General features: G+C 72.7%; 49 protein-coding genes and 2 pseudogenes (1 of these 51 running past the window's edge). 35 read left to right on the top strand and 16 right to left on the bottom strand.

Annotated features, from left to right (window positions below):
- Positions 1-34 precede the first annotated feature (34 nt).
- On the bottom strand, positions 35-436 hold the full coding sequence (locus ABTZ03_RS13045) for a hypothetical protein (RefSeq protein ID WP_350512973.1): 402 nt from the start codon (positions 434-436) through the stop codon (positions 35-37).
- 96 nt (positions 437-532) lie between these two features.
- A complete protein-coding gene (locus ABTZ03_RS13040; protein WP_350512972.1) occupies positions 533-1,744 on the bottom strand; it encodes an amino acid deaminase/aldolase in 1,212 nt (403 codons plus the stop codon).
- 91 nt (positions 1,745-1,835) lie between these two features.
- Between ABTZ03_RS13040 and ABTZ03_RS13035 the strand changes: the two genes are divergently transcribed.
- A complete protein-coding gene (locus ABTZ03_RS13035) occupies positions 1,836-2,609 on the top strand; it encodes an SseB family protein (protein ID WP_350512971.1) in 774 nt (257 codons plus the stop codon).
- 54 nt (positions 2,610-2,663) lie between these two features.
- Here the strand turns inward: ABTZ03_RS13035 and ABTZ03_RS13030 are convergent, their stop codons facing one another.
- Positions 2,664-3,041 carry a DUF1844 domain-containing protein gene (locus ABTZ03_RS13030; protein WP_350512970.1) on the bottom strand — a complete coding sequence of 126 codons (378 nt, stop codon included), beginning with the start codon at positions 3,039-3,041 and terminating at the stop codon, positions 2,664-2,666.
- Between the two features lie 481 nt (positions 3,042-3,522).
- On the opposite strand from ABTZ03_RS13030, the gene infC reads away from it, so the two are divergent.
- The 8 genes from infC to ABTZ03_RS12990 all read left to right on the top strand — a co-directional run bounded on the left by infC (position 3,523) and on the right by ABTZ03_RS12990 (position 12,273).
- Entirely contained in the window at positions 3,523-4,281 is a 759-nt protein-coding gene (gene infC / locus ABTZ03_RS13025; protein WP_350513014.1) for a translation initiation factor IF-3, read from the top strand.
- Between the two features lie 138 nt (positions 4,282-4,419).
- Positions 4,420-4,614, top strand: coding sequence for a 50S ribosomal protein L35 (rpmI, locus tag ABTZ03_RS13020; RefSeq protein WP_030055648.1), 195 nt, complete (start codon positions 4,420-4,422; stop codon positions 4,612-4,614).
- A gap of 109 nt (positions 4,615-4,723) precedes the next feature.
- Positions 4,724-5,119 (top strand): 50S ribosomal protein L20, encoded by a 396-nt coding sequence (rplT, locus tag ABTZ03_RS13015; RefSeq protein WP_030055649.1) that lies wholly within the window; start codon positions 4,724-4,726, stop codon positions 5,117-5,119.
- Between the two features lie 154 nt (positions 5,120-5,273).
- Positions 5,274-6,140: a TrmH family RNA methyltransferase gene (locus tag ABTZ03_RS13010; RefSeq protein ID WP_350512969.1), complete on the top strand. Its 867-nt coding sequence runs from the start codon at positions 5,274-5,276 to the stop codon at positions 6,138-6,140.
- Positions 6,141-6,301: 161 nt separating this feature from the next.
- A complete protein-coding gene (locus tag ABTZ03_RS13005) occupies positions 6,302-7,405 on the top strand; it encodes a sensor histidine kinase (protein WP_350512968.1) in 1,104 nt (367 codons plus the stop codon).
- 192 nt (positions 7,406-7,597) lie between these two features.
- Entirely contained in the window at positions 7,598-8,719 is a 1,122-nt protein-coding gene (gene pheS / locus ABTZ03_RS13000) for a phenylalanine--tRNA ligase subunit alpha (RefSeq protein WP_350512967.1), read from the top strand.
- Entirely contained in the window at positions 8,719-11,220 is a 2,502-nt protein-coding gene (pheT, locus tag ABTZ03_RS12995) for a phenylalanine--tRNA ligase subunit beta (RefSeq protein WP_350512966.1), read from the top strand. Before pheS ends, pheT begins: the two co-directional genes overlap by 1 nt.
- 210 nt (positions 11,221-11,430) lie before the next feature.
- A complete protein-coding gene (locus ABTZ03_RS12990; RefSeq protein WP_350512965.1) occupies positions 11,431-12,273 on the top strand; it encodes a chitosanase in 843 nt (280 codons plus the stop codon).
- Positions 12,274-12,339: 66 nt separating this feature from the next.
- On the opposite strand, the gene ABTZ03_RS12985 is transcribed toward ABTZ03_RS12990, so the two are convergent.
- Positions 12,340-13,209: a 3-hydroxybutyryl-CoA dehydrogenase gene (locus ABTZ03_RS12985; RefSeq protein WP_350512964.1), complete on the bottom strand. Its 870-nt coding sequence runs from the start codon at positions 13,207-13,209 to the stop codon at positions 12,340-12,342.
- A gap of 284 nt (positions 13,210-13,493) precedes the next feature.
- On the opposite strand from ABTZ03_RS12985, the gene ABTZ03_RS12980 reads away from it, so the two are divergent.
- Entirely contained in the window at positions 13,494-14,312 is an 819-nt protein-coding gene (locus tag ABTZ03_RS12980) for an SDR family NAD(P)-dependent oxidoreductase (protein ID WP_350512963.1), read from the top strand.
- A gap of 40 nt (positions 14,313-14,352) precedes the next feature.
- Here the strand turns inward: ABTZ03_RS12980 and ABTZ03_RS12975 are convergent, their stop codons facing one another.
- On the bottom strand, positions 14,353-15,261 hold the full coding sequence (locus ABTZ03_RS12975) for a polysaccharide deacetylase family protein (protein WP_350512962.1): 909 nt from the start codon (positions 15,259-15,261) through the stop codon (positions 14,353-14,355).
- 258 nt (positions 15,262-15,519) lie between these two features.
- On the opposite strand from ABTZ03_RS12975, the gene ABTZ03_RS12970 reads away from it, so the two are divergent.
- From ABTZ03_RS12970 to ABTZ03_RS12960, 3 genes are all read left to right on the top strand, one after another.
- On the top strand, positions 15,520-16,404 hold the full coding sequence (locus ABTZ03_RS12970; RefSeq protein ID WP_350512961.1) for an SAM-dependent methyltransferase: 885 nt from the start codon (positions 15,520-15,522) through the stop codon (positions 16,402-16,404).
- Positions 16,405-16,503: 99 nt separating this feature from the next.
- A complete protein-coding gene (locus ABTZ03_RS12965; RefSeq protein WP_350512960.1) occupies positions 16,504-17,079 on the top strand; it encodes an HD domain-containing protein in 576 nt (191 codons plus the stop codon).
- Positions 17,080-17,117: 38 nt separating this feature from the next.
- Complete coding sequence (locus ABTZ03_RS12960) at positions 17,118-17,624, top strand: FBP domain-containing protein (RefSeq protein WP_350512959.1); 507 nt, start codon at positions 17,118-17,120, stop codon at positions 17,622-17,624.
- Between the two features lie 18 nt (positions 17,625-17,642).
- Here the strand turns inward: ABTZ03_RS12960 and ABTZ03_RS12955 are convergent, their stop codons facing one another.
- Positions 17,643-18,017, bottom strand: a complete 375-nt coding sequence (locus ABTZ03_RS12955) for an RNA-binding S4 domain-containing protein (protein ID WP_350512958.1) — start codon at positions 18,015-18,017, stop codon at positions 17,643-17,645.
- A gap of 13 nt (positions 18,018-18,030) precedes the next feature.
- The gene (locus ABTZ03_RS12950) at positions 18,031-18,435 is read right to left on the bottom strand and encodes a VOC family protein (RefSeq protein WP_350512957.1); all 405 of its coding nucleotides are present in this window, start codon (positions 18,433-18,435) and stop codon (positions 18,031-18,033) included.
- Between the two features lie 82 nt (positions 18,436-18,517).
- Between ABTZ03_RS12950 and ABTZ03_RS12945 the strand changes: the two genes are divergently transcribed.
- From ABTZ03_RS12945 to cobA, 16 genes are all read left to right on the top strand, one after another.
- Positions 18,518-19,783, top strand: a complete 1,266-nt coding sequence (locus ABTZ03_RS12945) for a methyltransferase (RefSeq protein ID WP_350512956.1) — start codon at positions 18,518-18,520, stop codon at positions 19,781-19,783.
- A gap of 115 nt (positions 19,784-19,898) precedes the next feature.
- Positions 19,899-20,927, top strand: a complete 1,029-nt coding sequence (gene argC, locus ABTZ03_RS12940; protein WP_350512955.1) for an N-acetyl-gamma-glutamyl-phosphate reductase — start codon at positions 19,899-19,901, stop codon at positions 20,925-20,927.
- Between the two features lie 17 nt (positions 20,928-20,944).
- Complete coding sequence (gene argJ, locus ABTZ03_RS12935; RefSeq protein WP_350513013.1) at positions 20,945-22,093, top strand: bifunctional glutamate N-acetyltransferase/amino-acid acetyltransferase ArgJ; 1,149 nt, start codon at positions 20,945-20,947, stop codon at positions 22,091-22,093.
- Positions 22,094-22,176: 83 nt separating this feature from the next.
- Positions 22,177-23,109, top strand: coding sequence for an acetylglutamate kinase (gene argB / locus ABTZ03_RS12930; RefSeq protein ID WP_350512954.1), 933 nt, complete (start codon positions 22,177-22,179; stop codon positions 23,107-23,109).
- Positions 23,106-24,311 carry an acetylornithine transaminase gene (locus ABTZ03_RS12925; protein ID WP_350512953.1) on the top strand — a complete coding sequence of 402 codons (1,206 nt, stop codon included), beginning with the start codon at positions 23,106-23,108 and terminating at the stop codon, positions 24,309-24,311. Before argB ends, ABTZ03_RS12925 begins: the two co-directional genes overlap by 4 nt.
- Before the next feature lie 23 nt (positions 24,312-24,334).
- Positions 24,335-24,883: an arginine repressor gene (locus ABTZ03_RS12920; RefSeq protein WP_270148298.1), complete on the top strand. Its 549-nt coding sequence runs from the start codon at positions 24,335-24,337 to the stop codon at positions 24,881-24,883.
- Between the two features lie 115 nt (positions 24,884-24,998).
- Positions 24,999-26,423 carry an argininosuccinate lyase gene (gene argH / locus ABTZ03_RS12915; protein WP_350512952.1) on the top strand — a complete coding sequence of 475 codons (1,425 nt, stop codon included), beginning with the start codon at positions 24,999-25,001 and terminating at the stop codon, positions 26,421-26,423.
- Between the two features lie 108 nt (positions 26,424-26,531).
- Positions 26,532-26,789, top strand: a complete 258-nt coding sequence (locus tag ABTZ03_RS12910) for a hypothetical protein (protein ID WP_350512951.1) — start codon at positions 26,532-26,534, stop codon at positions 26,787-26,789.
- Positions 26,790-27,047: 258 nt separating this feature from the next.
- A complete protein-coding gene (locus ABTZ03_RS12905; RefSeq protein ID WP_350512950.1) occupies positions 27,048-27,551 on the top strand; it encodes a GNAT family N-acetyltransferase in 504 nt (167 codons plus the stop codon).
- A 569-nt stretch (positions 27,552-28,120) separates the two neighbouring features.
- Complete coding sequence (locus ABTZ03_RS12900; protein WP_350512949.1) at positions 28,121-29,146, top strand: methionine ABC transporter ATP-binding protein; 1,026 nt, start codon at positions 28,121-28,123, stop codon at positions 29,144-29,146.
- Between the two features lie 5 nt (positions 29,147-29,151).
- Positions 29,152-29,880: a methionine ABC transporter permease gene (locus tag ABTZ03_RS12895; RefSeq protein WP_350513012.1), complete on the top strand. Its 729-nt coding sequence runs from the start codon at positions 29,152-29,154 to the stop codon at positions 29,878-29,880.
- Positions 29,881-29,938: 58 nt separating this feature from the next.
- On the top strand, positions 29,939-30,763 hold the full coding sequence (locus tag ABTZ03_RS12890; protein WP_350512948.1) for a MetQ/NlpA family ABC transporter substrate-binding protein: 825 nt from the start codon (positions 29,939-29,941) through the stop codon (positions 30,761-30,763).
- Positions 30,764-30,982: 219 nt separating this feature from the next.
- Positions 30,983-31,618, top strand: coding sequence for a GNAT family N-acetyltransferase (locus tag ABTZ03_RS12885; protein ID WP_350512947.1), 636 nt, complete (start codon positions 30,983-30,985; stop codon positions 31,616-31,618).
- 234 nt (positions 31,619-31,852) lie between these two features.
- Positions 31,853-33,109: a precorrin-6y C5,15-methyltransferase (decarboxylating) subunit CbiE gene (gene cbiE / locus ABTZ03_RS12880; RefSeq protein ID WP_350512946.1), complete on the top strand. Its 1,257-nt coding sequence runs from the start codon at positions 31,853-31,855 to the stop codon at positions 33,107-33,109.
- A gap of 482 nt (positions 33,110-33,591) precedes the next feature.
- Positions 33,592-37,605, top strand: coding sequence for a nicotinate-nucleotide--dimethylbenzimidazole phosphoribosyltransferase (cobT, locus tag ABTZ03_RS12875; protein ID WP_350512945.1), 4,014 nt, complete (start codon positions 33,592-33,594; stop codon positions 37,603-37,605).
- A gap of 108 nt (positions 37,606-37,713) precedes the next feature.
- Complete coding sequence (gene cobA, locus ABTZ03_RS12870; RefSeq protein ID WP_350512944.1) at positions 37,714-38,961, top strand: uroporphyrinogen-III C-methyltransferase; 1,248 nt, start codon at positions 37,714-37,716, stop codon at positions 38,959-38,961.
- A gap of 45 nt (positions 38,962-39,006) precedes the next feature.
- On the opposite strand, the gene ABTZ03_RS12865 is transcribed toward cobA, so the two are convergent.
- Positions 39,007-41,748: a SpoIIE family protein phosphatase gene (locus tag ABTZ03_RS12865; protein WP_350512943.1), complete on the bottom strand. Its 2,742-nt coding sequence runs from the start codon at positions 41,746-41,748 to the stop codon at positions 39,007-39,009.
- Between the two features lie 89 nt (positions 41,749-41,837).
- On the opposite strand from ABTZ03_RS12865, the gene ABTZ03_RS12860 reads away from it, so the two are divergent.
- Complete coding sequence (locus ABTZ03_RS12860) at positions 41,838-42,743, top strand: TrmH family RNA methyltransferase (protein WP_350512942.1); 906 nt, start codon at positions 41,838-41,840, stop codon at positions 42,741-42,743.
- Positions 42,744-42,779: 36 nt separating this feature from the next.
- Here the strand turns inward: ABTZ03_RS12860 and ABTZ03_RS12855 are convergent, their stop codons facing one another.
- The 7 genes from ABTZ03_RS12855 to ABTZ03_RS12825 are packed head-to-tail and all read right to left on the bottom strand — an operon-like array spanning position 42,780 to position 51,174.
- Positions 42,780-43,769, bottom strand: a complete 990-nt coding sequence (locus tag ABTZ03_RS12855; protein ID WP_350512941.1) for a lysylphosphatidylglycerol synthase transmembrane domain-containing protein — start codon at positions 43,767-43,769, stop codon at positions 42,780-42,782.
- 26 nt (positions 43,770-43,795) lie between these two features.
- Positions 43,796-44,386, bottom strand: coding sequence for a hypothetical protein (locus tag ABTZ03_RS12850; RefSeq protein ID WP_350512940.1), 591 nt, complete (start codon positions 44,384-44,386; stop codon positions 43,796-43,798).
- A 14-nt stretch (positions 44,387-44,400) separates the two neighbouring features.
- Positions 44,401-46,974, bottom strand: a complete 2,574-nt coding sequence (locus ABTZ03_RS12845) for a PEP/pyruvate-binding domain-containing protein (protein ID WP_350512939.1) — start codon at positions 46,972-46,974, stop codon at positions 44,401-44,403.
- Entirely contained in the window at positions 46,967-48,016 is a 1,050-nt protein-coding gene (locus ABTZ03_RS12840) for a Rieske 2Fe-2S domain-containing protein (RefSeq protein ID WP_350512938.1), read from the bottom strand. Before ABTZ03_RS12840 ends, ABTZ03_RS12845 begins: the two co-directional genes overlap by 8 nt.
- Positions 48,013-49,074 carry a Rieske 2Fe-2S domain-containing protein gene (locus tag ABTZ03_RS12835; protein ID WP_350512937.1) on the bottom strand — a complete coding sequence of 354 codons (1,062 nt, stop codon included), beginning with the start codon at positions 49,072-49,074 and terminating at the stop codon, positions 48,013-48,015. The genes ABTZ03_RS12840 and ABTZ03_RS12835 overlap by 4 nt, the downstream gene beginning before the upstream one ends.
- A complete protein-coding gene (locus tag ABTZ03_RS12830) occupies positions 49,071-50,165 on the bottom strand; it encodes a Rieske 2Fe-2S domain-containing protein (protein ID WP_350512936.1) in 1,095 nt (364 codons plus the stop codon). Before ABTZ03_RS12830 ends, ABTZ03_RS12835 begins: the two co-directional genes overlap by 4 nt.
- Positions 50,166-50,169: 4 nt before the next feature.
- Positions 50,170-51,174: a polyprenyl synthetase family protein gene (locus tag ABTZ03_RS12825; RefSeq protein WP_350512935.1), complete on the bottom strand. Its 1,005-nt coding sequence runs from the start codon at positions 51,172-51,174 to the stop codon at positions 50,170-50,172.
- A 461-nt stretch (positions 51,175-51,635) separates the two neighbouring features.
- On the opposite strand from ABTZ03_RS12825, the gene ABTZ03_RS12820 reads away from it, so the two are divergent.
- The 5 genes and pseudogenes from ABTZ03_RS12820 to ABTZ03_RS12800 form a co-directional block, all read left to right on the top strand.
- Entirely contained in the window at positions 51,636-52,319 is a 684-nt protein-coding gene (locus ABTZ03_RS12820; RefSeq protein WP_350512934.1) for a hypothetical protein, read from the top strand.
- Positions 52,316-53,044, top strand: a complete 729-nt coding sequence (locus ABTZ03_RS12815; protein ID WP_350512933.1) for a transmembrane-type terpene cyclase — start codon at positions 52,316-52,318, stop codon at positions 53,042-53,044. The genes ABTZ03_RS12820 and ABTZ03_RS12815 overlap by 4 nt, the downstream gene beginning before the upstream one ends.
- A 38-nt stretch (positions 53,045-53,082) precedes the next feature.
- Positions 53,083-54,312, top strand: a complete 1,230-nt coding sequence (locus ABTZ03_RS12810) for a cytochrome P450 family protein (RefSeq protein WP_350512932.1) — start codon at positions 53,083-53,085, stop codon at positions 54,310-54,312.
- A gap of 84 nt (positions 54,313-54,396) precedes the next feature.
- Complete coding sequence (locus tag ABTZ03_RS12805) at positions 54,397-54,825, top strand: protein-tyrosine phosphatase family protein (protein ID WP_350512931.1); 429 nt, start codon at positions 54,397-54,399, stop codon at positions 54,823-54,825.
- 275 nt (positions 54,826-55,100) lie between these two features.
- Positions 55,101-55,262, top strand: a pseudogene (locus tag ABTZ03_RS12800) (TrmH family RNA methyltransferase); the annotation flags it as partial.
- 739 nt (positions 55,263-56,001) lie between these two features.
- Here ABTZ03_RS12800 and ABTZ03_RS12795 read toward each other — a convergent pair.
- Positions 56,002-56,590, bottom strand: a pseudogene (locus ABTZ03_RS12795) (serine/threonine-protein kinase) (its annotated part continues 668 nt past the right edge of the window); the annotation flags it as partial.

Raw genomic sequence — 56,590 nt, 5'->3', positions numbered from 1 at the left:
ATCGGGCCCGCTTAAGGCTCCGGAAAGGTCGAGGTCAGAACCGTGCGTTGCCGGTGCCGGTCTGGATCACGTTGCCGCGGATCGTGGACTTGCTCACCTCGTTGTGGATCGTGCCGATCCGCGTCGTCTCCTGAGGGGAGAACTCACCGAGGATGTCCCGCAGTTCGTCGATCGCCTCCGGGTTCTCCCGGAACAGCGCGCGCAGCCGGTTGCGCAGCGCCGCGGTCTGGTCGGCCAGGACCTCCTGGTTGTCACCGGCCTCCAGTACCTCGGCCCGGATGACCTCCAGCTCGGCGGTCGCCTCCTCGTCCCGCTCGCCCCGCCCGAACATCCTGGCGACCCGCGAACTCGCCTGCCCCCAGGCTGCCTTGGCCATCAGGCCGGCCAGTGCGGTGGCCCCTGACTTCACCATCTCCTGCACGAGCTCGGCGTCCATGCGGCCCCTCCGTTTCGCTGCTGCCCTCGCCTTGAGCACCTACGAACTTTCGTAGGTGCTCAAGACACCACGGTAGGGCACCGGATGGTCGACGCGTCAGAGAAACGTCTTCCCCTCACCCCGGTACGTCGGCACCGTTCGGACGACCCGGTCCCCCTCGATCAGGTGCAGTTCCGCGAAGCGCTCGCACAGCTCACCCGCCTTGGCGTGCCGGAACCAGACCCGGTCGCCGATCAGCAGGTCGTCGGCCGCCGGGCCGATCAGCGGGGTCTGCACCTCGCCCGCGCCCTCCATCGGGTCGTAGTGCAGCCCCGGCGGCAGGTACGGCACCGGGGAGCGGTCCGGTCCGGCCGCGCCGGAGGCCGGGTAGCCGCCGCCCAGCACCGTGACCACCCCGACGCCGGGGCGCCGCACCACCGGCTGGCCGAAGAGTGCGGCCGGACGGCCCCGGAACCCGCGGTAGTTGTCGAACAGTTGCGGCTGGTAGAGCCCGGAGCCGGCGGCCACCTCGGTGACGGCGCGTTCGGCGGCGGTGGACTCCACGCTGCCGGTGCCGCCGCCGTTGACGAACTCCAGCTCCGCCACCTGCCGCAGCCGCCGCACCACCGCGGCGCGCCGTTCGGCCAGTTCGGTCCGCGCCTTGGTCTGCATCAGCCGGATCACCTGCGAGCGGACCGGCCGTCCGGGCACCCGGTCGCCCACCCCGGCGACGTGTCCCTCGTACGCCATCAGCCCGACCACCCGGAACCCCGGGCGGCGCTGGACGAGTTCGGCGAAGGCGCTCAGCTCCTCCGGGGTGCGCAGCGGCGAGCGCCGGGCGCCGACCCGGACCCTCCCGCCGAACAGGTGCAGGGCGGTGTCCAGTTCGAGGCAGACCCGCACCTCGGCGTCGCCGGTACGGGCTTTGTCGATCAGGTCCAGCTGGGCCGGGTCGTCCAGGACGACGGTGACCCGGCCGGCCAGCTCCTCGTCGGCGGTCAGTTCGGCGTAGCCGGTGCGGTCGGCGGAGGGGTAGGCGAGCAGCACGTCGCGCATACCGGTGCGGGCCAGCCAGAGCGACTCGTCCAGGGTGAAACTCATCACCCCGAGGAAGCCGTCCACCGCCAACGCCCGCTCCAGCAGCGCCCGGCAGCGCAGCGACTTGCTCGCCACCCGGATCGGCTTGCCGCCCGCCCGGCGGACCAGGTCGGCGGCGTTGGCGTCGAAGGCGGCGAGGTCCACGACGGCCACCGGCCCGTCCAGGTGGGCGGTGGCCCGGTCGTACCGGTGCCGGTCCGTGACAGGGGTGCGCGATACGAGGATGACCATGCGCGCAGGCTGCCACAGCGCGCTACCGCCCGGTAGGGGGCGCGTGCGGGGAAATGCGGGCGGCGACGTCCGGTGGCATAGGGTCGGCCGGGTGGACCGCAAAGACTTCTCCAACCCGGCGTTCGTCGGCAAGAGCATCCCGAACCCCGGCTTCTCCGACGACGACGGCACGGCGGACCCGGCGTTGACCGCGGCCCTCGCCCGCTGGTCGCAGGACCGCGAGGTCGAGCCCGAGGTGCTGGCGGCGCTGACCCCGACCCGGCTGATGGTCCCGATCGTGGCCGTCCTCGGCGAGGTCGAGGTGGACGAGCACGGGCACAAGCACGACAAGACCAGTGACATGGCCGTCCCGGTGCTGGAGGCCCCGGACGGGCGCCGCGCGCTGCCCGCCTTCACGTCGCTGGAGACGCTCACCCGCTGGCGCGCCGACGCCCGTCCGGCGCCGACCGCGGCGCCGCAGGCCGCGATGGTCGCCTTCTCCGAGCGCGCCGACACGCTGCTGATCGACCCGGCCGGGCCGGTCCCCTTCCTGCTGACCGGGGCCCGGCTGCGGGCGCTGGCGGAGAACCGCCGCTACCTGCCGCCGGTGCGCGACCCGGAGGTGCGGGAGGCGGTGCGGGCGCTGCTGGCGGCCGAGCCGCAGGTGGTCAGCGGGCTGCTGGCGCCGTTGGAGGACTCGGACGGGGTGCTCGCGGTGGTCCTCGACCCGGCGCTGGACCGGTCGGGGCTGCAGGAGGCGGCCCAGCGGGTCGGCCGGGCGGTGGCCGGGGACCCGGTGCTGCGGGTCCGGCTGGACCGGGGGCTGGACCTCGCGGTGCTGCCGGCCGACGCGCAGCTGCCGGGGGAGGCGCTGTACCGGCGGTAGTCGAGACGAAAATGACCACCTACGAAATTTCGTAGGTGGTCATTTTGATCTCGACTAGGAGTAGACCGGCCCGGTGAACTTCTCGCCCGGCCCGGTGCCCGGGGCGTCCGGCACCAGCGAGGCTTCGCGGAACGCCAGCTGCAGCGAGCGCAGCCCGTCCCGCAGCGGGGCCGCGTGGAAGTTGCTGATCTCCGGGGCGCCGGCCGTGACCAGCCCGGCGAGCGCGGTGATCAGCTTGCGGGCCTCGTCCAGGTCCTTGTCCTTCTCGCCGCCCTCGGCCAGGCCGCACTTGACCGCGGCCGCGCTCATCAGGTGCACCGCGACGGTGGTGATCACCTCGACGGCCGGGACCTCGGCGATGTCGCGGGTGAGGTCGTCGAAGCCGATCGCGTGGTCGTCCGCGTCGGGGGTCTGGGTGGGCTCGCTGCTCAAGGGGGGCTCGTTCCGTCGTGCGGTGTGGGTACAGGTGGAGCGTACAAGGGGCCCGGGGGGCGGACGGAGGGCAGTGTGCGGGGGGCGGAATGGCGTTCGACCCCGCGACGCTGTAAGCTTCGAGACTGACCGGCCGGGATCCCGCATGGGCGCTCGGCCAGCAAGTGGAGGCTCCACTGCGAGGAGGCCCGAGAGGGCAACCGCGAAAGTCTCCCACCTGAGCGGCCTCACGGTCGACGGGTCCGGTCCGCGACGGGCGCCACGGCGCCGAGTCGCCCGCAGCGTCCCTCACCGGATGCCGCCCCCGGTTGTGTGGAGCCCCGCTTGTACCGAGCGGGGCTTTTTTCGTGTCGCGGGTGCCCGCGGTGCCGACAGGTACCGGGCAGCGCAGCACGAATGAAGCCCCGCCCAGTGGTCGAGTCCACTACGTGCGTCCGCCGTCCGACGGCCGCATCGCAGAAGGTGCAACCGAGGAGGCCCCATCAGCACCGAGCCCCGCATCAACGACCGGATTCGCGTTCCGGAGGTGCGACTCGTCGGTCCCAGCGGCGAGCAGGTCGGCATCGTGCCGCTTGCCAAGGCGCTGGAGCTCGCGCAGGAGTACGACCTCGACCTGGTCGAGGTCGCGGCGACCGCCCGGCCGCCGGTGTGCAAGCTCATGGACTACGGCAAGTTCAAGTACGAGTCGGCCATGAAGGCCCGTGAGGCGCGCAAGAACCAGGCGCACACGGTCATCAAGGAGATGAAGCTCCGGCCGAAGATCGACCCGCACGACTATGACACCAAGAAGGGTCACGTCGTCCGGTTCCTCAAGCAGGGCGACAAGGTCAAGATCACGATCATGTTCCGCGGTCGTGAGCAGTCCCGCCCCGAGCTGGGCTTCCGTCTGCTGCAGCGGCTCGCCGACGACGTCCAGGACCTGGGCTTCGTCGAGTCCTCGCCGAAGCAGGACGGCCGAAACATGATCATGGTTCTTGGCCCGCACAAGAAGAAGACCGAGGCCATGGCCGAGGCCCGCGCCCTCGCCGACGCCCGTAAGGCCGAGCGGCTCGGCCGGACCCCCGGGTCCGACGACGCCGCCGCCGCGGACGACGCCGACCTGATCGACGACGTCGACGTGATCGACGACGACGCCGACGTGATCGACGAGGTCGCCGAGGTGCAGGACGCCCCGGCCGAGGTCGAGGCCCCCGAGGCCGAGGCTCCGGTCGAGCAGCCGGCCGCCCCCCAGGGCGCCTGAGCCGCAAGGCTCACGGCAGTCCGGGGTCGGCCCCCACGGTGACGGGGCACCCGCCCGGTCACCGCAGATCCATCCAGTTCACGCCCGTCGGCGCAGGCCGAGCGGGCGTGAACGGGACCGACGAGGAGATACGGCGAAATGCCGAAGCAGAAGACGCACAGTGGCGCCAGCAAGCGCTTCAAGATCAGTGGCTCTGGCAAGGTGCTGCGCGAGCGCGCCGGTCGCCGCCACCTCCTGGAGCACAAGCCCTCGACGCTGACCCGCAAGCTGGCCGGGACCGTCGAGCTGGCCCCCGCTGACGCCAAGAAGATCAAGAAGCTTCTCGGCAAGTGATCGCCCTCCCGCCCGGCGCGAGCCGTGTGCGGGGCAGCTGATCCTTCCCGACCCATTCGAATGACGGACCACGTGAAGTAGTCCGTGGTCCAACCCAAGGAGTAATCAAGTGGCACGCGTCAAGCGGGCAGTCAACGCCCACAAGAAGCGCCGGGTCATCCTGGAGCGCGCCAGCGGCTACCGGGGCCAGCGCTCGCGCCTGTACCGCAAGGCCAAGGAGCAGGTCACCCACTCGCTGGTCTACAACTTCAACGACCGCAAGAAGCGCAAGGGCGACTTCCGTCAGCTCTGGATCCAGCGCATCAACGCTGCGGCCCGTGCCAACGGCATCACCTACAACCGCTTCGTGCAGGGCCTGAAGGCCGCCAGCGTCGAGATCGACCGCAAGATGCTGGCCGACCTGGCCGTCAACGACCCGGGTGCGTTCGCCTCCCTGGTCGAGGTCGCCCAGAAGGCGCTGCCGGCCGACGTGAACGCCCCGAAGGCCGCCGCCGACGCCGCCTGATCTTCCGAGATCGGTTGAGCTCTGACCGGACCCGCAGGCTCTCCTGCGGGTCCGGTTCTGCGTTCGCCCCCCAGCACGTCGAGCGTCAGCACGCCGAACGTCAGTACCTCCAGCGTCAGCACCTCCAGAGTCAGCGCCTCCAGAGAACGAGACCATGCCGAGCACCGAGACCCCCCTGCTCACCTCCCTGCGCTCGCCGCGCGTCGTCGCCGCCCGCCGGCTGGCCAAGCGGAACCAGCGGACCAAGGAGCGCCTCTTCCTGGCGGAGGGCCCGCAGGCCGTCCGGGAGGCCATCGCGTTCGGCAAGCTGCCGGGGACGGCCGAGCACGCCGTGGTCGAGGTGTACGTGGGCCTGGAGGCCGCCGAGCGGCACGCGGACATCGTCGAGGCCGCGCTGGCCGAGGGGCTGCCGGTGCTGACCGCCACCGACGAGGTGATCGCCGACATCTGCGACACGGTGACCCCGCAGGGGATCGTGGCGCTCTGCCGCTTCATCGACACCCCGTTCGCCGAGGTGCTGGCGGCCCGGCCGAAGCTGGTGGCGATCCTCGCCCACGTGCGTGACCCCGGCAACGCCGGCACCGTGCTGCGCACCGCCGACGCGGCCGGCGCGGACGCCGTGGTGCTCACCGACGCCTCGGTGGACCTGTACAACCCCAAGGCCGTCCGGGCCTCCGTCGGCAGCCTGTTCCACCTGCCGGTGGCGGTCGGCGTGCCGGTCGAGGAGGCGGTCGGGCAGCTGCGCGCGGCCGGCGTCCGGGTGCTCGCCGCGGACGGCGCGGGGGAGCGCGACCTGGACCAGGAGCTGGACGAGGGCACCCTGGGCGCCCCCGGCGCGTGGGTGTTCGGCAACGAGGCCTGGGGGCTCCCGGAGGAGACCCGCGCGCTCACCGACGAGGTCGTGCGCGTCCCGATCCACGGCCACGCGGAGAGCCTCAACCTGGCCACCGCCGCCGCCGTCTGCCTGTACGCCTCGGCCCGGGCCCAGCGCTCGCCCGGCGGCTGCCGCGCCGACGGCTGACCCCTCCGGCCCGAACGGTCGACCCGTACCGATCGAACGGCCGACACGCCCCCGGGCGCGCCGGGATCACCACGTTGCAAGCCCTACTGCCGGGGCCTGCGAGGCGCTAGGGTCTGCCTCGGTGGGGGGAACGGCACGGTGGGTAATCGGGGAGGCAACCCATGGTCGGCAGCGGACCCGAGCTCGACCCGGACGACCTGCCGGACGGCCTGGTGGTCGCCGACGCGCTGGGCCGGGTGGTCTGCTTCAACCGGGCCGCGGCCCGGCTCACCGGTGTGCTCCCGGCGGCCGCGCTCGACAGCGCCCTGGAGGACGTCCTGCCGCTGGAGGACCTGGACGGCCGCCGCTGGTGGCAGCTGACCGATCCGTACGGCGGCCTGGCGATCCGCACCGGCCAGCCCGAGCGCAACCTGCTGCTGCCCGGCGGCCGTGAGGTGCTGGTCTCCGCCCGGTACGTGCGGGCGGTGCCGCTCGGCCCGCTGGAGCGCCTGGTGGTCGCCCTGCGCGGCACCGAGGCCCGGCGCCGCACCGAGCGCAGCCACGCCGAGCTGATCGCCACCGTCGCGCACGAGCTGCGCTCCCCGCTGACCAGCGTCAAGGGCTTCACCGCGACGCTGCTGGCCAAGTGGGAGCGGTTCACCGACGGCCAGAAGCGGCTGATGCTGGAGACCGTGGACGCCGACGCGGACCGGGTCACCCGGCTGATCGCCGAGCTGCTGGACATCTCCCGGATCGACGCCGGCCGGCTGGAGCTGCGCAAGCAGGTGGTCGACCTGGCGGCCGCGGTGCGCCGGCACGTCGAGCGCAAGGTCGCCACCGGCATCCCCGAGGAGCGCTTCGACATCCGGATCACCGAGCCGCTGACCGTGCTCTGGGCGGACCCGGACAAGGTCGACCAGGTGCTGGCCAACCTGCTGGAGAACGCGGTGCGGCACGGCGAGGGAACCGTCACCATCGAGGTGGCACCGGCCAAGGAGGTCGTCGAGGCCCCCGTCTGGGAGCGCCCCGGCACCCCGCCCCGCATCGTCGAGGGCACCGCGGTCACGGTGAGCGACGAGGGCAGCGGCATCCCCGAGGAGTCGATCCCGCGCGTCTTCACCCGCTTCTGGCGGGGCTCCAAGCGCGGCGGCACCGGCCTGGGGCTCTACATCGTCAAGGGCATCGTGGAGGCCCACGGCGGCTCGATCAGGGTCGACCGCGCGCCCGGCGGCGGGGCCCGGTTCCGGTTCATCCTGCCCGCCGGGGTGCCCGACTTCATGCTCTGAAAGAGCATGGACGACAAGCAGAGCATGCTCTGAAAGAGCATGAACGACGAGCACGGCATGCTCTGATCCGTGCTCCGGGGTCCCGCCGGACGGGCGTCCCGCCGGTGGCGCTACACGCTGCGACTACACTCGACCTTTGGCGTTGGCCCACAGACCTGAGCACGGACGAGCAGGAGCACGGGAAAGATAGAGATGTCGGCACCCAACAAGTCGTACGACCCGGTCGAGGTCGAGGCCCTCAAGCCCGAGGTGGTGGAGCAGGCGCGGGACGAGGCGATCGCCGCCTTCGCCGCCGCCGGCTCCCTGGACGAGCTGAAGCAGGTCAAGGTCGCGCACACCGGCGACCGTTCCGCGCTCTCGCTCGCCAACCGCGAGATCGGCGCCCTTCCCCCGCACGCCAAGGCCGCGGCCGGCAAGCTGATCGGCCAGGCCCGCGGCGCCGTCAACCAGGCGCTCGCCAAGCGGCAGGCCGAGCTGGAGGCGGAGCGGGACGCCCGTGTGCTGGTCGAGGAGGCGGTGGACGTCACGCTGCCGTATGACCGCACTCCGCGCGGCGCCCGGCACCCGCTGACCACGCTGGCCGAGCGCATCGAGGACACCTTCGTCGCGATGGGCTACCAGGTCGCCGAGGGCCCCGAGGTCGAGGCCGAGTGGCTGAACTTCGACGCCCTCAACCTGGGCCCGGACCACCCGGCCCGCTCGATGCAGGACACCTTCTTCGTCCAGGCCCCGGACGGTTCCGCCGACTCCGGCGTGGTGCTGCGCACCCAGACCTCCCCGGTCCAGGCCCGCACCCTGCTCGACCGCGAGCCCCCGGTCTACGTGGTCTGCCCCGGCCGGGTCTACCGGACCGACGAGCTGGACGCCACCCACACCCCGGTGTTCCGCCAGGTCGAGGGCCTCGCGGTGGACGAGGGCATCACCTTCGCCGACCTCAAGGGCACCATCGAGGTGCTGGTCGAGAAGCTGATCGGCGGCGGCCTGGAGCTGCGCTGGCGCCCCTCGTACTTCCCGTTCACCGAGCCGAGCGCCGAGATCGACCTGCAGTGCTTCGTGTGCCGCGGCGAGAGCGTCGGCAACCCGGACCGCCCGTGCCGTACCTGCTCCTCCGAGGGCTGGATCGAGCTCGGCGGCTGCGGCGTGGTCAACCCGCGGGTGCTGGTCGCCTGCGGCGTGGACCCGAACCGCTACAGCGGGTTCGCCTTCGGCCTGGGCCTGGAGCGGATTCTGATGAATCGTCACAACGTCGCCGACATGCGCGACATGGTCGAGGGTGACGTCCGCTTCACCCTCCCGTTCGGGATGGAGATCTGATGCGCGTCCCGCTTTCCTGGCTGCGCGAGTACGTCGACCTTCCGGCCGGGGAGACCGGCCGCGACGTGGCCGAGCGCCTGGTCCGGGCCGGACTGGAGGTCGAGACCGTCGAGCAGATCGGCGCCGACCTCAAGGGCCCCTTGGTGGTCGGCGAGGTGCTCTCCATCGAGGAGCTGTCCGGCTTCAAGAAGCCGATCCGACACTGCTTCGTGAACGTCGGCGACGCGAACGGCACCGGCGAGCCGCAGGAGATCGTCTGCGGCGCGACCAACTTCGCCGTCGGCGACAAGGTCGTGGTGGTGCTCCCGGGCGCGGTGCTGCCCGGCCCGTTCCCGATCGCGGCCCGCAAGACCTACGGCCAGACCTCGGCCGGCATGATCTGCTCCGCCCGCGAGCTCGGCATGGGCGACGACCACGCCGGCATCATCGTGCTCCCGCCGGAGTTCGAGGCCGGTACGGACGCCATCGAGCTGCTCCAGCTGGTCGACGACGTGCTGGACATCGCCGTCACCCCGGACCGCGGCTACTGCCTGTCGATGCGCGGGGTGGCCCGTGAGGCCGCCGCCGCGTACGGGCTGCCGCTGGCCGACCCGGCGCTGCTGGACGTGCCCCCGGCCAACTCCTTCGGCTACCTGGTCAAGGTCAACGACCCGGTCGGCTGCGACCGCTTCGTGGCCCGTACGGTCGTCGGCGTGGACCCGGCCGCCAAGTCCCCGATCTGGCTGCAGCGCCGGCTGCAGAAGGCGGGCATCCGGCCGATCTCGCTGACCGTCGACATCACCAACTACGTGATGCTGGAGGTCGGTCAGCCGCTGCACGCCTACGACAAGCAGCGGGTCTCCGGCCCGATCACGGTCCGCCGGGCGGCCGAGGGCGAGACCCTCACCACCCTGGACGGGGTCGAGCGCAAGCTCGCCGCCGAGGACCTGCTGATCTGCGACACCAGCGGCCCGATCGGGCTGGCCGGGGTCATGGGCGGCGCCTCCACCGAGATCCTCGACCCGGCCGCAGGCCCGGGCACCACCGAGGTGATCATCGAGGCCGCGCACTTCGACCCGGTCGTCATCGCCCGCACCGCCAAGCGGCACAAGCTGCCCTCCGAGGCGTCCAAGCGCTTCGAGCGCGGCGTCGACCCGGAGGCCGCCCGCGCCGCCGCGCAGCGCGCCGTCGACCTGCTGGTGCTGATCGCCGGCGGCACCGCCGAGGCCGGGGTCACCGACATCGCGGCCCCGCACCCGGTGCGCACCATCACCATCGCGGCCGACCTGCCGGACCGGGTGGCCGGTACGGCGTACGGTCGCGAGACCGTCACCCGGCGGCTGCAGGAGATCGGCTGCTCGGTCTCGGGCGCCGACGTCCTGGAGGTCACCCCGCCGACCTGGCGCCCGGACCTCACCGACCCGTACGACCTCGCCGAGGAGGTCATCCGGCTGGAGGGCTACGACAACGTCCCCGCCCGGATGCCGAACGTCCCGCCGGGCAAGGGCCTGACCGAGGCCCAGCGGGTGCACCGCCGGATCGGCGTGGCGCTGGCCGGGGCCGGTTACGTCGAGGTCAACAACTACCCGTTCCTCGGCGAGTCCGCCTTCGAGGCGCTCGGCCTGGAGCCGGAGGACCGCCGCCGCCGTACGGTCAAGCTGGTGAACCCGCTCAACGACGAGGAACCGTCGCTGCGCACCACCATGCTGCCGGGCCTGCTCGGCGCGCTGCGCCGCAACGTCGGCCGGGGCAACACCGACCTGGCGGTCTTCGAGACCGGCACCGTCTTCCTGCCGAAGGACGAGCGGACCGTGGCCCCGCGCCCGGCCGTCGACCGCCGGCCGAGCGACGCGGAGCTGGCCGAGCTGGACGCCGCGCTGCCGGACCAGCCGCGCCGGGTCGCCGTCGCCCTCGCGGGCGAGCGGCTGCCCTCCGGCTGGTGGGGCAAGGGCGACCAGGCCTCCTGGGCGGACGCGATCGAGGCGGCCCGCACGGTGGCCCGCGCGGCCGGCGTCGAGCTGACCGTCCGTCCGGGCCGGCTGGAGCCCTGGCACCCGGGCCGCTGCGCCGAGCTGGTCGTCACCGGCACCGACCGGGTGGTCGGCCACGCCGGTGAGCTGCACCCGCGGGTGGTCAAGGCGCTCGGTCTGCCGGCCCGTACCGCGGCGATGGAGCTCGACGTCGACCTGCTGACGGCGGACGGCTCGCGGCCGGTCGACGGCCCGGCGGTCTCCGGCTTCCCGGTGGCCACCCAGGACGTCGCGCTGATCGTCGACACCGCCGTCCCGGCCGCCGAGGTGGAGGCCGCGCTGCGTTCGGGCGCGGGTGAACTGCTGGAGGCCATCCGGCTGTTCGACGTGTTCACCGGCGAGCAGGTCGGCGAGGGCAAGAAGTCGCTGGCCTACGCGCTGCGCTTCCGCGCGGCCGACCGCACCCTGACCGCCGACGAGGCCACCGCCGCCCGCGAGGCGGCCGTCGCCGAGGCCGTCAGCCGCACCGGAGCGGTGCTCCGCGGGGCCTGATCCCGTAGCGGGCCCGGTCCCGTCGCACCCGACAGCGGGCCCCGTCCCTGCCGAGAGGCAGGGGCGGGGCCCGCTTCCGTTGTGCCTGGAGTTCGTCGTGCTTGACGTCGTGTTTGAAGTGTTTTGTCAAAACCCTTGCGCGGTACCGGAGTCGGGGCGTTAATTCCTGGTTAGGAAGGTTTCCTAACCCTCAGGAAACGGAGCGTCCCCATGCGTCCCCAGCCCTGTCGTGCCCTCCGGACCGCCCTCGCCGCCGCCCTGCTGGCCGCGCCCCTCACCGTCGCGGCCACCACGGCCGCCCAGGCCGCCCCCACGGCCGCAACCTCCCTCCAGGCCAAGGGAGTCGGCCTCGACGACCCGCACAAGAAGGACATCGCGATGCAGCTGGTGTCCAGTGCCGAGAACTCCTCGCTGGACTGGCGGGCCCAGTACGAGTACATCGAGGACATCGGCGACGGCCGCGGCTACACCGCGGGCATCATCGGCTTCTGCTCCGGCACCGGCGACATGCTCGACCTGGTCCGGCACTACACCGACCTCAAGCCCGGCAACGTCCTCGCGGGGTACCTGCCCGCGCTGGAGAAGGTCAACGGCAGCGCCTCGCACTCCGGCCTCGGCACCCCGTTCGTCCGGGACTGGGCCAAGGCCGCCAAGGACGCGACCTTCCAGCAGGCCCAGAACGACGAGCGCGACCGGGTGTACTTCGGCCCCGCCGTCCGGCAGGCCAAGGCCGACGGCCTGCGCGCCCTCGGCCAGTTCGCCTACTACGACGCGATCGTGATGCACGGACCGGGCGACGGCTCCGACAGCTTCGGCGGCATCCGCGCGGCCGCGATGAGGAAGGCCAGGACGCCCGCCCAGGGCGGTGACGAGGCGACCTACCTCAAGGCCTTCCTGGACGCCCGCAAGGTGGTCATGAAGAAGGAGGAGGCGCACTCCGACACCAGCCGGGTCGACACCGAGCAGCTGGTGTTCCTGAAGGCGAAGAACTTCGACCTCGCCCCGCCGCTCAAGTGGAAGGTCTACGGCGACAGTTACAGCATCAGCAGCTGACCCGGAGACGTCGGGGCCCGGGAGCCGTGTTCGGCTCCCGGGCCCCGACGCACCCGCCCGACGGCGTCAGGCGCTCGCGGTGTAGTCGTAGAAGCCGCGACCGGACTTGCGGCCCAGCAGACCGGCGTCGACCATCCGGGACAGCAGCGGGGGAGCGGCGTACAGCGGCTCCTTGTACTCGTCGTACATCGACTCGGCGATCGAGACGATGGTGTCCAGGCCGATCAGGTCGCACAGCCGCAGCGGGCCCATCGGGTGGGCGCAGCCGGCCTCCATGCCCTTGTCGATGTCGGAGGCGGTGGCCACGCCCGACTCGAACATCCGCACCGCGGAGAGCAGGTACGGCACCAGCAGCGCGTTGACCACGAAGCCGGCCCGGTCGCGGGCGCGGATCGGCTCCTTGCCGAGCACCTGGGTGGCGAAGGCCTCGACCCGCTCGGTGGTGGTCGCCGAGGTGGTCAGGGTCGGGATGACCTCGACCAGCTTCTGCACCGGCGCCGGGTTGAAGAAGTGCAGGCCGATGACCTGCTCCGGGCGGGAGGTGGCGGCGGCCAGCTTCACGATCGGGATCGAGGAGGTGTTGGAGGCCAGGATCGCGTCCCGGCGCTGGACCACCTGGTCCAGCGTCTGGAAGATCCGGACCTTGATGTCCTCGCGCTCGGCGACCGCCTCGACCACCAGGTCGCGGTCGGCGAAGTCGGACAGCTCGACGGTGAAGGAGAGCCGGGACAGCGCGTCGTCCCGCTGCTCGGCGGTCAGCTTGCCGCGCTTGACCGCGGTCTCCAGCGAGTTGGTCAGCCGGGTGCGCCCGAACTCCAGCGCCTCGCCGCTGGCCTCGGCCACCAGGACGTCCAGCCCGGCCCGGGCGAAGACCTCGGCGATGCCCGACCCCATCAGGCCGCAGCCGATCACTCCGACGCGCGCGATGTCAGTCACTCAGTTGCCCTTCGGTGGTGCTGGGGGTCGCCCAGCGAACTGGTCACCCAGCGAGCTGCTGGTCAACGGGCCGGTGCGCCGGAACGGGTGCACCGGTCACCGCCCCCGACGACGTTACTACTCCGTACTGGCCAGTAGGTCACCCCCTCCCCGGTGGGGTGTCACCGGCGGCACGCCCCCGATCGGGTGAGGCCGGGCGGCCCGCGCGTGTGCCCGGGCCCGCCGCCGCCCGGCGCCGGACAGAATGCCGCAGACGGGGGCCGGGGACGGGAAGGGAGCACGAGGTGCCGACGGGATCGCTCACAGGACAGGTCGCCCTGGTCAGCGGCGGCGGCCGGGGCATCGGCCGGGAGATCGCCATCGGCCTGGCCGCCGAGGGCATGGCCGTCGGCCTGGTCGGCCGCACCCACGAGACGCTGACCGACACCCTCAAGGAGTGCGTCCGGCGCGGCACCCGGGGCGTCGCCGTCACCGCCGACGTCTGCCGTCCCGGCTCGGTGCGCGAGGCCGTCCGGCTGGTCGAACGCGACCTCGGCCCGATCGACCTGCTGGTCAACAACGCCGGACTGGTCGACCGCGCCGAGGTGCCGCTCTGGGAGACCGACCCCAACCAGTGGTGGCAGGTGATCGAGACCAATCTGCGGGGCCCCTACAACCTGCTGCGCTGCGTCCTGCCCGGCATGGTCGCCCGCCGCCGCGGCCGGGTGGTCAACCTCAACTCCGGCTTCGCGCTGCGCCCGGACGGCCACTACACCGCGTACGCGACCTCCAAGGGCGCGCTGCTCCAGCTCTCCGACAACATGGCGGACTCGCTGGCCGACCACGACGTGGTGGTGCTCGACATCAGCCCCGGGGCGGTGGCCACCGACATGACGGCCGCGATGCCGATGTTCAGGGACATGAAGGCCTGGGGCTCGATCCCGTACGTGGTCGCGGTCACCGTGGACGCCGCCCGCGGCCGTTTCGACGCGCTGCACGGGCGGTTCATCCACGCGGGCCGGGACGACCTGGAGGAGCTGGTCGCCCGGGCCGACGCGATCCGGGCGGCGGACGCCAGGACGCTGCGGCTGCGGCCGTACAAGGAGGACGACCCGATGGCCTGAGCCGCCTGAGCCCAGCCGCCTGAGCCGCCTGATCAGCGGCTCAGGCGCAGAGCTGGCTGGCGGTGACCGGCTTGAGCCCCGCCTTGGTCAGCCCGTCCAGGATCGCCGGCAGCGCGTCGATGGTGCACTGGTGGCTCATGTGCAGCGCCACCACCGAGCCGCCGCGCACCGCGTTCAGCACCCGGCGCTGCAGCTCGGCGGCGCTCGGGTCGTTGTAGTCGCGCGGGTCGACGTCGAAGGAGAGCACGTGCTCGTAGCCGACCGCCTTGGCCTGCTCGCGCACCATCGAGGTGGCGTACTGGGCGGCGGAGGGCCGGAACCAGCGGCCGATCGAGCCGGTCAGCCGTTGCAGCCGCTCGGCGCACTGGGCGATCTCGGCGCGGGCCTGGTCCGGGCTCATCGCGGAGATGTCGAGGTGGTTCTGGGTGTGGTTGCCCAGTTCGTGGCCGGCGTCCAGGATCCGCCGGACCATCTGCGGCTGCTGGTCCAGCCAGCTGCCGACCGCCATCACGGTGAGTTTGACGCCGCGTTGCTCGGCGGCCTCCAGCAGGGCGGTGGCGAGCTTCGGGTCGCCGCTGCCGTGACAGGTGAGCGCCACGAGCTTGCCGGTGCGCGAGCCGTGCACCACCTCGTACGGGGTGCCGGCCGCCAGCGGGGGTAGTACGGGCGGGGCGGGGGGGGGGGCGGTGGCCGTGGCGGCGGCCGGGGCCGCTTCGGCCGGGGTCGCCTCGGCGGTGGCGGTCGGGCTGGGGGAGGCGGGTCCCTCGCCGCCGTTCCAGGCCGGGTCGGTGGTGTGCTGGGGGTCGATACTGCCGGGGTGCGCGGCGAACGTCCCGGTCTCGGCGCGCCGGGGCGTGCCGGTGCCGCAGGACGAGAGGAGCCCGCCGGCGGCGGTAAGGGCGGCCAGCTTGGCGGCGGTGCGCAGTACGGTGCGGCGGTCGGCAGTCATCGGCAGTCAGCATAGAGAGGACGGACCCGCCGGGCGATCCGGTGCCGCCATCCGGTGCCGCGGTCCGGGGTCGGGACCGGGGGCCGGCCCCGGGCGCCCTCGGCACCCTCTTTGACGTGCACACATCTTGCTCCTCGGGTGTTGCGGAAACCTGAACTACCGCTGTTTCCACGGCGTGTCCTTGGATACGATCACCGCGCACCGCGTGTTACGGGGCAGTAGGCACATTCCGGCATTGCGCATTGGGGGCGGAACAGGATGCACGAGGACACCGCGGCCATCGACCAGGACACCGGCACCGGCTGGGAGTGGGCCAGAGCCGACGACTGGCAGCCGCCGAGCGAGCTCGACACCGGCATCCCGCACACCGCCCGGATGTACGACTACTACCTGGGCGGCAAGGACAACTTCGAGGCGGACCGCAAGGCCGCCCAGGCCGCGATAGCCGCCTACCCCGCGCTGCCGCTGCTGGCCCGCACCAACCGGCAGTTCCTCGGCCGGGCCGTCGAGTTCGCGGCGGGCCGGGGGATCCGCCAGTTCATCGACATCGGCACCGGCATCCCGGCCGTGGGCTCCACCAACGAGGTCGCCCAGCGGGTCGCCCCGGACGCCCGGGTGGTCTACGTGGACAACGACCCGATCGTCGCCACCCACGCCCGCGCCCTGCTGGCCGGCCACCCGGCCGGGCACACCTCCGTGATCGAGGCCGACCTGCGCGACCCGGAGGCGATCCTGGGCCACCCCGCGCTCGCCGCCGCCGTCGACCTCGGCCGGCCCGTCGCGCTGATGCTGGTCGCCGTCCTGCACTTCATCCGGGACGAGGAGGGCGCCCAGCGGATCGTCCGCACCCTGCGCGAGGCGCTCGCCCCCGGCAGCGCCCTGATCCTCTCCCACGGCAGCCCCGACTTCGCCTCCCGGGAGAGCGCCGCCGAGGGCACCCGGATCTACCGGAGCGCCAGCGCCCCGCTGGTGCTGCGACCCCGGGCCGACGTCGAACCCTTCTTCGGCGACTTCGAGTTCGTCGGCCCCGGGCTCGTCCAACTCCCGCTCTGGCGCCCCGACGCGGGCCACATCCGCACCACCGAGCTGCCCGAGGGCTGGCAGGACGTCTCCGCGTACGCGGGCGTCGCCCTCAAGTCGTGAGCGGGCCCGGTCCCGGCGCCCCCCTCCGGCGCCGGGACCGGTGACCGCACCCTACGTCCGGGTACTGACAGTCCGGCACCGCCGCGGATACCCTGCGGCATGACCACCGTCCGGCCGCCGCTGCCGTCCCTGCCCCCGCTGCCGCCCGACGTCGCCGAACTGCTGCGGACTGTCGACGCCCCGCCCCGACTGGTCGCCCACCTCGCGCTGGTGGCCGAAGTCGCCGAGCGGATCGCCGAGTTCTGGGCCGGGCAGGGACTGGACCTCGACCGCGCGGCCGTCCGGTTCGGCGCCGCCACCCACGACATCGGCAAGGCCGTCCACCCCGAGGAGCTCTCGGCGCCCGGCTCCGCGCACGAACCCGCCGGCTACGCACTGCTGCTGGCCCACGGCGTGCCCGAGCCGCTGGCCCGGTTCGCCCGCAGCCACGCCAGCTGGGGCGAACCCGGCACCACCACCGAGGAGTTGCTGGTCAGCCTGGCGGACAAGGCCTGGAAGAACCAGCGCGTCCAGGACCTGGAGGACCGGGTGGTCGACCGGCTCGCCGCCGCCACCGGCCGGGAACGCTGGGAGGCCTTCCTCGCCCTGGACGACCTGCTCACCCGGATCGGCGAGGACGCCCCGCGGCGGCTCGCCCTGCAGGCCGCGCACCCGGTGCGCACCGGCTGGAATTGACGCGACAGGGCACGCCGGGCGGTGTTAGTTTCCGCCTCATGGAACCACTCGGCGACCTTGAGATCCGCGCGTCCTTCGTCAACTGCTCCAAGGGCGAGGCCCGTCGGCTCAACCTGCCCCGGGGCCTGGCCGAACTCCCCTGGGGGGACTTGGACTTCCTCGGCTGGCGGGACCAGGGCGCACCCGATCGGGCGTACCTGGTGGCGCCGCACGGCGGCGAGCTGGTCGGCGTGACGCTGCGCTCGCCGATGGTCCGGCGCAGCCTGACCAAGACCAACGTCTGCTCGCTGTGCATCACCGCGCACGCCGGGTCGGGCGTCGCCCTGCTGGCGGCCCGCCGGGCCGGGGCGTCCGGGCGCGAGGGCAACACCGTCGGTACGTACATCTGCGCGGACCTCGCCTGCTCGCTCTACGTCCGCGGGGTGAAGAAGTCCACCCTGGTGACCAGGCCGGACGAGTCGCTGCCGCTGGAGCGGCAGATCGCCCGGACGGTGGACAACCTCGATGCCTTCCTCGCCAAGGTGCTCACCGACACCGCTGCGTAGCGTCGTAGCGGGCCCGCCCTAGCGGTGGCGCAGCTGGTCCAGGTCCCGGCGCTCCCGCTTGGTGGGGCGCCCGGCGCCGCGGTCCCGCTCGAAGACCGGTGCGACGAACTCGCGCGGCGGCCGCGGCGGGCTGTTGTCGGTCAGGCACTCCGCCGCGACCGCGGCGCCGACCCGCTTACGGATCAGCTGCCGCACCACGACCACCCGCTCGTACCCCTCCTCGCGGACCCGGACCTCGTCCCCGGCCTTGAGCGTCTGCGCCGGCTTGGCCCGCTCGCCGTTCACCCGCACGTGTCCGGCCTTGCAGGCGGCCGCGGCCAGCGCCCGCGTCTTGGCCAGCCGGACCGACCAGATCCAGGCGTCCACCCGCACGCTTCCCTCGTGTTCAGCCATCCCCGGAGCCTACCTAAGCCGCTGCGGGGGCCTCCTGGACCGCCCAGCCGTTGCCGTCCGGGTCGTTGAAGAACACGAAGTTGTTCCAGGCCTCGCCGTGCCCGTTCACCCGCGCCCCCGCGACGAAGTGCTGGACCGGGCTGACCACCACGCCCCGGGCGGCCAGTTCCGCGTGCGCCTTCTCGATGTCCGGCACCACCAGTTGGAGGCCCTTCACCGAGCCGGGCGCCGCCTCGATCACCCCGGTGCCCACCACGATCGAGCAGGGCGAGCCCGGGGGAGTCAGCTGGACCACCCGGACGCCGTCCCGCAGCCGGGTGTCGTGGTCGACCCTGAAGCCGGCCTGCTCCTCGTAGAAGAGCTTCGCGCGGTCCACGTCCGCCACCGGGACCACCACGACTTCGAGCTTCCAGTCCATCGCCCTCACCCCTCTCGGTCGGGCTCTTCCAGTATCTGCCGAAACCGTTCCCCGGCGGACCTTCGGATAGCCTGAGAACACGATGAATCCGCAGACCACGCCCGCCTCGTCACCGTCCGCAACCACCTTCGCGACCCCCTGGGGCACCCTCGACCTCACCCGCTTCCCGGTGGATCCGCGCGAGCGGCTGCGGGCCTGGGACGCCGCCGACGAGTACCTGCTGCGCCACCTCGCCGGCGAGACCGACAGTGCCGGGGGCGCCGCCACCGAGCTGGCCGGCCGCCGGATCGTCGTCCTCGGCGACCGCTGGGGCGCGCTGACCACCGCGCTGTCCACCGAGCCGGCCACCGCGCCGTCCGCCGAGTCGGCCACCGCACCCGCACCCGCACCGTACGAACCGGTGCAGATCAGCGACTCCCACCTCGGCCGCCAGGCCACCCGGGAGAACCTCGCCCGGGCCGGCGCCGCCGTCGACGAGGCCAGGCTGCTGACCACCCGGGACACCCCGCCGGAGCGGATCGACGTCCTGCTGGTGCGCGTCCCCAAGAGCCTGGCCCTGCTGGAGGACCAGCTGCACCGGCTCGCTCCGGCGATCCACTCCGGCACGGTGGTGATCGGCACCGGCATGGTGACCGAGATCCACACCTCCACCCTCCAGCTCTTCGAGAAGGTCCTCGGCCCGACCCGCACCTCGCTCGCGGTCCGCAAGGCCCGGCTGATCCTCTGCACCCCCGACCCGGCGCTCGACCGCGGCCCCAACCCGTGGCCGCACCGCTACGCGCTGCCGTCCGACATCGGCGCCGCCGCCGGCCGCACCGTGGTGAACCACGCGGGCACCTTCTGCGCCGAGCGGCTCGACATCGGCACCCGCTTCTTCCTGGCCCACCTGCCCACCCCGGCCCCCGGTGACCGGGTGGTCGACCTGGGCTGTGGCAACGGCGTGGTCGGTACGGCCGCCGCGCTGGCCGGTCCGGGTGCCGAGCTGCTGTTCGTGGACGAGTCGCACCAGGCGGTGGCCTCCGCCGAGGAGACCTTCCGCACCAACCTGGGCCCGGACGCCCCGGCCGAGTTCCGCACCGCCGACGCGCTCGACCCGGCGGTGTTCGCCCCGGGCTCGGTGGACCTGGTGCTCAACAACCCGCCGTTCCACTCCCACCAGGCGACCACCGACGCCACCGCCTGGCGGATGTTCACCGGCGCCCGACGGGCACTGCGACCGGGCGGCGAGCTCTGGGTGGTCGGCAACCGCCACCTCGGCTACCACGTGAAGCTGCGCAAGTTGTTCGGCAACTGCCAACTCGTGGCCGGGAACCCGAAGTTCGTGGTGCTGCGGGCGGTCAAGCGCTGACCGGCCCGGTCGCCGGCCGGCCCGCCCCACTCGGGTGGGCCCCGGCCCCACCATGAACTCCTTGCATGGATTTTCCCTCACGCGTATATTCATGCCACGACAAAGGAGGAACGCCATGGCATTGCGAGTCGCCGTCGCCGGCGCGAGCGGGTATGCGGGCGGCGAGGTGCTGCGCCTGCTGCTCGGCCACCCGGAGGTGGAGATCGGGGCGCTGACCGGCGGCTCGAACGCGGGGACCAGACTGGGTGAGCTGCAACCGCACCTGATCCCGCTGGCCGACCGCGTCCTCCAGCCCACCACCCCCGAGGTGCTGGCCGACCACGACGTGGTGTTCCTGGCGCTGCCGCACGGCCAGTCCGCCGCCGTCGCCGAGGCCCTCGGCCAGAACGTCCTGGTGATCGACTGCGGCGCCGACTTCCGGCTCAAGGCCGCCACCGACTGGGAGCAGTTCTACGGCAGCGCCCACGCCGGCACCTGGCCCTACGGCCTGCCCGAACTCCCCGGCCACCGCGCCGCGTTGAAGGGCAGCAACCGGATCGCCGTGCCCGGCTGCTACCCGACCGCCGTCTCCCTGGCGCTCTTCCCGGCCTACGCGGCCGACCTCGCCGAGCCGGAGGCCGTGGTGGTCGCCGCCTCCGGCACCTCCGGCGCGGGCAAGGCCGCCAAGACCCACCTGCTCGGCAGCGAGGTCATGGGCAACGTCAGCCCGTACGGCGTCGGCGGCGTGCACCGGCACACCCCCGAGATGGTGCAGAACCTCAGCCCGGTCGCCGGTCAGCCGGTCACCGTCTCCTTCACCCCCACCCTGGTCCCGATGCCGCGCGGCATCCTGGCCACCTGCTCCGCCAAGGCGAAGCCGGGCGTCACCGCCGGGAGCCTGCGCGCCGCGTACGCCGAGGCGTTCGCCGACGAGCCCTTCGTCCACCTGCTGCCCGAGGGGCAGTGGCCGCAGACCAGCAGCGTCTACGGCGCCAACACCGCCCTGGTCCAGGTCGCCCTGGACGCCACCGCCGGGCGGATCATCGCGATCAGCGCGATCGACAACCTGGTCAAGGGCACCGCCGGCGGCGCGGTGCAGAGCATGAACATCGCCCTCGGTCTCCCCGAGGAGCTGGGCCTTCCGCTGAACGGAGTCGCACCGTGACCACCCCGAACACCGGCGTGACCGCCGCCCAGGGCTTCCGGGCCGCCGGCGTGACCGCGGGCATCAAGGCCTCCGGCACCCCGGACCTCGCCCTGGTGGTCAACGACGGTCCGTCGTTCGCCGCGGCCGGCGTCTTCACCTCCAACCGGGTCAAGGCCGCGCCGGTGCTCTGGTCCCAGCAGGTCCTCAAGGGCGGCCGGGTCTCCGCCGTCGTCCTCAACTCCGGTGGCGCCAACGCCTGCACCGGCCCGGCCGGCTTCCAGGACACCCACGCCACCGCCGAGAAGGTCGCCGCCGAGCTGGAGCTCAACGCCGGCGAGGTCGCCGTCGCCTCCACCGGCCTGATCGGCGTCCGGCTCCCGATGGACATCCTGCTGCCCGGTGTCACCCTGGCCGTCGGCGAGCTCAGCGGGACCGGCGGCGAGGCCGCCGCGATCGCCATCAAGACCACCGACACCGTGCACAAGACCGCCCAGGTCACCAGCCCGGCCGGCTGGACGGTCGGCGGGATGGCCAAGGGCGCGGGCATGCTCGCCCCCGGCCTGGCCACCATGCTGGTCGTGCTCACCACCGACGCCGACCTGGACAGCGCCGCCCTGGACGCCGCGCTGCGCGGCGCCACCCGCACCACCTTCGACCGGATCGACTCCGACGGCTGCATGTCGACCAACGACACCGTGCTGCTGCTCGCCTCCGGCGCCACCGGCACCACCCCGGACCCGGCCGAGTTCGCCGAGGCCGTCCGCACCGTCAGCGCCGACCTGGCCCGCCAGCTGATCGGCGACGCCGAGGGCGCCAGCAAGGACATCCGGATCGACGTCACCGGTGCCGCCACCGAGGACGAGGCGGTCGAGGTCGCCCGCACCATCAGCCGCAACAACCTGCTCAAGTGCGCCATCCACGGCGAGGACCCCAACTGGGGCCGGGTGCTGTCCGCGATCGGCACCACCGCCGCCGCCTTCGACCCCGACCGGCTCGACGTGGCCATCAACGGCGTCTGGGTCTGCAAGGACGGCGGTGTCGGCGAGGACCGCGAGCTGGTGGACATGAAGGGCCGCGAGGTGGTCATCACCGCCGACCTCAACGCCGGTACGGCGAGCGCCTCGGTGTGGACCAACGACCTCACGGCCGACTACGTCCACGAGAACAGCGCCTACTCCAGCTGAACCGCGACGGCCGGCACCGCACGGCCGATCCGCGACATCCCCCCGGCCTGCGGCCGGGGGGACCCCATCGACGAGGGAATCCCGTGCAGATCGCACCCAAGGGCGAACAGGCCCGCAACAACACCGCGCTGCCCAAAGCCCTGACGCTGATCGAGGCGCTCCCGTGGCTGGAGCGCTTCCACGGCAAGACCGTGGTGATCAAGTTCGGCGGCAACGCCATGGTCGACGAGAGCCTCAAGTCCGCCTTCGCCCAGGACGTCGTCTTCCTCCGGTACGCCGGACTGCACCCCGTCGTGGTGCACGGCGGCGGCCCGCAGATCAGCGCCCAGCTGGAGAAGCTCGGCCTGGAGTCCAGCTTCACCAACGGCCTGCGGGTCACCACCCCGGAGACCATGGACGTGGTCCGGATGGTGCTGGCCGGCCAGGTGCAGCGCGAGCTGGTCGGCCTGCTCAACGAGCACGGCCCGTTCGCCGTCGGCATGACCGGCGAGGACGCCCACACCATGACGGCGGTCAAGCGCTACGCCGTGGTGGACGGCGAGCCGGTCGACATCGGCCTGGTCGGCGACATCGTCAACATCGAGGCCGGCGCGGTGAAGGCGCTGATCGCCGACGGCCGGATCCCGGTCATCTCCTCGATCGCCCGCGGCGCCGACGGCCACGTCTACAACATCAACGCCGACACCGCCGCGGCCGCCCTGGCGGTCGCCCTGGGCGCCGAGATGCTGGTGGTGCTGACCGACGTCGAGGGCCTGTACAAGGACTGGCCGAACTCTGACGACGTGATCAGCCAGCTCAACGCCACCGAACTGGAGGGGCTGCTGCCGACCCTGGCCAGCGGCATGCTCCCCAAGATGGAGGGCTGCCTGCGCGCCGTCCGCTCCGGCGTGGGCACCGCCCGCGTGCTGGACGGCCGGGTGCAGCACAGCCTGCTGCTGGAGATCTTCACCGACGAGGGCATCGGCACGATGGTCGTGCCCGACGACGAGCCGACCGTGACCGGGGGACTGGCATGACGCACAACGAGCAGCTCACCGACCGGTGGCAGCACGCCTTCACCGACAACTACGGCACCCCGCGGATCCCGCTGGTGCGCGGCGAGGGCGCCAAGCTCTGGGACGCCGACGGCAAGGAGTACACCGACCTGCTCGGCGGCATCGCCGTCAACGCCCTCGGCACCGCCCACCCGGCCGTGGTCGAGGCGGTCAGCCGACAGATCGCCACCCTCGGCCACGTCTCCAACCTCTTCATGGCCGAGCCGACCATCGCCCTCGCCGAGCGGCTGCTCCGGCTGGACGGCCGGGACGGCGGCCGGGTGTTCTTCTGCAACTCCGGCGCCGAGGCCAACGAGGCCGCCTTCAAGATCAGCCGGCGCACCGGCCGCACCCACCTGGTCGCCCTCCAGGGCGGCTTCCACGGCCGGACCATGGGCGCCCTCGCGCTCACCGGCCAGCCCGCCAAGCAGGACCCGTTCCGCCCGCTGCCCGGCGACGTCACCCATGTCCCGTTCGGCGACGTCGAGGCGCTGCGCGCGGCCGTCACCACCGAGACCGCCGCCGTCTTCCTGGAGCCGATCCAGGGCGAGAACGGCGCGATCCCGCTGCCCGACGGCTACCTGAAGGCGGCCCGCGAGATCACCCGGGCCACCGGCACCCTGCTGGTCCTGGACGAGATCCAGACCGGCGTCGGCCGCACCGGCCACTGGTACGCCCACCAGGCCTTCGAGGGCGTCGAGCCGGACGTGGTCACCCTGGCCAAGGCGCTCGGCGGCGGCCTGCCGATGGGCGCGGTGCTGGCCTTCGGCCCGGCCGCCGACCTGCTCACCCCGGGCCAGCACGGCACCACCTTCGGCGGCAACCCGGTGGCCGCCGCGGCCGGGCTCGCGGTGCTGGACACCATCGAGTCCGAGGGCCTGCTGGAGCACGTGCGCAAGATCGGCGACCGGCTGCGGCACGGCGTCGAGGCCATCGGCGACCCGCTGGTCTCGCACGTGCGCGGCGCCGGACTGCTGCTCGGCATCGTCCTCACCCAGCCGGTCGCGGCCCGGGTGCAGGCCGTCGCCCAGCAGGCGGGCTTCCTGGTCAACGCCGCCGTCGCGGACGCCGTACGGCTCGCGCCCCCGCTGGTGCTCACCGAGCAGGAGGCGGACGCCTTCCTCGCCGCGCTGCCGGGCATCCTCCGGACGGTCCGCGAGAGCGCCCCGGCCGATGCGAGCTGACCGTCGTCCGGGAGAATAATCACATGACCGATTCCCGCTCCGGCCCCTCCGCCGCCGGCCCGACGCCGCAGGTCCCACAGACCCGCACCGCGCGCCACCGGCGGATCGTGGACCTGCTCACCCGCCAGCCCGTGCGTTCGCAGAGCCAGCTCGCCAAGCTGCTCGCCGACGACGGACTCGTGGTCACCCAGGCCACCCTCTCCCGGGACCTGGACGAGCTGGGCGCGGTCAAGATCCGCAACCGGGACGGCGCACTGATCTACGCCGTCCCCGCCGAGGGCGGCGACCGCACGCCGCGCGCCCCGATGGGGGAGTCGGCCAGCGAGGGCCGGATGGCCCGGCTGGCCGGCGAGCTGATGGTCTCCGCGACCGCCTCCGGCAACCTGGTGGTGCTGCGCACCCCGCCCGGGGCCGCCCAGTTCCTCGCCTCGGCGATCGATCAGGCGGAGGTGTTCGAGATCATCGGCACCATCGCGGGCGACGACACCGTGCTGCTGATCAGCCGCGACCCGGCCGGCGGCCAGGCGCTGGCCGACCACCTGATGCAACTCGCCCAGGCCAAGGCCCAGTAGGGCCGCGGCCACCGGAACCCCGGTCGAAGGATCCCCTTCGACCGGGGTTTTGTGTTTCATACGGTGTGATGCATACTTATGCCACCCACCGTACATGTGTGAAGGAGCCACCGCGATGACGGCCCAGCAGTCCTCCGACGTCCGCCTCTGGGGCGCGCGCTTCGCCGACGGCCCGTCCGAGGCGCTGGCCCGGCTCTCCGCCTCGGTCCACTTCGACTGGCGGCTCGCGCCGTACGACATCGCCGGCTCCAAGGCCCACGCCCGGGTGCTGCACAAGGCCGGACTGCTCTCCGACGAGGAGCTGGCCGGCATGCTGGCCGGCCTCGACCAGCTGCTCGCCGACGTCCAGGCCGGCACCTTCGTCGGCACCGTCGTGGACGAGGACGTCCACACCGCCCTGGAGCGCGGCCTGCTGGAGCGCCTCGGCGCCGAACTCGGCGGCAAGCTGCGGGCCGGGCGCTCGCGCAACGACCAGATCGCCACCCTCTTCCGGATGTACCTGCGGGACCACGCCCGGACCATCGGCGGCCTGCTGCTCGACCTCCAGCACGCCCTGGTCGGCCTCGCCGAGGCCCACCCGGACACCGCGATGCCGGGCCGCACCCACCTCCAGCACGCCCAGCCGGTGCTCTTCGCCCACCACGTCCTCGCGCACGTGCAGGCCCTCGGCCGGGACGCCGAGCGGCTGCGCCAGTGGGACGCCCGCACCGCCGTCTCCCCGTACGGCTCCGGCGCGCTGGCCGGCTCCTCGCTCGGCCTCGACCCGCAGGCGGTCGCCGCCGACCTCGGCTTCGAGGGCGGCTCGGTCGGCAACTCCATCGACGGCACCGCCTCGCGCGACTTCGTCGCCGAGTTCGCCTTCGTCACCGCGATGATCGGGATCAACCTCTCCCGGATCGCGGAGGAGGTGATCATCTGGAACACCAAGGAGTTCGGCTTCATCACCCTGCACGACGCCTTCTCCACCGGCTCCTCGATCATGCCGCAGAAGAAGAACCCGGACATCGCCGAGCTGGCCCGCGGCAAGTCCGGCCGGCTGATCGGCAACCTGACCGGCCTGCTGGCCACCCTCAAGGCGCTGCCGCTCGCCTACAACCGGGACCTCCAGGAGGACAAGGAGCCGGTCTTCGACTCCTGCGACACCCTGGAGGTGCTGCTGCCCGCGTTCACCGGGATGATGGCCACCCTCACCGTGCACCGCGAGCGGCTGGAGGAGCTGGCCCCGGCCGGCTTCTCGCTTGCCACCGACATCGCCGAGTGGCTGGTCAAGCAGGGCGTGCCGTTCCGGGTCGCGCACGAGGTGGCCGGCGCCTGCGTCAAGGTCTGCGAGGGCCAGGGCATCGAGCTGTCCGACCTGACGGACGAGCAGTTCGCCTCGATCTCCGAGCACCTGACCCCCGACGTCCGGTCGGTGCTCAGCGTGCACGGCGCCATCGCCTCCCGCAACGGGCGCGGCGGCACCGCCCCCTCGGCCGTCGCGGTCCAGCTCGCCGAGGTGAAGGCGGACCTGGCGCGGCAGCAGGAGTGGACCCAGAACTGACGCCTGGGGCAGCGTGCGAGGGGCGCGGCGGTCCGACCGGCGCGCCCCTCCCGCGTGCGTGCCCCGGCCCGGGCGTAACCGGCTCCGCCCGGGCCCGTCAAGCACGGTGTGTGCACCCCCCTTCCGCCCGTCCCCTCCGCCGAGGACGTCTACCTCGCCGAACGTCGCCGCCGCGTGGTCCGGGAGACCGTCGCCGCGCTGCCCGGCCGCTGTCCGCAACTGGTCGCCGCCCTCGCCGAGGATCCGCCGCCCACCTACCGCGAGCTCTCCGAACGCCTCGGCATGCCACGCGGCTCCATCGGCCCCACCCGCTCCCGCTGCCTGGCCTGCCTGCGGCTCCTCCTGCGCGCCGAGCGCTACCCCTGACCGGGCGGCCCCGCCCGTCCGCGGCCGCCCTCACCCGGGCGCCCCACAGCCGCCGCCGCCCCGCGCCCGGCGCGTCGCCCCCGCCGCCACTCCGGCGTGACCCTTGCCACGTCTGGCCCTCCGAAGGTTGAGGGAAGCTGACACCCGGGTAGCACGCTGGCGAACGTCACTCTTGACGGTGGCGCGTCCACTCGGATACTGAGCGTGAGCGCGCCACCCTCTGCGCGCCGGGCACGACGACTGGGGAGGCCCCTCCACATGGGCATGAGCGTGATCATCTCGGCCGCGGCGGCCGAGGACGCGGAGCAGATCCTCAAGCTCCAGTACCTGGGCTACCAGCCCGAGGCGGAGCTGTACGGCGACTGGGCGATCGAGCCCCTGACACAGAGCCTGGAGAGCCTGCGCGCCGAACTGACCGAGCAGCACGTCCTGGTCGCCCGGCTGGGCGACGAGGTGGTCGGCGCCGTCCGCGGGCACGTCGACGCCGAGGGCATCGGCCGGATAGGGCGTCTGGTGGTCCACCCCCGGATGCAGCGGCACGGCCTGGGCGGCCGCCTCCTGGACGCGCTGGAGCGCCGGATGGCCGAGGACGGCCGCCCGGTGACGGTCTTCCGGCTGTTCACCGGCCACCGGAGCCTCGGCAACCTGCGGCTCTACGCCCGCCAGGGCTACCGGCAGACCGCCGTCGAGCCGGTCACCAGCCGGCTGAGCGTCGTGCACCTGGAGAAGCCGGTCGCCGCCCCGCTCGCCAGGACCGCCTGAGCGCCGCCCGCACCCGGGCATCCTCGACCGACCTCGACGCCGCCGCCATCCGGACCCCGGGTGGGCGGCGTCGAGGCGTTCCACCCCGGCCCCCGCAGGCCGGTGTCCGCAATGCGGACAGTCGGGCCCGAACAGTTGGGCGGGAATCGACCCATCTGTTTTACTGGCTCACATGACTGCGACGACGAACTGGACCCCCACCGGCACGCTGCCGGCAGGTGAGCGTGCCATGTGCCGTCGAATGTGTCACTGCTGAGGGCCACCGCCCCCGGCACCCACTGAGGGTGCCACCCCCTCGCGCCCCGAAGCGAGACTCCGGCGCCGCTCCCGCCCGTGCGAGCGCGCCCCCTCCCGGAAACCGGAAGTCCCGGACCCTCCCCTCCGGCGTGCCCGCCCGCGGCCGTCGATGACTCGTTAGGGCCACGCCGTCGCGCGGCCCGGCCGTTCTGCGGCCACGATCAAGGGGTGGCAGGTCCGGATCCCCCTGGTGAGGCGTCGTGGAACGCCGCCGACCGCACCGCGGTCGGTCGGCCGACACCGCCGCCCGCCCCCGACCCACGGAAGCAGCTGTGATCACCACCACGGACCTGACGAAGGTCTACCGTTCCCGAGGCCGCGAGGTGACCGCCCTCGCCGGCGTCGACCTGCACGTCCGCCCGGGCGAGGTCTACGGAGTCGTCGGCACCAGCGGTGCCGGCAAGTCCACCCTCATCCGCTGCGTGAACATGCTGGAGCGCCCGACCTCCGGCACGGTCACCGTGGACGGGGTCGAACTCACCGCGCTGTCCGGCGGCGAGAACCGGGCCGGCAAGGACCTGCGCGAGGCGCGCCGCCGGATCGGCATGGTCTTCCAGCACTTCAACCTGCTCTCCTCCCGCACGGTGCAGCAGAACGTCGAGCTCCCGCTGGAGATCATCGGCCTGGACCGCACCCAGCGCCGCCGCAAGGCCGCCGAGCTGCTCGACCTGGTCGGCCTCGCCGACAAGGCCCGCAGCTACCCCAACCAGCTGTCCGGCGGCCAGAAGCAGCGGGTCGGCATCGCCCGCGCCCTGGCCGGCGACCCCAAGGTGCTGCTCTCCGACGAGGCCACCTCGGCGCTCGACCCGGAGACCACCCGCTCGATCCTCAAGCTGCTGCGCGACCTCAACCAGCAGCTGGGCCTGACGGTCCTGCTGATCACCCACGAGATGGACGTCATCAAGTCCGTCTGCGACTCCGCCGCCCTGATGCGCGGCGGCCGGGTGGTGGAGTCCGGCGAGCTGACCGACCTGCTGTCCGAGCCCGGCTCCGAACTGGCCCGCGAGCTGTTCCCGCTGAGCGAGTTCGGCACCGGCCACCCGGGCGCGACCGTGCTGGAGATCACCTTCCAGGGCGACACCCCGGCGCAGCCGTTCGTCTCCCAGCTGGCCCGCACCTACCAGATCGACATCAACATCCTCGGTGCCGCGGTGGAGACCATCGCCGGCCGGATGGTCGGCCGGATGCGGGTCGAGCTGCCCGGCGGCCACCAGGACAACGTGGTGCCGATCGGCTACCTGCGCGAGCAGGGCCTGCAGGTGGACGTGATCGGCGCGGCGGACGGAGCGGTGGCATGAGCGGTCTGAGCTGGGACCAGATGCAGGAACTGATGTGGCCCGCCACCCAGGAGACCTTCCAGATGGTCGGGGTCTCGACCCTGTGCACCGTGCTGATCGGTCTGCCGCTCGGCGTGCTGCTGGTGCTCACCTCCAAGGGCGGCGCGCTGCAGAACCAGCCGGTGAACAAGGTGCTCGGCGCGGTGGTGAACCTCACCCGCTCGCTGCCGTTCATCATCCTGATGATCGCGCTGATCTCCTTCACCCGCTGGCTGACCGGCAACTCCCTGGGCTGGCAGGCCGCGACCGTCCCGCTGACCGTCGGCGCGATCCCGTTCTTCGCCCGACTGGTCGAGACCTCCGTCCGGGAGGTCGACCGCGGGCTGATCGAGGCCGTCCAGGCGATGGGCGGCAGCACCTGGACGCTGGTCCGCAAGACGCTGGTGCCCGAGGCGCTGCCCGGCATCGTCGCCTCCGTCACCACCACGGTCATCGCCCTGATCGGCTACTCCGCGATGGCCGGCACGGTCGGCGGCGGCGGTCTGGGCGACCTCGCCTACCGGTACGGCTACCTGCGCTTCGAGACCACCTTCATGTGGATCATCGTGGCCGAGATCGCGATCATCGTCACGATCATCCAGCTGGCCGGCGACTACGCCGTGCGCCGGCTGGCCAACCGGGGCCGCGGCGGCGGACGCACCCGCCTGCTCCGCCCGCGCGCCACCGCCCCCGACGACGAACTCGTCGCCTCCTAGACCTCCCCCGTCCGACCTCCGGACGCGGCTCCCCGCATCACGCAGAAAGGCACTTTTCGTGCGCAACGTTGTGAAGTCCCTCAGTGTCCTCGCCACCGCCGGCCTCGCCCTGTCGCTGGCCGCCTGCGGCAGCTCGGGTTCCTCCTCCTCGGACCCGAACGCGCCGCTGAAGGTCGTGGCCAGCCCGACCCCGCACGCGCAGATCCTCAAGTTCGTCAAGGACAACCTCGCGGCCAAGGCGGGCCTCAAGCTCGACATCAAGGAGGTCACCGACTACGTGACCCCCAACACGGCGGTGCAGGACGGTTCGGCCGACGCCAACTACTTCCAGCACCTGCCGTACCTGGAGGACTTCAACAAGAAGAACGGCACGGACATCGTGTCGGTCGAGCCGGTGCACCTGGAGCCGCTGGGCGTCTACTCCAAGAAGGTCAAGTCGCTCAACGACCTGCCGAACGGCGCCACCATCGGCCTGCCGAACGACGCCACCAACGAGGGCCGGGCGCTCAAGCTGCTCGCCGACAACAAGCTGATCACCCTCAAGGACGGCGCCGGCACCGCCGCCACCCCGGCGGACGTCACCGGCAACCCGAAGGGCTTCAAGTGGAAGGAGCTGGAGGCCGCCCAGGTCCCCCGCTCCCTCGCCGACCTGGACGCCGGTGTGATCAACGGCAACTACGCGATCGACTCGGGCCTGAAGCCGACCACCGACGCGCTGGTGCTGGAGAAGGCCGAGGGCAACCCGTACGCCAACATCCTCGCCGTCAAGAAGGGCAAGGAGAACGACCCGCGGGTGAAGAAGCTGGCCGAGCTGCTGCACTCCGACGAGGTCAAGAAGTACATCAACGACACCTTCCAGGGGTCGGTCATCCCGGCCTTCTGACCGACCCGACCGACCTGACCGTCGTACGGTCACACCTCGCGCAGCGCCCGACCGGGCCCCCGCCGCACCTCGGCGGGGGCCCGGTCGGGCAGTATGCACCAGGGACACCACGGCAGACCGGGTTCTGACGTACCGTCGTGCGGGCGGCGCACCGCGTGATGGCCGGTGCGCGACGGAGGCGTACGGTGTTGTGTTCACGACCCGGCGAGGAGAGACGGCATGGCAGCGAGCTTCCCCGAGACCGCCATCAGCACCGAGCGGCTGCTGCTGCGACCCCTTGCGGAGGACGACGCCCCCGGCCTGGCCACCATGATGGCCGACGACCTCGTGCTGGCCTGGACCGACCTCCCGCACCCCTTCACCGAGGAGTACGCGGCCGAACTCGCCCGCACCCTCGCCCCCGCCCACCGCGCCGAGGGCCGCGGCATCGTCTTCGCCGTCACCGAGCACCTCACCCAGCGCCTGGTCGGCCTGGTCGAACTGCGCAACACCGACTGGCGGCTGCGCAGCACCGAGATCTCCTACGTCACCGCCGTCTGGGCACGCGGCGAGGGCTACGCCCCGGAGGCCGTCCTCGGCGTCGCCCAGTGGCTGTTCGAGGACCGCGGCTTCCTGCGCCTGGAACTGCGCACCGCCGCCGGGAACACCGCCGCCCAGCAGGTCGCCCAGAAGATCGGCGGCATCAGCGAGGGCGTGCTGCGCAGTGCCTGGATAGTCCGCGGCGAGTCCGGCGAGGTCGTGGTGGACAGCCGCAGCGACCTGATCCTGTGGAGCCTGCTCCCGGAGGACCTGGAGTCGCCCGAACTGCACCACGACGGCTGGCACGGCGACCACCGCTACGTGCTGCGCGACTGATCCCCCGCTGGTCACCCGCCCGGCGCGGACATGTGTGCGAGTTGTCGTCCTCCGGACGACCGCACCCGGTAGCCTCTCACCGGTGCCACCCAACGGGCCCCGCGGAGCCGACGCAGCGCCACCGACGCGGCGGGCCGCCCCGGACCGCCGGCACCGGCCCGTCGGCACCTGTCCGCCGGCACCGAGCCGCCGGCGCGACGAGCCGCGCATCGAGTCGAGGGAGAACGGCCGCAGATGGCTGACCGGATCACGGTCATCGGGTGGGACGGTACGCCGCTGACCGAGGCCGCCGGTGCGGCCCTCGCCGCGGCGACCCTGGTGGCCGGAGCCCCCTACCAACTGGACGCCCTCCCGGTACCGGAGGCGGCGGAGCGGCTCGCCCTCGGCAACGTCCAGCAGGCCGCCCGCACGATCGCCGAGCACCGCGGCGCCGCCGTCGTGGTCGCCGAGGGCGACCCGGGCTTCTTCGGCGTGGTGCGCACCCTGCGCCGCCCCGAGTACGGCCTCGAACTCGAAGTCCTGCCCGCCGTCTCCTCCGTGGCCACCGCCTTCGCCCGGGCCGGCATGCCCTGGGAGGACGCCCAGGTGGTCAGCGCCCACGGCGGCCGGCTGCGCCGCGCCGCCAACATCTGCCGGGCCCACCCCAAGGTCGCGGTGCTCACCGCCCCGGGCGCCGGTCCCGGCGAACTCGCCCTGATGCTGCGCGGGGTGCACCGGACCTTCGTGGTCTGCGAGGCCCTCGGCACTCCGGAGGAGGACGTCACCGTCCTCACCTCCGACCGGATCGCCGACCACGTCTGGCGCGACCCCAACGTGGTGCTGGTGATCGGCGGCGGCGCCCAGGCCGGCCCGCTCGGCGAGGCGGCCGGCTGGCTGGCGGGGCGCCCGCTCGGCTACCCCGGCGCGGACCGCGGCTGGGCGCTCCCCGGTGACGCCTACGCGGGCGCCGGGCGCACGGAGGGTCAGCCGGGCGCGTCGGAGGCGCTGCCCGCGCACGTGCGCGCCCTGGTGCTGGCCCGTCTGGGTGCGCGTCCCGGGGACCTGGTCTGGTCGGTCGGCGCCGGCAGCGGCGCCCTCGCCGTGGAGGCGGCCCGGTTCGGCGCCGCCGTGGTCGCGGTCGAGTCCTCCCGCTCGGCCTGCGCCCGGCTCACCGTCAACGCCCGCCGGTACGGGGTCGAGGTGGAGACCGTCCACGGGCAGGGCCCCGAGGTGCTCGGCGGACTGCCCGAGCCGGACGCCGCGGTGGTGGAGTCCGGCGGGCTGGACGTGGTGCGGGCGGTGCTGGCCCGCAAGCCGGAACGCTTCGTCGCGGTGGCCCGGACCTTCGCCGAGGCCGAGGAGATCCACCGGGCCATCGCCGGGGCCGGCTACCGGGCGGACGGCGCGCTGCTGCAGTCCACCCCGCTGCGGTCCGCCGAGGAGGGCGGCGCACTGACGCTCGGAACGGGCCCGGGCGGCGCACTGCTGCTCTGGGGTGAGCAGATCGTGTGAAGGCCTCGGGTGCGCGGCGGAGCCGCGGGTGGACCCTGCGGTGATCCAGGTCGCATCCGGACACCGATTCGAGAGGTCACCGCGCCGGGCCGGTAGTGTGGCGTCCCAGGCAGCTGCAGCCGCCAGCGACCCACCCGATTCGGTCGGTTTGTCACCTTTTTGACGTGGTGCAACCCGGTTCCGCTCGGAGTGTGGGCAATTCGACGGGCCGCGTGCCGGACCTGGAGAATGCCGTAGGGTCCGGAGCGGTCGTACCGGTTGCTCCGGGTTGTCGTTGATTCGGACGGCACACCGTCCGTACGGGCGGGGCCCGGACCGGGGTGCCGCAGCGCGCCGGAAGGACTTGGGCCGCAGCGCCACGGCGCGGCGGCCGCGTGTGGTTGAGGGGCGGGTCGGTGAAGGCGCGGCCCGTGCGGATGGGCGCTGCGGTCGGTGATCGCGTCGCCAAGGGGCGCGGCAGCGGCCTGGAAGGAGCTTTGACAATGACCGATGGCGGCCATGTCCCGGGCGAGGGACAGCCGGAGCACCTGCACGTCGGGCCCGGCCCGCTCGGCGGACCGGAGGGCGTCGCGGGCGTTGCACCCCTGCAGGGCGTCGCGACCGACGGCGGCGTGATCCCCAATCCGGCGGCGCCGGTCGGCGGCCTGCCCGGCGCGGTGCCCCCCGGCGCGGGCGTGATCCCGTCGCAGGGCCAGCCGGCCTTCGAGGGCCAGCCGACCTTCACCGTCCCCGGCGTGCCCGCCCCGGCCGCCCCGGGCGAGGGCTGGACCGTCGACCAGGGCGCCCCGCGCCCGGCCTTCCACTTCGTCGACCAGCCGGACGGGCTGGACGACGAGGACGACGTCCTGCTGATGCCCGGCCCGCAGGGCTCCTGGGGCGCCGAGCAGGCGCCGTTCGCGGCGCAGCCGGACGGCGTCCCGGTCGAGCCGTCCTGGCCGCCGGTCGACCCGCCGGTGCTCGGTGGTGACCACGCCCAGCAGCCGCCGCTCCAGGCCGCCCCGGCGCAGCCGCACGCGCAGCAGCCGATGACGCAGGCTCAGCAGCCGCGCCGCCCGCTGCACGCCGGCCCGCCGATCCCGGACCCCTCGCTGATGACCGGCCAGGTGCCGGTCCGTTCGCTGGCCGACCGCGGCCCCTCGCAGGGCGGCACCCCGGCCCACGGCATCCCGGTCGTCGGCCGGCCGCCGATGGGCGAGGCCGTCGCGCCGCAGGCCGTACCGATGGCGCCCACCGCGCCGGTTCCCCCGGTGACCACCACGGTCGAGGCCGGGCCGGAGGTTCACCAGGTGCCGCAGGGCCAGGGGTACCAGCAGGTGCCGCTGGCCTCGCAGCCGGTCGAGGGGATGCTGGCCGTGGAGACGGTCGGGGCCATCGAGGTGATCGAGGTCGTCGAGCTTCCGGAGGCGGTCCAGGCCGGCCAGGCCGTGCCGGTCGCCGAAGCCGTACCGGTCCCGCCGGTGGCCGAGGCCGCTCAGGCCGTCGCGGTCGAGCCGGTGCCGGTGGAGGCCGCCGCCCAGCCGGTCGTCGAGGCTCCCGCGGTGGAAGGCGTCGCGGTCGAGACCGTGGTCGTCGACGCCGCCGTGGAGTCCGCGGTGGTCGAGTCCGTGGTGGTCGAGGCCGTGGTGGTCGAGGCCGCTGCCGAGGCCGTCGTCGCGGAGGCCACGGCCCCCGCCGAGCAGCCCGAGGCCGCCGCCCCGGCCGGTCAGCCGCGCCGGATCTCCGCCTTCCTCGCCGCGCCGACCCCGCACGGCCTGCCCAAGGTCGAGGCGGCCCAGCAGGCGCCGGTGGCCGAGGAGGCGGTTCAGGAGCGGCCCGCCCCCATAGCGGCCGCCGACGCGCCGCCGCAGGCTGTCGAGCCGGTCCCGGCCGTCGAGGCGGTTCCGGAGGCCGAGCAGGTCACCGAGGTCGCCGAGGTCACCGAGGCCGTGGAAGCCGTGACGGTGGATCAGGCCGTCGTGGTCGAGCCGGTCGCCGAGACCGCCGCCGGCACCGGTGAGATGCCCTCCGGTCAGGCCGTCGCCGAGACCGTTGAGCAGCAGCCCGCCGCCGAGCCCGATGTCGTCGAGTCTGCCGATGTCGTCGAGTCCGTCGTCGCCGAGACGGTCGAGGCCGTCGCCGAGGCCGTCGTGGAGGCCGTCGCCGAGGGTGGGCAGCCGGAGGCCGTCCCGGCCGAGTCGCCCGCCGAGGCCCCGGCCGAGCCGGTCGCGGAGCAGGGCGAGCAGCCGGAGCAGCCCGTCGAGGCCGCAGCCCAGCAGCCGACCGAGCAGTCCGTCGAGGCCGTCTCCCCGGAGACCGAGCAGCAGTCGGCCGCCGAGTCGACCGTCGAGCCTGCCGACCCGGCCGCCGAACAGCCCGCCGAGGCCCCGGCCGAGCCGGCTGCGGACCAGGCCGAGCCGGTCGCCGACCAGGCCGAGGCCGCCGTCGCGCCGGAGGCCGTCCAGGAGGAGGCTCCCGCCGCCGAGCAGGCCGCGGAGCAATCGGTCGAGCAGCCCACCGAGCCGGTCACCGAGCAGCCCGAGGCCCCCGCCGAGCAGCCCGTCGAGGCGTCCGCCGCCGAGGAGCCGCAGCCCGAGGCCCAGCCCGAGCAGCCCGCCGACCAGCAGCCCGAGCAGCCCGCCGAGCCGGTGGAGCCGACCGAGGCCCCGGTGGAGGCCCCGACCGAGCTCCAGGCCGAGGCCCCGGCCGCCGAGGACGAGCAGCCCGTCGAGCCCACCGAGCCCGAGCAGCCCGCCGAGCCCCGCGGCCCCGCCGCCCCCGGCTACGACGAGGCCGGCCGCGACGCCGTCCACCAGGTGATCCGCGAGCGCCGCGACATCCGCAACGGCTTCCGCCCCGACCCGATCCCGCACGAGGTACTGATCCGGGTCCTGGAGGCCGCCCACACCGCGCCCAGCGTCGGCTACTCCCAGCCGTGGGACTTCGTGGTGATCCGCTCCGCGAAGACCCGCAAGCGGATGCACGCCCTGGCCGAGCGCCAGCGCGAGGCGTACGCGGACTCGCTGCCGAAGGGCCGGGCCAAGCAGTTCCGGGAGATCAAGATCGAGGCCATCCTCGACACCCCGGTGAACATCGTGGTCACCGCCGACCGCACCCGCGGCGGCCGGCACACCCTCGGCCGGCACACCCAGCCGCAGATGGCCCCGTACTCGGCCGCCCTGGCCGTGGAGAACCTCTGGCTGGCCGCCCGCGCCGAGGGCCTGGGCGTCGGCTGGGTGAGCTTCTTCGACGACGAGCAGCTGGTCCGCGAGCTCGGCCTGCCCGAGCACCTGGAGGTCGTCGCCTACCTGTGCGTCGGCTTCGTCGACGAGTTCCCGGACGAGCCCGAGCTGGAGCAGCAGGGCTGGGCGAAGAAGCGCCCGCTCGCCTGGGTCGTCCACGAGGAGCAGTACGGCAACCGCGCGCTGCCCGGCGAGGAGCCGCAGAGCCTGCTCGCCGACACCCTGCGCGGCATCCGCCCGCTGGACGCCAAGGCGCTCGGCGAGGCCTGGGACCGCCAGAAGCGGATGACCAAGCCGGCCGGCTCGCTCGGCATGCTGGAGATCATCTCCGCCCAGCTGTGCGGCCTGTCCCGCAAGTGCCCGCCGCCGATCCCGGAGCCCGCCTGCGTGGCGATCTTCGCGGGTGACCACGGCGTGCACGCCCAGGGGGTCAGCCCGTGGCCGCAGGAGGTGACCGCCCAGATGGTCGGGAACTTCCTGGCCGGGGGAGCGGTGATCAACTCCTTCGCCAAGCAGATCGGCACCGAGGTCTGCGTGGTGGACGTCGGCGTCGCCGCCGAGCTGCCGCAGGCCGTCCAGCAGGGCCGGGCCACCGGCCTGCTGCCGCGCAAGGTCAGGCCCGGCACGGCCGACATGACCCAGGGTCCGGCGATGACCCGCGAGGAGGCCCTGCAGGCCGTCGAGGTCGGCATCGAGACCGCCCGCGACCTGGTCGCGGCGGGCAACAAGGCGCTGGTCACCGGCGACATGGGCATCGCCAACACCACCGCCTCGGCCGCCCTGATCTCGGTGTTCACCGGCCTCGACCCGGCCGAGGTCACCGGCCGCGGCACCGGCATCGACGACGAGACCCACGCCCGCAAGATCGAGGTCATCCGCGCCGCGCTGGCCCTGCACCAGCCCGACCCGAACGACCCGATCGGCGTCCTCGCCGCGGTCGGCGGCCTGGAGCACGCGGCCATCGCCGGCTTCCTGCTGGGCGCCGCCTCGCTGCGCACCCCGGTGGTGCTGGACGGCGTGATCGCCGGTTCGGCCGCGCTGGTCGCCAAGGCGATCGCCCCCGAGGTGCTGGCCGCCTGCATCGCCGGCCACCGCTCCGCCGAGCCCGGCCACCAGGCCGCGCTGGCCAAGCTGGGCCTGCGTCCGCTGATCGACCTGGACCTGCGGCTCGGCGAGGGCACCGGTGCCCTGCTGGCGCTTCCGCTGGTGCAGAGTGCGGCCCGCGCGATGCACGATGTAGCCACCTTCGACTCCGCCGGGGTCACCGAGAAGGCCTGACGCACCACCCCACCCGCTCCGCGGACCGGCCCGAGGGCGCGCCGGCCCGCGGAGCGGCGTACCACCGCACCGCTTCTAACCCCTCATCCCCGATCAGGAGCACCGCCGATGAGCGCGCCCACCCCGCACCCCGGCACCGAGGGCCGGACCCCGTACCCGGTCGGTCTGCTGCTGGCCGGCCGCCGCGTCGTCGTGGTCGGTGGCGGTCAGGTCGCGCAGCGACGGCTGCCGGCCCTGATCGCCTCCGGCGCCGAGCTGCACCTGATATCCCCGGGCACCACCCCGGCCGTCCAGGCCATGGCCGACGCGGGCGAACTCACCTGGCACGCCCGCCCGTACGCGGACGGCGACCTGGCCGGCGCCTGGTACGTGCTGGTCGCCACCGACGACCCGGCGGTCAACGCGGCGGTCAGCGCCGAGGCCGAGCGCGAGCGGGTGTTCTGCTCCCGCAGCGACGACGCCTCCGCCGCCACCGCCTGGACCCCGGCCAGCGGCCGCGACGCCGGCGCCACCGTCGCCGTGCTCACCGGCGATCCGCGGCACTCCGCCGCCCTGCGCGACGCCATCGTCGGCGGCCTGCGGGACGGCTCGCTGGCCACCCGCGCGTACCGCTCGCACGGCGCCGGCGTGGCCCTGGTCGGCGGCGGCCCCGGCGACCCGGACCTGATCACCGTGCGCGGCCGCCGGCTGCTCGCCGACGCCGACGTGGTGGTCGCCGACCGCCTCGCCCCGCGCGAGCTGCTCGCCGAGCTGCCCGAGCACGTCGAGGTGATCGACGCCTCGAAGATCCCGTACGGCCGCCAGATGGCCCAGGAGGCGATCAACGAGGCGCTGATCGAGCACGCCAAGGCCGGGAAGTTCGTGGTCCGGCTCAAGGGCGGCGACCCGTACGTCTTCGGCCGTGGCGGCGAGGAGCTGCTGGCCTGCGCCGAGGCGGGCATCCCGGTCACCGTGGTGCCCGGCATCTCCAGCTCGATCAGCGTCCCGGAGACGGCCGGCATCCCGGTCACCCACCGCGGGCTGACCCAGGAGTTCACCGTGGTCTCCGGCCACGTCGGCCCGGACGACCCGCGCTCGGTCACCAACTGGACGGCCGTCGCCGGGCTGACCGGCACCCTGGTGCTGCTGATGGCGGTGGACAAGATCGGCGCGATCGCCGCCACGCTGGTCGAGCACGGTCGGGCGGCCGACACCCCGGTCGCGATCGTCCAGGAGGGCACCACCGCCGCCCAGCGCAGGGTGGACGCCACCCTGGCCACCGTCGCCGCCGTGGTCGAGGCCGAGGGCGTCAAGCCCCCGGCGGTGATCGTGGTCGGCGACGTGGTGAACGTGCTGGACGCCGCCTTCCGGCGCTGAACCCCGGGAGCGGGGAGTCGGCCGGTCCGACTTCCCGCTCCGCGTTCACTCCAACGGCTGCTCCGTCCAGATGACCTTCCCGGTCGCCGTGTAGCGCGTCCCCCAGCGGTCCGCGAACTGCGCGACCAGGAACAGCCCGCGCCCGCCCTCGTCCTCGGTCGCCGCGTACCGCAGGTGCGGCGAGGTGCTGCTGCCGTCCGACACCTCGCAGATCAGCGAACGGTCGCGGAGCAGCCGCACCCGGATCGGCCCGGAGCCGTGCCGGATCGCGTTGGTCACCAGCTCGCTGAGGATCAGCTCGGTGACGAACGCGGCCTCGTCCAGCCCCCAGTCCGCCAGCCGCCGTGCCACCTGCCCCCGGACCGCCCCCACCGCCGCCGGATCGGCGGGCACGTCCCACTGGGCGACCCGGTCCGGCGCCAGCACCCTGGTCTCCGCGACCAGCAGCGCGATGTCGTCCTCCGGATGCGCCGGCAGCATCACCCGCAGCACGTCCGCGCAGGTCTGCTCGGGCGTGCGCGGCGGCCCGCTCAGCGCCGTGCGCAGCAGCTCCAGGCCCTCGTCGATGTCCCGCTCGCGGTCCTCCACCAACCCGTCGGTGTACAGCACCAGCCGACTGCCCTCGGCCAGTTCCAGCTCGACGCTCTCGAACGGCAGCACCGCCAGCCCCAGCGGCGGCCCGGTCGGCAGCTCCGGGAAGGTCACCCGGCCCTGCGGGTCCACCACGGCCGGCGGCGGGTGCCCGGCCCCGGCCAGCGTGCAGCGCCGCGACACCGGGTCGTAGATCGCGTACAGGCAGGTCGCCCCGGTCAGGCCCGCGCTCCCGGCGTCGCCCGCCTCCTCCTGGTCGATCCGGTTCACCAGCTCGTCCAGATGGCCCAGCAGCTCGTCCGGCGGCAGGTCGAGGGTCGAGAAGTTGTGGATCGCGGTCCGCAGCCGCCCCATCGTCGCCGCCGCGTGCAGCCCGTGGCCGACCACGTCGCCGACCACCAGCGCCACCCGCGCGCCCGGCAGCGGGATCACGTCGAACCAGTCCCCGCCCACCCCGGCCTGGGCCGGCAGGTAGCGGTGCGCCACCTCCAGCGCGCTCTGCTCCGGCAGGCTGCGCGGCAGCAGACTGTGCTGCAGGGTCACCGCCATGGCGTGCTCGCGGGTGTACCGGCGGGCGTTGTCGATGCACACCGCCGCGTGCGCCACCAGCTCCTGGGCCAGCGTCAGGTCCTCCGGCTCGAACGGCTCCGGCCGCTCCGCCCGCCAGAACCGGACCACCCCCAGCAGCACCCCGCGGGCCCGCAGCGGCACCCGCACCAGCGAGTGCACCCCGTACGCCAGCACCTGCGCCGAGCGCTCCGGGTCCTGCGCCCGCCAGTCCTGCGACCGGGCCAGATCCGGCTCCAGCCGCGGCAGCCCGCTGTCCAGCGTCCCCGCCAGCGGGGTGGCCGGCACCACGTCCAGGGCGGTGCCCACCGGATGGAACGGCGGGTCGTCCCGGACGCCCGCCAGCGCGACCCGGCGCATCCGCTCCAGCGAACCGCCCGGCGGCAGCTCCTCACCGGCCGGCACCTGCTCGGCGAGGTCCACCGTGACGAAGTCCGCGAACCGCGGCACCGCGACCTGCGCCAGCTCCTCCGCTGTCCGGATCACGTCCAGCGAGCTGCCCACCGTCATCCCGGCGTCGTACAGCAGCCGCAGCCGCCGCTGCGCGCCCTCGGCCCGGCCGGTCAGCGCCCGCAGCTCGGTCGAGTCGCGCAGCGTGGCCACGCAGCCGGGCGGGCCGCCGTCCCGGTCGGTCAGCCGGACGTTCACCGCCAGCAGCCGCTCCCCGGCCAGCACCACCTCGTCGCTCACCGGACGGTTCGCGGTCAGCAGCTCCAGCGGGGCGGGCTCCAGACCCAGCTCGGCCACCGGACGGCCCTCGGCGTCCGGCGGCAGGTCCAGCAGCCGGCGAGCCTCGTCGTTGCAGAGCAGCAGCCGCCCGTCCCCGCCGACGATCATCACGCCCTCGCGCACCGCGTGCAGCACGGCCGCGTGGTGCTCGTACATCCTGGTCATCTCGACCGGGCCGAGCCCGTGGGTCTGCCGCCGCAGCCGCCGGCTGATCAGGGCCGTCCCCAGGGTCGCCAGCCCTATCGCGCCCGCCGCCGCGCCCAGGACGACCGGCAGCTGCCGCTCGCTCGCGGTGGTGACGTTGCCCAGGGTCACCCCGGCCGACACCAGCCCGACCACCTGGCCGCCCGGCGCGTACACCGGGACCACCGCCTGGACCAGCGGACCGAGCGTCCCGGTGAGGTGCTGGGTCACCACCTGCCCGTGCAGCGCGGGCTCGTACTCGCCGACGAACTTCCGGCCGATCCGGTCCGGGTCGGGGTGGGTGTAGCGGATGCCCTGGTCGTTCAGCACGACGATGAAGTCCACGCCCGAGGAGACCTCGGCGGCCTGCGCCCTCGGCTGCAGCACCGCGGTCGGGTCGGGGGAGCGCAGCGCCGCCACCATCCCCGGCGCGTTGGCGAAGGACTGGGCGACCGCCACCGACCGGTTGCGCGCCTCGCGGTCGGCGTCGTTGCGCGACTGCACCACCAGTGCCACCGCGGCCCCCGCCACCAGCAGCAGCACGATCAGGATCTGCAGGGCGAACACCTGCCCGGCCACCGACCGGTGCCGTGCCGGGCGGGGCCGCTCGGCGCGGGGCAGCTGTTGCCGACCGTGTGGGCGCCCACCGGAGGAGCCGGCGTCGCCGGTGGCACCAGAGGCCGACGGAGCCCAGGATCGGCCCGGAAATCGGGCCATACGGTCATATTTGCACTCGGGCTAGCCCGGGACCACCCCGTCCACTGGGCCGTTTGGCCTTCCCCGCCCGGGCTTGGCAAGATCGCAGGGTGTCCGAACCCAGCACCATCACCGACCCGGCCGACCCCCGCCTCGCCGACTACACCGGCCTGACCGACGTCGAACTGCGCCGCCGCCGCGAACCCGCCGAGGGCCTGTTCATCGCCGAGGGGGAGAAGGTCATCCGCCGCGCCCTCGCGGCCGGCTACCGGATGCGGTCGATGCTGCTGACCGCCAAGTGGCTCGACGTCATGGCCGACGTCATCGCCGAGGCCGACGCCCCGGTCCACGTCGTCGAACCCGGGCTCGCCGAAGCCGTCACCGGCTACCACGTCCACCGCGGCGCCCTCGCCTCGATGGAACGCAAGCCCCTCCCGGACGCCGCCGAACTGCTCACCGGGGCCCGCCGGGTCGCCGTCCTCGAAGGCCTGGTCGACCACACCGACCTCGGCGCGGTGTTGCCTCTGGGTCTACGGGAACATGCGGTTCGGCGCGTCGCCGTGTTCGAGGACATCGTCGATCACGCCAACATGGGGGCGGCGTTCAGGAACGCGGCCGCCCTGGGCGTCGACGCGATCCTCCTCACCCCGCGCTGCGCCGATCCCCTCTACCGCCGGTCCGTGAAGGTGTCGATGGGCGCCGTCTTCCAGGTGCCGTGGACCCGCCTGGAGGCCTGGCCGAAGGACATCGAGGTCCTGCGTTCCGCGGGCTTCACGGTCGCGGCGCTGTGCCTGAGTGACCAGGCGATCACCCTCGATGAACTCGCTGCGCGGGACGATGAGAAGCTCGCCCTGGTCTTCGGCACGGAGGGCGACGGCCTCGCCGCCAAGACACTCGCTTCGGTCGACGAGCATGTCCGCATCCCGATGGATGCCGGTGTCGACTCCCTCAACGTCGCAGCAGCCTCGGCGGTGGCCTTCTACGCGACCCGCCCGCGACCTGAGCTGGTCCAGTAGATCGTTTTATGACTTCCACCGTGCGGGGTGGTGACCTCAGTGGCCGGCCATGCCCTGTTCGGCGGTTTCGGTCCCGGACTCGATCGCGGACTCGGTCGTGGGATCGCCGACCCTGCGGAGGCGTCGGCGACCGACGATGAGCGGCAGTTCCAGCGGCAGGCCGACAGCCACCTGCGGGAGGTTCTGCTGCAGGTGGAACAGCAGGGCGAATGCCAGCGCGAGGCTGGGCTGCACGTGCCCGAGGTTGAGCGCGTAGAGCGCGCCGACCTCGAACGTACCGAAATGTCCGGGGGCGATGGGCAGCAGGTTGGACAGGTCGATCAGGAACAGGGTCAGGACCGCCGCCGTCAGCGGCAGGTGGATCCCGAGCGCGTGCAGCACGGCAACCGCCCCCGCCACGTCGGCGGCCTCCCCGAGCAGCATCAGGGCGAGCATGGTGACCACGGGGCGCGGCTCACGCAGGAAGTACATCCCGCCGATGAAGCCGCGCAGGAACTTCGGCAGCTTCTCGGGCCGGTCGCGGTGGGTGAGAACGATCAGCAGCCCCAGCTGTACGGCCATGACGGCGGCGAACACCGCGATACAGCCGGTGATCACACCGGGAACGTCGGCCAGCAGCCAGGGTACGGGGGCCACCAGGACTGCCAGGCCGACCGCGCCGAACAGCTTCTCCAGCCAGATCAGGCCGCCGGTGGTGCTCGCGGGCACGCCGTCCTGTTTCAGGAACCAGAGACGGATCAGCTCGCCCACCCGCCCGGGAACGATGGCCGAGGCGGCCTGAGCGGAGAACTCGTAGCGCAGCAGCCGGCCCAACGGGACCGGGTGGCGGGGCCCGAGCATGATGCGCCAGCCTTGAGCGCTGATGTACTGGCTCACCAGGTTGAGCAGGACCGCAACGAGGAGCAACGAAGGGGAGGCCTGTTCGAGGGCCTGCCCCAGTGCCTTCAGATCGACCCCGCGGACGAACCACCAGACGGCACCGATGACCATGGCCAGGTTCACCACCCGCAGGGCTATGCCGACCACGCGTCTGCGCGGGCTCCTTCGCCCGCTCATCGGTCGGTCTCCGGAACGGCGGCCGGTGACTGGTGCAGCGGCAGCCGCTGGGCGGCGCGGCTGGTCGGGCAGCGGACCCGCTCACGCTCATAGGCGGCGAGCAGGGCGCTGGCGGTGACCCCGGCGAGGGCGCGCAGTTCGCCCAGGCGCCGGTCCGCGAGGTCCCGCCACGGCAGGACGTGCAGGGGTCTGATCCGGGTGGCGCGGGCGAAGCGGACCGCCGCGCGGAAGACCTGGATGTCGGTACGGGAGAAGCGGAAGCCTCCGCGGTAGCAGTGCTGGGCAGCGAGCGTGTAGAGGTCTTCCTGCCAGCCGCGCAGGGTGCCGCTGGCGCCCATGGTCACGCCGATGACGAAGGCCTCGTCCGGGGGGAGGGTGCCGCGGCCGAGCAGGATGTGGATGGAGTCGTGGCCGTACAGATCGACGGCGCCCGGTAGCGCCACCGGGCTGGCCGGGTTCTCCAGCAGCCGGACGTACCAGGGGATCGCCGAGGCGTCGTCGCCCGGCATGGCCTGGTGGGCGGCCCGCAGGGTGATCGTGTCGTCGAGCCCGGGATTCCACTCGGCCAGTGGTGTTCGCGGCGGCATCTTCCGTCCCCCCGTCAGTGGACCCTGCCGTGGTCACCGTCGACGGTGACGATCTGGCCGTCCTGGATCAGTTTGGTGGCGTTGGTGGTGCCCATGACGGCCGGGATCCCGTACTCCCGGGCGACGATGGAGCCGTGCGAGAGTGCGCCTCCGGTGTCGGTCACGACGGCGCCGGCGATGGCGAGCAGTGGTGACCAGGCCGGGGTGATGTAGGGCGCGACCAGGACGTCGCCGGCCTGGAAGGTTCCGAACTCGCGGACCGAGGTGACGATCCGGGCGGGGGCCGTGACGCAGCCCGGGCTGACCGGCGAGCCGTGCAGCCCGGGACCGTCCGTGGCCTTGGCCTGGTTTCCCACCAGCGCAACGGAGGTGACGTCGAGTCGGCCCATGAAGATGCGTGCGTCAGCCGGGACCTGGTGGGGCGGGCTGAGCCGCCTCTGCTCCTCGCGCAGGGCGCGGCGCTGCCGCACCACGTCGTCCCGGGCACCGGGCGAGCCGTCGTGGCCGAGCGTGCGGAGTTCGGTGCGTAGCTCGTCGCCGGTCAGGTAGAAGACGTCCTCGGCCGAGCGCAGGGTGCCCGCCTCGGCGAGCCGCTGTCCGAGTTCGAGGTAGCCGCGCCGCATGATCGGCCAGCCGAGGGTGAAGTAGAACAGCGCCTGGTCGCGGACCCGGCCGTAGCGGCGGTTCCACGCCAACAGCGCGGCGAGCGTGCCGCGGCGCACCGGGGAGCCGCGCAGGGCGGCGTCCAGCTGGGCCCGGGCCCGGGTACGACGTTCGGCCAGTGAGCGCATGCGCTCGCGCGGGTCGGTGGCGCTGCCGTTCCGGTAGGCGGCGATCGTGGCACGGAAGGTGGCTGGTGCCTCGGCCGGTGTGGGTTCGACGAAGTCCAGGTGGTAGACCTGGTGGCCGTACCGGGCGAGGAAGTCGTCGAACATCCGCTCCGCGCCGGCGCCGTCCGGGCCGGATCGCGCGAGGTCCTGCAGTGCGCGACTGCTCTCCGCGGTCTTGCTCGGGTAGCCCTGCAGCAGGGCGGCATGACCGGGCACGTCGACACCGGAGTCGGCCAGCGGCTTGGTGAGGCCGGGATATGCCTTGGCCAGCAGCCATTCGCCGATGTTCCAGTACCAGGCGAGGCCACCCAGGATGGCCCAGTAGGTGCCGCTCAGGTCCTGGGCCGCGTCGAGGAGCGCCAGGAGTTCCTCAGTCGACAGCCTGGCCGGGTCCTTGCGGCGCATCGCTTCCATTCTGGAGACGTGCCGGGGCAGGATCACTGTGCGCCAGCGCCGTTCCAGCGGCCCGAGGTGGAATCGGTAGCAGTTGAGCGCTAGTTTGACGGTCCGCAGCGGGTACCTGTTCATGGGGTAGTCGAGCCGCAGGTAGGCGAATCCGTTGATGGTGCCCGACATCGGCTTGGGCAGCAGCGGGTTGGCGAGTTGCTCCGCCTGGGAGCCGGCCCAGTTCTGCGACCAGTGCCGGACCAGGCAGGGGAACAGGGTGGTGGCGAAGAGCGGGGACAGCGGCTCGGGCAGCCACGAGTCGCAGATACTGATCCGGGCCCACCAGGCGCCGTCCACCGGGCTCTCCCATCGAGCCTCGGGCGTCGTGGGAAGCCCGGCTTGCCGGTGCGTCAACGGCCGGGCCTGGAGGATCGCCACGCGCCCGTCGGCAGCGGCGGCCCACTCGACGTCCTGGGGCCGACCGAAGTGGGATTCGATGGCGAGGCCGTAGCGGGCCAGCTCCGCGGCCTGGCCGTCGGTGAGCGAGGCTGTGCGCCGGCGCTCGGGCGGGACATCGACCAGGTCGACCCCGCCGACGGCGCGATCCCCGGCGGCGACGGCCATCCGGGTCTTGTGGGAGAGCCGGGTGGCCTCGACGCGGGTGTCGGTGCGGGAGACCTCGAAGTGGTCGGGGGTGACCAGGCCACCGACGACCGCCTCGCCGAGCCCCCAGTTCGACTCGATGACGGTCCGGCCGCCCCCGCCGTCGGTCGTGGCGGTGCGCGGGTCGAGGGTGAACATCACCCCGGCGGACTCGGCCGGTGCCATGACTTGGACGAGGACCGCCATGGCGGCCTCCGCGTGGGGCAGTTGTCGGCGTTCGCGATAGCGGATCGCGTGCACCTCCCACAGTGAGGCCCAACACCGCCTGACCGCGGTGAGCACCCCGTCGAACGTGCCGACGGCGAGCTCCGTGTGGTACTGGCCGGCGAAGCTTGCGATGTCGGAGTCCTCCGAGGTGCCCGAGGAGCGAACGGCGACACCGTCGGCCGGGCCTATCGCACGGTAGGCCTCGGCCAGTTCGTCGAGCAGTCGCGTGGGGAGTTCCACGGACTCGATCTCGGCGCGCACGTCCCGTGCCCGGTTCTCGAACTCGCTGTCGTCGGTGCCAGCGGCGAGCAGGGCGGTGAGCCTGTCGAGTCGAGGCGCGATCCGCGGTGCCACGATGTCCCGGTACAGCCGGACGGGCAGGCAGAACCCGTCGGGGACGGGGACGCCGACGTGGTGCAGTTCGCCAAGGTTGGCGGCTTTCGCGCCGACCCGGTCGGCGTCGTCGGCCCGCAGGTCCTTGAGCATCACGAGGTCACGCATGATCGGCCACCCGGTCCACCCACTCCTGGTAGTACTTGCGGAACCTCAGTACGCCGCGGTCGCGTTCGAGGTAGATGCCATGGCGGTCGCCGGGCTCGATGGTGTCGAAGATCGGCAGGTCCTGGTTGGACGCGAAGGTGATCTCCAGTCGGTTCACCAGGTAGTTCCGCAGGTCTCGCCAGCGCGGGCCGGTCGTGGCGACGGCCGCGGTGATGTGCTGGATGGTCCGGTTGGGGGCGATCGGCGTGGTGGCCAGCAGCAGGCGGTACTGCAGGATCCCGTCCGCGTAGTAGGAGATCCGCTGGCCGGCCGGCCAGCCGTCGACGCGGAGGGTGAACTCCTCGGCGTTGGTGCCGAGCCGACGGGTGATCCTGCCGAGGCGTCCGGTGTAGCTGGGCCAGGTGAGTTCGGCGCCCAGCCAGGCCGTCGGGTCGATGGGCGGGCCGTGTTCGTGGGTCTCCTGGGGGTCTGCGAGCATCCGCAAGCCGCACGGCCCGGCGACCTCAAGCCCGTGCAGGGCGACCAGGTGGTCGGGATCGTAGGTGTTCTCCAGGATGCGCCTGACTGTCGCCCCTGTGCTGTCGGCCAGGCGGAACCTGCGGTAGCCGGGCCGGTCGGCACCGAGCGCGGGCAGCTCGGGCAGCGGGAACATCGGCTCCTCACTGCCGTACCAGACCCAGACATAGCCGTAGCGCTCGATCGTGTGGTAGCGGCGCAGATGGGCTCTGGTGGGGATCCGGTCCGTGCCGGGGGCCTCGACGCAGCTGCCCGTGCCGTCGAACCGCCAGTGGTGGAAGCGGCATTGCAACTGGCCGTCGACGACGGTTCCGCCGGCCAGGCTGGCGCCCATGTGCGGGCACTGGCGGGGCATCAGGACGGCGTGCCCGGAACGGTCGCGCCAGGCCACCAGTGGTCGCCCGAAGAGCATCAGCGGCCTCGGCCTGGTGGCCAGTTGCGAGGTGGGGAAGGCGATGTACCAGCTGGCGGCCAGGTTGAGTTCGGCCCGCACCCGCGGGTCCACCACGGTCTGCGCGGGGTTCACGGCGCCACCGTCCTGTTCTGCTCGGCGGCCTCGGCCCGGTCCACCCAGGTCTGGTAGTGCTTGCGGAACCTGAGCACACCGTGGTCGTGTTTGACCGGGACCGTACCGGTGCCCTCCTTTGCGGTGCGGTAGATCGCGAGGTCCTCCCGGGTACCGAGCAGGTGCTGGGATCGGTATCCGAGGTGGGCCAGCGCGTCCAGCCACGGGCGGCCGACGCGGCGCACCAGCGACCAGCCCTGGAAGACGGTCCTGCTGCCGGAGATCGGGGTGATGCCCAGGAGCTCCTTGGCCACCACCTCGCCGTCGAGGAAGAAGGTCAGGCGTTGGCCGCCGGTCCAGCCGTCGACCAGGAGGGCGAAGTCCTTGCCGTCCAGGCCGATCGGGGACAGGGCCCGCGGCAGTTGCAGTGCGCGTGCCTCCAGCCGCGCGCCCAGCCACGCCTCGGTCGCGATCGGCGGGCCGTTCTCGGCCGCGTCGGCGGGGTCGGCGAGCATGGTCAGGGTCAGCGATCCGGCCGAGCGCACCCGGTGCAGGGTCATGAAGTGGTAGTGGTCGAAGGCGTTCTCCAGGATCCGCCGTGGACTGGCGGGGGTGCCGTGGGAGAAGCGGTAGGTGGTGTACCGGTCGCGCTGTGCCTCCAGCGCGGGGAAGTCGGGCAGCGGGAACATCGGCTCGGCTCCGCCGTACCACACCCAGACGAAGCCGTAGCGTTCACGGACCGGATAGGTGCGCTGGTGGGCGCCGCCCGGGATCCGCCGCACGCCGGGGATGTCGACGCAGGCGCCCGTCGCATCGAACCGCCAGTGGTGGAAGCGGCAGCGCAGCTCCCCCTCGACGATCTTGCCGAGGGCCAGGTCCGCGCTCAGGTGCGGGCAGTAGCGCGCCAGGACGGCGGCTCGGCCGGCGCCGTCGCGCCAGGCCACGAGTTCCCGGCCGAACAGTTCCAGCCGCCGTGGTCTCCCGAGGCAGGCGGACGGCAGCGCGACGTACCAGCCGGCTGCCAACTCCGGTGCGGCGGACGGCGAGGGACGCGGTGGCGGGCTGGGTTTGAGTCTCATGGCGCCTCCCCCGGCAGGGACTGATCGGCCGCGGCGTGCTCCACCCACGACTGGTAGTACCGGCGGTACTTGACCAGGACGTTGTCGTAACGCACGTAGCTGGCCGGGCGGCCGGTCGCGGTGGTGTTGTAGATGGGGATGTCCTGTGCCGTCCCACCACGGTTCTGGGCGTAGAACAGGAGGAAGTACAGGAAGGTCTTCCAGTGCTTGTTGGTCCTGCGGACCCCGGCCCAGCCGCGTTGGGCGGTCAGGTAATCGCCGGTCGGCGTGATGCCCATCAGCACCTTGGAGATCTCTTCTCCTTCGATGTAGGTGGTGAAGCGCTGGCCGCCGGGCCAGCCGTCGATGAGCAGGCGGAAGTGGGTACCGGAGCCGAAGGTCGTGACCATCCGGTGGAGCCAGCCGACGGGGTTGTCTCTCAGCTGCCAGTTCTTCAGGGTGCCGTCGACCTCTACGCCGAACCAGGCCTCGTCGTCGATCGGCGGACCGTTGTCGGCCGCCTCCTTCTGGTCGTGCAGTTGACGGAAGTTCACCGGGTCCAGTGACATTCCGTGCAGCGCCATGAAGTGGAAGTAGTCGATGCCGTTCTCCAGCAGCTGGCGGGCGGTGCCGGTGGTGGGGTCGTCGAACCGGAACCCCGCGTAGGCACCGCGGTCCTCCTCCATCGCCGGGAAGTCCGGCAGATCGAAGGCCGGTTCCGGGCCGCCGTACCAGACCCAGACGTAGCCGTAGCGCTCCACGGTGGGCAGCGGGGCGTGGCGGGCCGTGGTCGGTATCCGACTGACTCCCGGGATCGCCACGCAGCTGCCGGACGCGTCGAAGCTCCAGTGGTGGAACGGACAGCGCAGGTCTCCGTCGACGACCCTGCCCAGCGCGAGGCTCGCGCCCATGTGCGGGCAGTAACGCGGCATCACCACCGGTCGGCCGCCGCCGTCCCGCCAGGCCACGAGGGGTCGGCCGAAGAGATCGAGCGCCCGGGGCCGGGAGCGCAGTTCGCCGGAGGACAGGGCGATGTACCAGCTGGCCGCCAGGTTGAGGCCGTCGGGGTTCGGCGGCAGCCCCCGTCGGGTGTGGTCCTCGGTTTCGGTCATGTGATCAAGCCGATCGGGTGTAGACGAATTCGGCCATGGCCAGCAGGGGTATCGCACGGTGCCCGAACGGCTCCATCTCCGCCTTGGCCGAATCGATGAGCTCACGGGCGCGCCGCATGGACCCCTCGACCCCGAACAGCCTGGGGTAGGTGGCCTTCCGGCTACGCTCGTCCTTGTTGGGCGTCTTGCCGAGCTGCTGGCTGGTGCCCACCACGTCGAGCACGTCGTCGACGATCTGGAAGGCGATCCCGACCTTCCGGGCGTAGCGGGAGAGCCGGGCGATGGTGCCCTCGTCCGCGCCGGCCAGAGTGGCTCCGGTCACCATGGCCGCGTCGATCAGCGAGCCCGTCTTGCGGGAGTGGATGAACTCCACCGTCTCCAGGTCGATCTCCTCGCGGCCCTCGGACTCGATGTCCACCGCCTGACCACCCGCCAGACCGGAGATCCCGACCCGATTGATCAGGGTGTGCATCACCCGCAGCAGCCGGTCGGCGGGTACCTGTTGGGTGTTGATCAGGATGAATTCCAGCGCGTACGACAGCAGGGCGTCGCCGGCGAGCAGGGCGATCCCCTCGCCGAACACCTTGTGGTTGGCGGGCTTGCCGCGGCGCAGGTCGTCGTTGTCCATGGCGGGCAGGTCGTCGTGGATCAGCGAGGCGGTGTGCAGCATCTCCAGGGCGCAGGCCGTGGGGATGGCCAGGGTGGGGTCGCCTCCGCCGAGGTCGCATCCGGCCAGACAGAGGATCGGCCGGAGGCGCTTTCCTTCGGACTCCAGCGAATACTGCATGGATTTGAACAGTATTTCTGGACGCCGAGGTCTGAGTGCGTTCTCCAGGTGGCGGGTGACAATCTCCTGCCGAGAGAGGAGATAGGACGTCAGATTGAACTGCGCCATGGCGTCGGGGCTGACCTTGTCACTTGCTAAATGGATTTCCCCCATGACTGCAACGTACCACGATGATTTGCCTGGCAACATCGCATGATCCGGCCGCTCAAACAGATTGTCCATCCCCTCCCAGCGACACCCAGGCGATTTGCCATTACTGCAGGTCTAGCCATCAACTATCCCAATGCAAGGGGCTGTTGGCCCGGGTAGGGGGGCGTGCCTTTTCAGCCATCCGAAGCGAATCGGAATGATCTGCTTCCATTTCCGATTCGGCCATACGCGCACCAAACGGGAGATTGACGGCAAGTTAACAACTCATGGCATCAAGGTGTCCAGCGGGGGTACGCTGACCCCACCGGCAGAGCTCGGCCTGTAGTCAGATTGGCACCCAGACAAGCCGAGCAATATGTGAAGGATTCTGGATGGCTGAACTCTCTATATGCGAGGAAGAATTATCTAGGCGGCACCGGAGCGCCTCCCTCCGGGTCCTCGTCGGACGCCTGCGGGAATCCCTGGCGATTCCGACCAAAACCATTCGGATCTTCCGGGACTACGCCATCGGCCTGTACTTTCCCGCCAACCGCATGTCGGTGTCCGAGCGCCTGCGCTGCGCGCCCCTGCTGCTGTTGGTCGAGTACCTGGTCTACCGGGTCGACTCCGTTGCCGAGGGGGCCAAGGACATCGACCTCGATGCCACCCGGAACGAGGACTACGACAAGCTGCACCGGTACAAGGCCAAGTTCGAGAGCCTGCTCCGCCGGACCCACGCGTACAACGGTGCGGTCGCCCGGGAGATCGACAATGGAGAGGAGTACGTCCGGCTGGAGAACAAGGTCACCTCCGGCGGGCCGGCCGACCACGCCGACGTGCTGCGACTGGCGGAGCTCCGGCCCACGGACGTGCGAATGCTGCACGCCATGACCTTCGCGCTGCGCGGCCGGCCGGTCGACGAGGCGCTGATGCGGCTGCTCTGGCCGGTGGAGGTCCTCGCCGACCTCGGCAACGACCTGCTCCACTACCGGCAGGACGTCGTCGCGGGTCAGTTCAACACCTACCACTGCTTCGTGGAGTTGTACGGCGCCGCCGCCCCGGACCGGCTCCGGGTCGAACTCGACCGCTACGAGCAGCAGTTCCTCGACGAGCTCGCACGCTTCCCGCGCTCCCGACAGGCCGGGCTCCGGGCCGTCTGCGCCCGCCGCTACCGTCCGCTGACCGCGGTCATCCCGGAAGCCCTGCCGCTTGAACCGACCGACGCGGGAACGTCGTGATCACGGACCCACCCATCGTCGTCGCCACCGGTGTCCTGTGCGTGCTCTTCTGGATGGTCGCCTATGTCGCGATCATCTACCGGGGGGCCAAGGACAGGGCGTACGGCATGCCGCTGGCCGCGCTCGGCGCCAACCTCTCCTGGGAGGCGATCTACTCGTTCTTCCTCGACCCGATGGGCGATCAGATCCATGCGCTCAGCATCCCTTGCTTCTTCATGGACCTGGTCATCGCCTGGCAGGTGTTCCGGTACGGCAGCGAGGACCACACCTCCACCCCGTTCGTGCGACGGTACTTCCGGGGACTGTTCGTCGCCGCCGTCGCCATCGCCTTCCCCGTGGTCTACCTCGCCTTCTACGAATTCCACGACCCCCTCGGCGAGTACACCGGCTTCGGCATCAACTTCATGATGTCGTTCCTGTTCGTCGCCATGCTCACCCGACGCGACGGGGTGGCCGGCCAGTCCATGTACGTCGCCGTCTCCAAGTGGCTCGGGACGCTCTTCGCTTACATCGCCACCGCGCTGACCGTGACGACGAGCCCCGAGCACCCCTTGCCCAGCAGCGTGTGGTCCTTCGTCACCGACACCGTGACCAGCAGGAACTACCCGCTCACGCCGCTGATCAGCGTGCTCTACCTGGTCATCTTCCTCGTCGACATCCTCTACATCGGACTGCTGTACGCCCGCCTCAAGGAAGCCGGCACCTCGCCGTGGCGGCGCTTCTGAGACCGGCCGGCCCGCAACCGCCAGAACGGAGCAACGCAATGACCACCCCGTCCTCCGAACCGGACATCATGGATCCGACCCTCATCGCCGATCCCTACGGGGGTTACGGCCGCATCCGGGAGCTCGCGCCGCTGGTGCTCGGCCGGAGCGCGGACTCCACCCCGACCTGGTATGTGACCCGCTACAACGACGTGCGCGCGGTACTCGCCGATCCGCGCTTCGTCGTAAACCCGGAACTGACTCCGGGCGCCCAGGCGGTGAGCAACCGCAACCTGATGCTCGAAATGCTCGACCTCCCCAAGGAGTTCCACCCCTACGTCAGCGAGTCGATCCTCGACGTGGACGGGGAGCGCCACACCCGCCTGCGCACCCTGGTCTCCCGTGCCTTCACCGCCCGGCGGGTGCATGCGCTGCTGCCCCGGGTCGAGGAGATCACCTCCGCATTGCTCGACGACTTCGGCGAATCGGTGGAACTCATATCGGAGTTCGCCTACCCGCTGCCGATCACCGTGATCTGCGAACTCGTCGGCATTCCCGAGGAAGACCGCGCCCTGTGGCGCACCGCCGGCTCAGCGCTCACCTCGATCGCCCCGGACGGCAAGGGGGTCGCCGCGCGGGACCTGATCGAGTACACCCACGGCCTGGTCGAGAAGCGCCGCGTCGAGCCGGCGGACGACCTCATCTCCGACCTGATCAAGGTGCAGGACGAGGACGGTGACAAGCTGTCCGACGTCGAACTGGTCACCATGGTCCTGGGGCTCGCCACAGCCGGCCACGAGACCACCGCCAATCTCATCGGCAACTCCGTGCTCGCCCTGCTCGGTCATGCGGATCAGCTGGACCTGCTGCGCCGCGAGCCGGACCGCTGGCCCGCCGCGGTGGACGAACTGGTGCGCTGGTGCAGCTCGATCCTGATCACCCAGATGCGGTACGCGACCGAGGACCTCGAACTCGGGGGCCGAACGGTCAGGGCCGGTGAGGCCGTCCAGGTGGTCGTGGTGTCGGCGAACCGGGATCCCCGCGCGTTCGACCGTCCCGAACGACTCGACCTGACCCGCGAGTTCGGCAAGCCGGGGGACGGCCATGTCGGGTTCGGCCTTGGCGCCCACTACTGCCTGGGCGCGGCCCTCGCGAGGCAGGAGTGTGAGGTCGCCCTTCGCAGCCTGTTCGACCGTTTTCCCGACCTGACCCTGACAGAGGGGCAGCCGACCTGGCTTCCGGTCCCAGGCCTGCGCCAACTGTCCGAGCTGCCCCTGCGGTTGTACTGACATGCCACAACAGGGTGCCGCAGGAGTGAACAGTTGATTACCGATTGTCGCCCCCTGGGCGTATTCCACGGATAGGGTTGAGGCGTGAACGGAACATGGGATCCGACGACAAAAGGTGTACTGACCCTGCCTTCCGGGCGGTTGGTCCGAGGCCGCGGCCTGCGCAACCCGCTTCCGACCGGTCAGACACCCGAGTTCGCGCTGTACCTGCGCGGCCGGCAGCCTCCCTCGGTCGCCTGGGAGGCCCGCTGGGTCCGCTGGCCCGACTTCTGGCTGCCCAGTGACCGACCGGAATTCGCGGCCTCCCTGCGCGAGTTGCTGGAACGGGCCACGGACGAGCGCGTCGAGGTCGCCTGCGGCGGCGGCTTCGGGCGCACCGGCACCGCGCTGGCCTGTCTCGTCGTGCTCGACGGGATCCCCAACGAGGAGGCTGTCGCGTACGTGCGCCGGCACTACTCGCACCGAGCGGTGGAGACCCCTTGGCAGCGCCGCTTCGTGGGGCGGTTCGCCTGATCCACCCAGCAGCCCGCGGCGGTGGGCCCGAGCGCACGGTCTCGACCGACCCGGACCCCCGAAACACCTGGGTCTGGGTCGGTCGAGACCGTCTCAGGAGAAGTCCACCACGTCGCGCCAGCCATGTGGGGACGGGAAGCCCGGTCGGCCTCGAACGGGATGAACCGGCCGTCGACACTCTCGGAACGATGCCGAGGTAGAGCAGTCGCAAGATCCTGGTCGATGGCTGGTCTTCCAGTTCGTCCAGCTCCGCGCGTCGCGTTGCGATCCACTCCGCGATCTTCGCGGTCCCCTACGCCCGCCTCGACCCCTGGCCCAGCAGCCTCGACACCGTCCGCGACGCCGGCTTCACCCTCCTCGCCCTCACCCCCGCGGACACCGCCGTCGACCTCGCGACGCTCGCCCCCCACACCCTCCCCAAGACCGCCCTGCTGCTCACCACTGCCTGACCACCCGCGACCATGAGCCGCGGTCAGCGGCTCCGCCGCGCGGCGCCCGTCCCGCTCAGCCCGTCGGGGCCGTCGGCGGGGCCGGCGCGGCGGCCGGGGGAGGCGTGGTGAGGCCGGTGCCGCCGGAGGCGCCGGCGCCGGGCCAGGACTCGTCGAGGGTGCCGTCCGCGCGCACGGTGTAGCGGGTGGAGATCACCGCGCCGGTGGCGGCCACGCGCTCCTCGCGGACCACCGCGCTGCCGTCCAGCCGCCAGCTGGCCGTGGCCTGCGGGTCGGCGGTCGAGGCACGGGAGGCGGTGGTGACCGGGGTGTCCCCGGTGAAGGTGTAGAGCTGGACGAGGTCGACCGGCACCGACCCCTCCGCCCGCCGCAGCACCACCACCGCGGCCGGCTGACCCTTGTACCGGGCCGGCAGCGCCGCGCTCAGCGTGACCTGCGGCCCACCCGGTACGGAACGCCCGTCCTTCAGCGTGACGCCCGCCCCGCCCGCCGGGTCGGGGTAGCCGCGGTTGGGCCAGTCGACCACCGGCCCGGGCCCCTGCGCGGGCGCCAGCGCACTGTCCGCGGTGCCGCGCGCGGCCGCCGGGAGCGGTGACGCCGAGGCCTGCGGCAGGACGTCCACCGAGGTCCGGGGCGCCCCCTGATCGCCTCCGGCACCCGCTGTCGCGGTCTGCCCGACCACCGGCCGCGCTCCCTGGTTGCTCCGGTTCTCGCAGCCCTGCGCCGCCGCGATGGCCAGTGCGACGCCGATCGTGACGGTGACGAAGACCACCAGCCGCTGCCGCAGCAGCCGCTGACGCGCCGTACCGGGCCGCCCGCCGGGAACGGGGGTGTGCTGCCGGTCCCGGGGCCGCGGCCGGCCGGGCGGCGGGGTCTGCGACCGGTCGCGCGGCGGACGGGTGACGGGGGTGGCCTCCGGCCGGGGGAGCGGGGCACCCTGCGGGCGCCGTGCCTGGCCCCCGGCGGCCGGCCCGCCCGGTCGGCCCGCCGCGGCCCGGGCCCGCGACGCCGGTGCGGCGGGTTCCGGTGAGTGCCCGGGCGCGGGGACGCCCCGTCCGCCGTCCGGCTGCGCCGCCCGCGGAGCGTCCGGAGCGGCGGCCGGGGCAGCGGCGGCGGCCGGAGCCGTGCCCCGCCGCGCCCCGCGCCCGCTGCCGGCTGCCGCCGCGCCGCGGGCCGCCAGCTCGCTGAGCCGCTCGTGCAGCGCGGCCGCGCCGGGCCGTTCGGCGGGTTCCTTCGCCAGGCAGGCCCCGATGAGCGGGGCGAGCTGCGGCGGGACGGCGGACAGGTCGGGCTCCTCGTGGACGACCCGGTAGAGC

The sequence above is a fragment of the Kitasatospora sp. NPDC096077 genome (assembly GCF_040303245.1).
Lineage (GTDB): Bacteria > Actinomycetota > Actinomycetes > Streptomycetales > Streptomycetaceae > Kitasatospora.
This window is presented reverse-complemented; position numbering and strand designations above follow the sequence as displayed.

What these genes read in the sequence shown, in the direction of transcription:
- ABTZ03_RS12950 (WP_350512957.1), bottom strand. Translation starts at nt 18,435, where the DNA reads ATGGACTGGAAGCTCGAAGTCGTGGTGGTCCCGGTGGCGGACGTGGAC.
- argH (WP_350512952.1), top strand. Translation starts at nt 24,999, where the DNA reads ATGACGGCCCAGCAGTCCTCCGACGTCCGCCTCTGGGGCGCGCGCTTC.
- ABTZ03_RS12960 (WP_350512959.1), top strand. Translation starts at nt 17,118, where the DNA reads ATGGAACCACTCGGCGACCTTGAGATCCGCGCGTCCTTCGTCAACTGC.
- pheS (WP_350512967.1), top strand. Translation starts at nt 7,598, where the DNA reads ATGTCGGCACCCAACAAGTCGTACGACCCGGTCGAGGTCGAGGCCCTC.
- ABTZ03_RS12965 (WP_350512960.1), top strand. Translation starts at nt 16,504, where the DNA reads ATGACCACCGTCCGGCCGCCGCTGCCGTCCCTGCCCCCGCTGCCGCCC.
- ABTZ03_RS12990 (WP_350512965.1), top strand. Translation starts at nt 11,431, where the DNA reads ATGCGTCCCCAGCCCTGTCGTGCCCTCCGGACCGCCCTCGCCGCCGCC.
- ABTZ03_RS12850 (WP_350512940.1), bottom strand. Translation starts at nt 44,386, where the DNA reads ATGCCGCCGCGAACACCACTGGCCGAGTGGAATCCCGGGCTCGACGAC.
- ABTZ03_RS12975 (WP_350512962.1), bottom strand. Translation starts at nt 15,261, where the DNA reads ATGACTGCCGACCGCCGCACCGTACTGCGCACCGCCGCCAAGCTGGCC.
- cbiE (WP_350512946.1), top strand. Translation starts at nt 31,853, where the DNA reads ATGGCTGACCGGATCACGGTCATCGGGTGGGACGGTACGCCGCTGACC.
- ABTZ03_RS12885 (WP_350512947.1), top strand. Translation starts at nt 30,983, where the DNA reads ATGGCAGCGAGCTTCCCCGAGACCGCCATCAGCACCGAGCGGCTGCTG.
- argC (WP_350512955.1), top strand. Translation starts at nt 19,899, where the DNA reads ATGGCATTGCGAGTCGCCGTCGCCGGCGCGAGCGGGTATGCGGGCGGC.
- ABTZ03_RS12820 (WP_350512934.1), top strand. Translation starts at nt 51,636, where the DNA reads ATGTCGGTGTCCGAGCGCCTGCGCTGCGCGCCCCTGCTGCTGTTGGTC.
- ABTZ03_RS12830 (WP_350512936.1), bottom strand. Translation starts at nt 50,165, where the DNA reads ATGACCGAAACCGAGGACCACACCCGACGGGGGCTGCCGCCGAACCCC.
- ABTZ03_RS13005 (WP_350512968.1), top strand. Translation starts at nt 6,302, where the DNA reads ATGGTCGGCAGCGGACCCGAGCTCGACCCGGACGACCTGCCGGACGGC.
- rpmI (WP_030055648.1), top strand. Translation starts at nt 4,420, where the DNA reads ATGCCGAAGCAGAAGACGCACAGTGGCGCCAGCAAGCGCTTCAAGATC.
- ABTZ03_RS13040 (WP_350512972.1), bottom strand. Translation starts at nt 1,744, where the DNA reads ATGGTCATCCTCGTATCGCGCACCCCTGTCACGGACCGGCACCGGTAC.
- ABTZ03_RS13045 (WP_350512973.1), bottom strand. Translation starts at nt 436, where the DNA reads ATGGACGCCGAGCTCGTGCAGGAGATGGTGAAGTCAGGGGCCACCGCA.
- ABTZ03_RS12920 (WP_270148298.1), top strand. Translation starts at nt 24,335, where the DNA reads ATGACCGATTCCCGCTCCGGCCCCTCCGCCGCCGGCCCGACGCCGCAG.
- ABTZ03_RS13010 (WP_350512969.1), top strand. Translation starts at nt 5,274, where the DNA reads ATGCCGAGCACCGAGACCCCCCTGCTCACCTCCCTGCGCTCGCCGCGC.
- ABTZ03_RS12810 (WP_350512932.1), top strand. Translation starts at nt 53,083, where the DNA reads ATGACCACCCCGTCCTCCGAACCGGACATCATGGATCCGACCCTCATC.
- ABTZ03_RS12845 (WP_350512939.1), bottom strand. Translation starts at nt 46,974, where the DNA reads ATGCGTGACCTCGTGATGCTCAAGGACCTGCGGGCCGACGACGCCGAC.
- ABTZ03_RS12865 (WP_350512943.1), bottom strand. Translation starts at nt 41,748, where the DNA reads ATGGCCCGATTTCCGGGCCGATCCTGGGCTCCGTCGGCCTCTGGTGCC.
- ABTZ03_RS12955 (WP_350512958.1), bottom strand. Translation starts at nt 18,017, where the DNA reads ATGGCTGAACACGAGGGAAGCGTGCGGGTGGACGCCTGGATCTGGTCG.
- ABTZ03_RS12825 (WP_350512935.1), bottom strand. Translation starts at nt 51,174, where the DNA reads ATGGACAATCTGTTTGAGCGGCCGGATCATGCGATGTTGCCAGGCAAA.
- cobA (WP_350512944.1), top strand. Translation starts at nt 37,714, where the DNA reads ATGAGCGCGCCCACCCCGCACCCCGGCACCGAGGGCCGGACCCCGTAC.
- ABTZ03_RS12970 (WP_350512961.1), top strand. Translation starts at nt 15,520, where the DNA reads ATGCACGAGGACACCGCGGCCATCGACCAGGACACCGGCACCGGCTGG.
- pheT (WP_350512966.1), top strand. Translation starts at nt 8,719, where the DNA reads ATGCGCGTCCCGCTTTCCTGGCTGCGCGAGTACGTCGACCTTCCGGCC.
- ABTZ03_RS12925 (WP_350512953.1), top strand. Translation starts at nt 23,106, where the DNA reads ATGACGCACAACGAGCAGCTCACCGACCGGTGGCAGCACGCCTTCACC.
- ABTZ03_RS12945 (WP_350512956.1), top strand. Translation starts at nt 18,518, where the DNA reads ATGAATCCGCAGACCACGCCCGCCTCGTCACCGTCCGCAACCACCTTC.
- ABTZ03_RS12835 (WP_350512937.1), bottom strand. Translation starts at nt 49,074, where the DNA reads ATGAGACTCAAACCCAGCCCGCCACCGCGTCCCTCGCCGTCCGCCGCA.
- ABTZ03_RS12905 (WP_350512950.1), top strand. Translation starts at nt 27,048, where the DNA reads ATGGGCATGAGCGTGATCATCTCGGCCGCGGCGGCCGAGGACGCGGAG.
- cobT (WP_350512945.1), top strand. Translation starts at nt 33,592, where the DNA reads ATGACCGATGGCGGCCATGTCCCGGGCGAGGGACAGCCGGAGCACCTG.